This is a genomic window from Methylobacterium soli (genome assembly GCF_008806385.1).
In the GTDB taxonomy this organism is placed as follows: Bacteria; Pseudomonadota; Alphaproteobacteria; order Rhizobiales; family Beijerinckiaceae; genus Methylobacterium; species Methylobacterium soli.
In genome coordinates, this window is record NZ_VZZK01000024.1 from 1 (window position 1) to 54294 (window position 54294).

Genomic DNA, 54294 nt, shown 5'->3' on the forward strand with positions numbered 1-54294 from the left:
GAACACGCCGTCCTTGGTGGCGACATCCGCTCCCTCCGCCACGGCGCTCGCCGTCGGGCCCGATGCGGGGAGCACCGAGCAGCCCGACACCGCGAGCGCGGTGCAGAGGAGAAGGGGGAGAGCGCGCATCCAGGGTCGCCTGTCGGTTTCTCTAGCCTGCTGCCTAGCCGAAAGGCACGTCACTGTCCGTGGCGAGGGTGTCACACTGCCGAGCCACCCGCCACGCGAGCGGGCCTGTCCCCGCTGCACACATGACCATCCCCCGTGCGCGCCGCGGCGCGGGCGCGTGGACGGTGCGGGCGCGTGAACGGTGCGGCGCCGGGCCCGCACCTTTGCTTCGGGCGCCGCTCCCCTAAGACCATCAGGACGCCCCGGCACGCCGGCCCCCAGCCTCCCGCGACCACCCCCGAACCCCGGATCCGCCTTGCCCCTGCCGAACCCGGACATTCCGCCTCAAATCCTCGTGGTGATGGGGGTGTCCGGCTCCGGCAAGAGCACGGTCGCGGCGCTGGTGGCCGAGCGGCTCGGCTGGATCTTCGTCGACGGGGACAGCTTCCACACCCCGGAACACATCGCCCAGATGCATGCGGGCCGCGCCCTCGACGACCAGGACCGGGCGCCCTGGCTCGCCCGCATCGCGACCTGGATCGGCCAGCGCCTCGCGGCGGGCGAGCCCGGCGTCGTGGTCTGCTCCGCCCTGCGGCGCGCCTATCGGGACGTGCTCACCGATGGGCGCCCGGAGGTCCGCATCGTCTATCTGGAGGGCAGCCGCGCCCTGATCGCCGGGCGCCTCGCCGCGCGCCACGGCCATTTCATGCCGCTGCGGCTCCTCGACAGCCAGTTCGCGATCCTCGAACCGCCCGGGCCGGAGGAGCGCGCCGTCGCGGTCGGGATCGAGGACCCGCCCGAGCAGGTTGCCGAGACGGTGATCGCGCGGCTCGGCCTCGGCGGGACGCGGGACGGCACGGCGAGCGGGAGGGCAGGGTGATGCGGCGGACGGACCAGGATGGCGGCGAGGGGGAGCGACCCGACATCGCCCTCGTGATCTCGGATGTCGACGGCACCCTCGTCACCACCGACAAGGCGGTGACGCCGGCGGCCGCGGCGGCGATCCGGCGCCTCGACGAGGCCGGGATCGCCTTCACGGTGGCGTCGAGCCGGCCGCCGATCGGCCTTGCGGGCCTCGTGGACAGGCTCGGCCTGCGCCTGCCGATGGGCGCCTTCAACGGGGCCACGGTGGTAGGGCCCGATCTCGCGACCCTGAGCGAGACCTTGATTCCCGAGGCGACGGCGCGCGAGGCGGCCGCCCGCCTCCAGGCCGCGGGGCTCGACCTCTGGGTGTTCGCGCGGGGCCGATGGTGGCTGCGCGACGGGCAGGCGCCCTACACGGATGTGGAGCGGCGCACGCTCCAGGCGGAGCCCGCCCTCACGGCCGATTTCGGCCCGCTCCTCGGCTCCGCCTCGAAACTCGTCGGCGTCAGCCCGGATTTCGCGCATCTCGCCGCCTGCGAGGCCAGGCTCGCGCAGGCCCTCGGGCCCCGCGCGGCGGTCCACCGCTCCCAGGCCTATTATCTCGACGTGACGCCGCCCGGCCTCGACAAGGGCAGCTTCGTCACCTGGATGAGCCGCCATCTCGACATCCCGGAGCACCGGATCGCCACCTTCGGGGATGCCGGCAACGACGTCGCCATGTTCGCCCGCGGCGGGCTGGGGGTGGCGATGGGCAATGCCGATTCCGCCGTCCAGGCGAAGGCCAGCCGCGTGACGGCGAGCAACGATGCCGACGGGTTCGCCGAAGGAGTCGCGCGCTTCATCCTGCCGTGAGGTCCGGCGCGCCTCGCCAACTCGGTGAGGTCGCGCCCGGCTGCCGCAACGCGGGAGGTGCTGTGGCGCACATGGCACAGGCGCCGCCGAATCCCGGAGCCGCCCACAAGCTTGGGCGCCACAGCCCCTTTCCGGCCTCAATTCGCCTCGACCTAGGCAGTCCAGAAGAACAACCGGGTCTCGCGAATGAACCAGCGCCTCCTGCTCCTCGCCGCTGCCCTGGCGGCCGTGCCGGTTCCGGTGCTCGCGCAGGCGGCCCGCGACAACATCGACGCGCTGATCGAGGAGCAGGCCCGGGCGAACGGCGTCCCGGCGGCCTTCGTGCACCAGGTCGTCAAGCGCGAGAGCAACTACAATCCGAACGCGAAGGGCGGCAGCGCCCTCGGGCTGATGCAGATCAAGCACGCCACCGCGCGCGGGCTCGGCTACAAGGGCGAGGCGAGCGGCCTCTACGATCCGAAGACCAATCTGCGCTACGGAATCGCCTATCTGGCGGGCGCCTACCGCACCGCCAAGGGCGACCTCGCCCGGGCCTATCACTATTACAACCGCGGCTATTATTACGCCGCCAAGCGCCAGGGCATCACCACCGACGTGGCCGAGGCCGCAGCGCCCGCCGCCTCCTCGGCGAGCAGCTTCGCCAGCGTCTTCGCCCTGCGCCCGAGCCAGGATCCGAACCTCGCCGCGGCCAGCACCGCGCTCGCCTACGCCCCCACCGCCGCCCCGACCGAGGTGGTCGAGGTGCCGCTGCCGCCGCGCCGCCCCGCCGCCTTCGCGGGCCAGACCCAGGTCGCGGCCCTCGCGCCCGCCCTCGCCGGCGTCTCCCTCACCTCCGAGACGGCCCCGCAGGCCGCGGCCGCGATCGCCGCGAGCGAGACCGTGGAGGTGCCCCTGCCGCCGCGCCGTCCCGCCGCCTTCGCGGCCCTCCAGGCGGCGACGCCGGCCCTCGTGCCGGCCCCCGCCCAGGCCGCGCCGGCCGCGACCGTCGACCTCGCCTCCGTGTCCTTGACGCCCGTGAGCCAGAATCCTGCGGCCCAGGGTGCTTCGGCTCAGGGTGCTTCGGCGCAAGGATCCGCGAGCCAGATCGTGGCCAGCGCCGACGCGGTGGCGGTGCCGCTGCCGCCGCGCCGCCCCTCGGCCGAGCGTCTCGCCGCGATCATCCGCCCCGCGGCCCCGAAGCCGGCCGCCGCGCCGGTGCTCGAAGCCTCGGCGCTGCCGCCCACGCGCTGAGCAGCGGCGCCCGGGAATCCCGGGCGCGTCCGGACCCGGCGCGGACATCCGATCCGCGTCCCGTGCAGGTCTGGGCATCGTACCCGTCTTGAAGGGCACGGCTTGCGCTAACACATGCAACGACGGCATACGCCTTGCGTTCAATCACGCAGAGCCTTGCGCGTGAACATTCGCATGTCATCGGATCGTCCGGATCCGGGAAATACAATTCCACACCGCAAGGCCCCGCAGGTTCTCATCCACAGGCGTTGGCATCATCCTGCCGCTTGATCGTCGCGTGGAGACGAACCCGCAAGCCTCTTGTATGAACACTCGCGCGGGGCCTCTGCCGCGAGCGAGAGATTGGGATGACGGGCGACGCCATGGCCGGCGCGGTGGAACAAGAAGCGACCTTCCTCACGGATCTCGGACGCCGGGTGCGCCATGCGCGCACGGTGCGGGGGCTCTCGCGCAAGCTCCTGTCCCAAACCTCCGGCTTGTCCGAGCGCTACATCGCGCAGCTCGAGGGCGGGCAGGGCAATGTCTCGATCATCCTGCTGCGCCGGGTCGCCAACGCCATGGGCGTGCGCCTCGACGACCTGATCGCCGGCAACGACGTCACGCCCGACTGGCAGGTGATGCGCGACCTCGTGGCCCAGGCGGCGCCCGAGCAGATCGCGGCCGCCAAGGCGCTCCTCGCCGGTGGCGCGCTGGGGGCCGGCAACGCGCCCAAGCCCCGCGTCGCGGTGGTGGGCCTGCGGGGCGCCGGCAAGTCGACCCTCGGGCGGATGGTGGCGGAGCGCCTCGGCTGGACCTTCGTGGAGCTCAACGCCGAGATCGAGCGCGAGAACGCGCTCTCGGTCAAGGAGATCTTCGCGATCTACGGCCAGGAGGGCTACCGGCGGCTGGAACAAGCGGCCCTGCGCCGCCTCACCGAGCATCCGGGCCCGCTGATCCTCGCCACCAGCGGCGGCATCGTGGCCGAGCCCCTGACCTACGACCTGCTGCTGCAGGCCTTCTTCACGGTCTGGCTCAAGGCGCGGCCGGAGGAGCACATGCAGCGGGTGCGCAACCAGGACAACCTCGTGCGCACCGGCGACCACGCCACCGCCATGCAGGAATTGCGGGCCGTGCTGGCGAGCCGCGAGCCCCTCTACGCCCGCGCCTCGGCGGTGGTGGACACCTCCGACGTGCCCGTCGAGACCATGGTGGACCGCCTCGCCGCCGTGATCGAATCGCGGTTCGGCGCGCTCGCCGAGCGCCGCAGCGCCTGACGGACCGCCCGCGCATCACGATCCGGCCGGGCTGTCACGGCGCGGCCGGCGGCCAGCAGGCGGGGGGCCTTGATCGGGCCCGGGCCGAACCCCACGGTTATTCGGATGGCGGCATGCCCGGCGGCAACCTCGCGCCCGGGCCCCCGGGCGGAGCAGATTTTGTCGTCGGCCGCTGCTTTTTCGCGCTAGAACACGTCCGACCCGGACCCCGAGGAGGAGCCTATGTCCGCCAGTCCGTTTCTCAGCCCCGTCCAGGGCCAGGACGCGAATGCGGATTCCCGCGTCGGCATCTTCGATCCGGTCTGGTCGCGCCTGCGCCAGGAGGGCGAGACGGTCCTGCGCGAGGAGCCGCAGCTCGCCTCCTTCATCGTCGCCACGATCCTGAACCACCCGACCCTCGAGCGCGCGGTGGCGCACCGGGTCGCGGCCCGGCTCGGGCATCCCTCCCTGCCGGCCGAGCTCGTGGCGCACGGCTTCCACGAGGCGCTGGAGGACGATCCCCGGATCGGCGACGCCTTCCGGGCCGACATCGTGGCGGTGATGGACCGCGACCCCGCGACCTCCCGGGCGATCGAGCCGGTGCTCTACTTCAAGGGCTTCCACGCCATCCAGGCGCATCGCCTCGCCCATTGGTTCTGGGCCCAGGGGCGGCGCGACCTCGCCCTCTACCTGCAGAGCCGCTCCTCCGAAGTCTTCCAGTGCGACATCCACCCCGCCGCCCGGATCGGACGCGGGATCTTCCTCGACCACGCCACCGGCCTCGTGGTCGGCTCCACCGCGGTGATCGAGGACGACGTCTCGATCCTGCACGCCGTCACCCTCGGGGGCACCGGCAAGCAGGGCAGCGACCGACACCCGAAGATCCGCCGCGGCGTGATGATCGGGGCCGGCGCCAAGATCCTCGGCAACATCGAGGTCGGGGCCTGCGCCCGGGTCGCGGCGGGCTCGGTGGTGCTGCGCCCGGTGCCGCCGAACACCACGGTCGTGGGCGTGCCGGCCCGCGTCGTCGGCACCGCCGGCTGCGCCGAGCCCGCCCGCGCCATGGACCAGCTCGTCAGCCTCGACCCGTTCATCCACATCGCCGAGGGGATCTGAGGCGCCACGGCCGCGCTTGCTCCCCTGCGAGCGACGTGGCAAGCCCTGCCGCGACAGGCGGGCGAGGGTCGTCCGGCCGGCACGCCGAGGCCGTGTCCGGCCCCGGCCCTTGTCCGTTTCAACAGCGCGAGAGGCGAGACAGCGTGAACAAGACCGATATCACGAAGGTGCAGGACTACCTTCGCCGCACCTTCGCGAATGCCAGCATCCGCATCGTCCCCCGCCCCAAGAAGGACGATTCGGCTGAGGTCTATATCGGCGAGGAGTTCCTCGGCGTCGTCTCGGTCGACGACGAGGACGGGGACCGCTCGTTCCAGTTCAACATGGCGATCCTCGACACCGACCTCGAGGATTGAGGCGGGCCCCGGGCCCGGATGCGCTGTGCACGGGGTTAACCCTAACCCCGGCCGGCGCTTAACGTTTCGTCAACCCTGGGGCAGAGTGCCTTCATCGTTCGTTAACGGTGGAGTGCGCGCGTCATGGCCCTCAGCCCCCAGGCCCTCGATTCGATCCAGACCCTGCTGGTCGGCCTCGCCCTCGCGGGGCTCCTGGCCAGCGCCTTCGAGCTCTTCACCGAGCGGCGGGCGAGCTTCAGCCTGCTGGAGGGCGGCGGCGTCGTGGCGGTGGCGGCCCTGCCGGTGCTGGCCTTCTCGGCCCCCTTCATCATCCTGCGCAACACCGTGCGGGGCCGGCGCATCGAGGGCCGCCCGATCCCCTTCGTGATGCTGGCCACCATCATCGCCTGCGGCTGGGGCCTGCTCTCGGGCCGCGTCGCCCTCGACCTCGCGGCGCTCCTCGTCGGCGCCTGACGGCGGCCGCCTCCCCGGAGGGACAGGGCAGGGCGCGCCTACCGGTTCGCCGTCGTCACCGGCGAGGTGCCGCCGTCGAGGGAGACCCAGCTCTTGCCGTCCTGGCCCTCGCGCTTGACGTAGGCGTAGCCGGTGTTGCGCCAGGACATGATCGTGTTGGTCTTGTTGTCGAGGATGAAGTCGCCCTTGTCGGTGCGCACCATCAGGACGGCGTGGCCCTCCCCGATATCGTCGATCACCACGGTCATCCGCAGGGCCCGCCGGGGCAGGCCGCGCTCCACCAGCATCCGCCGCTTGAGCAGCTGGTAATCCTCGCAATCGCCGAAGCCGTCATCGGGATAATCCCAGCGGTCGACCACGCCCCAATGGGCCTGGTCGGTGATCGGCTTGATCCGGGCGTTCACGCGCCGATTCACGCTCGTCAGCGTCCGCCACAGGGCGGCATTCAGGGGAATGAAGGCGGGCTCGGCGAGGTCGACCGTGCACTCGGCCGGCATCCGGGCGCAGAAATCGTTCCAGGCGGCGACGGGCCTGGCGGAGGGGCCGGTCTCGACGGAAGTGCCGTCCTCCGGCAGGGTCGGGCCCGTGCGCGCCTGGGTGGCCGCTCCCCCGAGCATCAGGATGGTGCCGACGAGCCCGAAGGCCGCCGCGCGGCCGACCCGCCTGGCGAAGGTCCGGGCGAGGGTGCCCGCGTCGTCCCCGCGCGCCACCTGGAGAACCGCGTGCCGCATGCCCGACGCTCCGCCGATCGATGATCAGGCGGCAAAGCTCGCACGACCCGGGGCGGCGCTCAATCGAAAATTAAACAGGAGTTAACGCGGGCAGGCAGGCTTGGTTCCAAATCAGGACGGTGATGCAAGCCCGCATCGCATCCGGGGCGCCGCCAGGGACATGGCTGCCCGGCAGAGCCGGTTTCTTGATTCTGCCCAGATTGCGCCGTTGAGTGAACCTGCTACCGAACGATACACGATTGGTGCCAGAGCCGGGACCGGTTCGGCGTTCGTGCGGTCAGGAGCAGTGAGCGAGGCCCATGATGTGGGACGCCAGGCGGGACGCGGATCGGCAATCGAGCGAGGACGGGGTCCCGGACGGCTCCCTGTCGGACGGCGTCCTGTCCGAAGCGCCCGCATCCGCCTCCGCCCGGCCGGCGGCCGCGGCGCCGGGCCTCCTGCGCCTGATCCGCGCCCTCGCGGAGGATGACAGGGTCGGCGCGATCGGGCTCGCCGAACACGCGGTGGAGCGCCACGTCACGGCATTCTCCAAGGCGGATCAGGCCATCGCCCTCGACGTCCTGCTCCGGGACCTCGCCTGCCTGCAGGGCTTCGCCCCCCATCTCAAGGGCTTCATCAGCCGGGTCGAGGGCCATATCGACCGCCTGCACCGGGGCCTGGCCCGCGGGCGCCGGGAGCATCGCGAGAGCCGGGCCGCGACGCCTTAGGCCTCCGATCAGCGGTTGGCGGTGGTGACCGGGGAGGTGACGCCCCCGAGGGAGACCCAGGCCCCATTGTCCTGGCTCTCGCGCTTGATGAAGGTGTAGCCGGTCTGGTGCCAGGGCAGGACCGCGCTGGTCTTGTTGTCGAGGACGAAATCGCCCCGGTCGGTGATCAGGGTGAGGACGGCATGGCCCTCGCCCTTCTCGTCGATCACCACGGTCATCCGCATGGCGCGGCGCGGCAGGCCGGCCTCGGCCAGGATGTGCCGCTTCAGGAGCTGGAAATCCTCGCAATCGCCGATGCCGTCCTCGGCGAGGTCCCAGCGGTCGGCGACGTGGTGATGCTCCATGTCGGTCATGGCGCGCACCGAGCGGTTCACCCGCCGGTTGATGGTCACGATGGTGTTCCAGTTGGCCGCCGTCAGGGCGATCCGGGCGGGCTCGTTGCGGTCGAGGGCGCATTCGGCGGCGTAGGCCTGGCAGAACGCCACCCAGGCGATGATCGGCCGGGCCTCGCCCACCGGCATTGCGGCGGCGGTCGGGGCGGGCAGGGCCGCCAGGGTCTGGGCCCGCGCCGCGCCGGCTCCGAGAAGGAGCGCCAGGGCGAGCAGGCCGAGAGCGATTGAGTTCCGTTGGCGCATCGAGACCATCCCCGTCCACGAGGGTCACGATGCCGGCGGCCGCCCTGTGCGGCGCTGAAGCGGATGCGCGCAATTTTATCGATTCCCGACCCCGATCGGGCGCGCCTCGCAACAGGCCGAACCGGGGCCTGCGCCGATGCTAAGGGTTTTTGCGGGTGGATTCAGGAAGCGGAAAGCATGGGGCCGGGCGCTCCGGGGCGTGCTGCGGCCCCGCGAAGGGCGCCGGGCGCGCGGTCGCATCCCGGGATGCGGTGACGGATGCGAGCAGGCGATGCGCCGAGAGGCGCGGATCCGGCGGACGGTTGAGTCCGCTCAGAGCGTCATGCCGTCGTGGAACCGGTCCGCCGAGATCGGCAGCAGGAACTGCACGCCGAAGCCGCCCTCGAAGTAGCGCACGATCCGGCTCGGCGTCCGGCCGACGGCCACGACGGCGCCCAGCGGCGGCTGGCTGGTGCAGGCGATGGCGGCGCCCGACATCGAGACGTCGATGATCCGCCCGGGCAGCTCGCGCCCGCTCTCCAGGCGCAGCACGACGCCGGGCTGGATCGGGGTGAGGCGCTCGTGCGAGCGGCCCTCGGGCAGGCCGAGGGTCTCGCGGTTGGCGAGCCAGGTGAGCTGGGAGGCGATCTTGTCGCGCTTGCGCGAGGTCGCGGTGAGCTGGACCGCGAACCCGCCGGCGGTGTGGCGGGCGATCACCCCCTCGATCCGGCCGATATGCTCGAGATAGAGCACGACCCGCTCGCCGATCTCGCCCAGAGCCGCGCAGGTGAGGCGCACGCCGCCCGGCGACATGTCGAGGGTCTGGCAGGGGAATTCGCGCCGGTCCGCGAGCATGTAACGCCCCAGGATCGCCACCGGCACGCGCTGATGGCGGCGCTGGTCGGTGATCCGCGGGATGCGGAGCGTGCTGGTTGCGGCGCGAGCGGCGGCCTCGATCATCCCCGACCGTTTCCCTGTGTCTGTCGGGGCTTTTGTAGTTGAGGCGTGGTTACGAAAGCCTTTGCCTCAACGTCGCCGGGCACCGATACCATGTGGAAGCCGCATCCCGGCCCCCCGTCACAGGCGCCCGCCGCGATGCACCAACAGATGGCCGCGCCGCAGCGGCAGGCTGTCATTGGCCGGCGCCGGCAGGTCGCGCAGGATCGCCTCGGCCCCGTCCGGGGCCCGGGCGAAGGCCGGCGAGACTGCGGCCTCCTGCCCGGCCAGGACCCGGAGCGAGGTGGTCGCCAATCCCTCGATGGGGCGCAGGCCGAGCCAGTGCGGCACGACGGTGGGGCTCAGCGCCCCGAGGATCCGGGCCTGGGTCAGGCCGCGATGGCGCAGGGGCAGCAGGATGAGCTCGAGGTCGACGCGCTCGTCCTGCGCCGTCCGGCCCTGCAGGCCCGCCACCACCCCGACCGTGTCGCTCGCCACGATCTCGATCAGCCGCCACGGGTCGGCGGCGGCCGCGCCCCAGAGGCCGGCCATCGACTCGCCCTTGAGCTCGCGCCCGAACAGGGCGCAGACCCGGGTCCCCGCGAGGCGCAGATGCGCGGCGCGCCCGGGCATGTCGAGTTCGAGGATCAGGCTGTCGGCGAGCAGGTTGCGGATCGCGCCCGGCTCGATCTCCGCCCGCTCAGGCGCGGCGCGCTCGCCCCGCAACTGGTCCCAGTAGGCGTGGAGCAGGCGACTCGTCGGATGCTTCATGATGTCCTGGACCGATTCAGGTCAAAGAGCGGGAAGGAATGCGTTACGAACAAGCTTCCCCCAGCGGGCGCGGCGATGCGGGCGCGGCGATTCGTGCGCTCTGCAGGCAACTTTAGGGTCCGGAGGGCGCCGAGGCTCGCGCAAGCTTTCATTAAGGTTAAGAACCTGTTGATATTGCCCCCGGCCTGAGCGTAAGCGAGGGTGATCACGTCTTAGCGACTCGTCCCGGTCCATCGGGCGCTCGCAACGCGGACGTCGGGACGGGCTCAAGGCCCGCGCCGCCCACTGGTCCGGGCGGCGTTCCGGCCGGTCGATCCGGCGGGAAGTCCCGCGCTTGGGGGAGGGCCGCCGGATCGGCCGGCCCTCCCTCCTTTTCGCCGCCGCCTCGCGGGGTTTCGCCGCGCGGACGCGACGCCGTTTCACAGGGTCGCGGCGTCTTTCCCGGCGCGAGGGGCTTGCCGCCCGCGGCCGCCCCCCGACATGGTGGCGCGATGGATGCCTCGCCCGACTTTCCCCGCCAGAGCCGCGTGCCCGTGTTCAACATGCCGGGGGTGGTCACGGCCTCGATCGGCCTGCTCCTGGCGATCCACGCCCTGCGCGAATTCGTGCTGCCCGACGTCTGGGACACCCGCCTCATCATCGATCTCGCCCTGCTGCCGGCACGCTGGACGGTGGCGATCGACCCGGCGCAGGCCGACGCGCTCCTGAAGGCCGCGAGCGCCGGCGATCCCGACACCGCCACGGCGCGCGAGATCTTCGCCCGCTACGTGGTCTCCGAGCCCGGCGCCATGCCCTGGACCTTCGCCACCTACGCGCTGCTCCACGGCTCCTGGCTGCACGTGATCTTCAACAGCGTCTGGCTCGCCGCCTTCGGCTCGCCGGTGGCCCGCCGGTGCGGGGCCTGGCGCTACGGCCTGCTGGCACTCGTCGGCACGGTGGCGGGGGCGGCGCTCCACGTCGTCCTCGATCCCTTGAGCCTCGCGCCCCTCGTGGGAGCCTCGGCGGGGGTCTCGGCCCTGATGGCGGCGGCCGCCCGCTTCGTGTTCCAGCCCCCGCCGCCGGGCCTGAGCATCCAGAGCTGGCAGGTGCCGCCGCGCCAGCCCCTGGAGAGCATCCCGGAATTGCTGCGCAACCGCACCGCCGTGATGTTCCTCGGGATCTGGCTCGTCACCAACCTGCTGTTCGGCGTCGTCACCCTGCCGCTCGGGGCCGAGAGCGCCGCGGTCGCCTGGGACGCGCATCTCGGCGGCTTCGTGGCGGGCTTCCTGCTGTTCCCCCTCGTGGACGGGCGCGGTCAAGGTGGACGTGGCAAAGACGGGCGCGGCATGAACGGGCGCGGCAGGCCGGTGCGCTGAGGCGCGGGACGGCCCTGGCGGCCTTTCCGGGGGGATTTCGCGGCCGAGCCCGGTTCCGGGCCAAGCCGCGCTTGCTATCCGGCCGCCGCGATCACAAACTTGCGACCTTCTGGGGACGAGCCGGGATCAACCGGGCCGTCATCCCATCGCGCGCCGCGGGCTGACGGCGCATCGCCACGTCCAGGGAGGGACATTCATGACCGTCGCACGCATTCTCGCCGAGAAGGGACGCACCGTCGTCACCGTGCAGCCCGACCGCAGCCTCGCCGACGCGATCCACCTGCTGGCCGAGAAGGGCATCGGTGCCCTCGTGGTCACCGACGCGGCCCAGTCCGTGCTCGGGATCCTGTCGGAGCGCGACATCATGCGCGCGCTGGCGAGCCTGGGGGCCGGCGCCATGGACGCCCCGATCGCGAGCCACATGACCGCCAACGTCACGACCTGCCGGCGCGACACCACCATCGAGGAGGTGATGCACCTGATGACCGAGGGGCGCTTCCGCCACGTGCCGGTCTGCGAGGAGGGCAAGCTCGCGGGCCTCGTGTCGATCGGCGACGCGGTCAAGCGGCGCATCGCCACCGTCGAGGCCGAGCATCAGGCCATGCGCGACTACATCACGATGGCCTGAGCGCAGGGTTCCGGCCGGACGTTTCACGTCCGCGCCGGACGTTTCACGTCCGCGCGGAGGCACCCTCCAGCGCCGCGCGGATGCGGGGCAGGGCGGCGCGCGCGGCCTGGTGGCCCAGCGCGATCGCCTCGGCGGCCCGGTGGAACTCGAACTGGCCCATCGCGGCGAGCTTCGGATTGACGCTGACATCGGGCGGGTCGCGCTCCAGGCGCGCCCGCGAGATCCGGTCCTGCGTGATGTTGAAGGCGTCGAACATCACCCGGGCGATACCGGGCGCGCCGGGGGCCGCGGCGGCCTCCGGGCGCGGATGCCCGGCGAGCCGCCGGCCCGCGCCGCGCATCTGCCCGAGCAGGTCCCAGCGGCGGCGCGCCTCGACCGCCACCGCGCCGCCCACCGCGTCGGCCGGCGCGATCACGGTGTCGCCCCGCACGCGCGGATCGCAATTGAGGTTCACGCAGATGACGAGGTCAGCCCCGAGCGCCCGGGCGAGGCTGACCGGCACCGGGTTGACCAGGGTGCCGTCCATCAGGAGCCGGCCGTCGAGGTTGAGGGGCGGGAAGATGCCGGGCAGGGCGTAGGAGGCCCGCAGGGCCTCGACGAGGCTGCCCTTGGTGAGCCAGACCTCGTGGCCGGTGCCGAGCTCCGTCGCGACGCTCGCGAAGCGCACCGGCAGGCCCTCGATGCGCCGCCCCGCCAGGTCGGTCTCCAGGCGCCGGCGCAGATGGCCGCCGCCGATCAGCCCCGAGCCGGAGAGGCGCAGGTCGAGGAGGCCCATGACCCGGCGCTTCGTCAGCGACAGGGCGAATTCCGTCAGCACGTCGAGCTTGCCGGCGGCGTAGCAGCCGCCCACCACCGCGCCGATCGAGCAGCCGGCCACCACCTCGGGATGGATCCCGGCCTCCTCCAGGGCCTGGATCACCCCGATATGCGACCAGCCCCGGGCCGAGCCGCCGCCGAGCGCCAGCCCGATCCGCGGGCCCCGCGGCGGGGGCGCCCGCACGGGCTCGACGGCCCCCGGCTGCCCGAAGGCCTCGACGGGGGCGGAAGGGTGATGGGGGGCGGAAGGGCGATGGGGGGCTGAAGGGCGATCGAGGGCGGCCGTGGGAACGGGCGCGCCGCCGCGGTTCATGCCCCGGCGGCCCGCGGGTCGGGCTGGCGCTCGGCGGCCACCCGCAGCACGGCCCGGCCGCTCGCGGGGTCGAGGCTGACGCTGCGGTAGAAGCAATCGCGCCGCCCCGTATGGCAGCAGCCGCCGTCGCCCCCGACCGAGACCCGGATCAGCACCGCGTCCTGGTCGCAATCGACCCGCATCTCGATCACGCGCTGGATCTGCCCCGAGGTGGCGCCCTTGTGCCAGAGCTCGCCCCGCGAGCGCGACCAGTACCAGGCCTCCCCGGTCTCCAGGGTGCGGGCCAGGGATTCGGCGTTCATGTGGGCGAGCATCAGCACGCGCCCGTCCCCGGCGTCGACGGCGATGCAGGCGACGAGCCCGTCGCGGTCGAAGCGGGGCATGAAGGCCGCGCCTTCCTCGACCTCCGCGCGGGCGCCGGGCGCCGCGAAGGGCAGGGTGCTCATGGGCGATTCCTCTGCGCGGGCGCGGCTCAGCCCTTGTTGCGCACGAGGGTGAGGAAGCGGACCTGCTCGCTCGGATCGTCCCGGAACACGCCCTTGAACTGGGTGGTGATCGTCGAGACGCCAGCCTTCTGCACGCCGCGCATCGCCATGCAGAGATGCTCGGCCTCCACCATCACGGCGACGCCGCGGGGCTTGAGGATGCTCTCGATCACGTCGGCGATCTGGGCCGTCATGGTCTCCTGCGTCTGCAGCCGGCGCGCGAAGGTGTCGACCACCCGGGCGAGCTTGGAGAGGCCGACCACGCCCTTGGTCGGGTAATAGGCGATGTGGGCGAGGCCCATGAACGGCACCATGTGGTGCTCGCAATGGGAATAGAACGGGATGTCGCGCACCAGCACGACGTCGGAATAGCCCTCGACCTCCTCGAACACCCGCTCCAGCAGCGCGTCGGCATCCTGGCTGTAGCCGCCGAAGAGCTGGCCGTAGGCCTTCACCACCCGGGCCGGGGTGTCGATCAGGCCCTCGCGGTTCGGGTCGTCGCCGGCCCAGCGCAGGAGCGTGCGCACGGCGGCCTCGGCCTCCTCGCGGCTCGGGCGCCCCATCGCGATCGCGTCGGGCACGCGCTGGGCGGAGGCCGGCTGGGGCGCCACCTCGACCGGGCGCGCTTGCGGCGCCGAGACGGGCAAGGGGGACGAGACAGGCAAGGGGGCCGCGACCGGCGTCGGGGCCGGCGCATTGTCGTTGCGCATGCCGGTCAGGCCGCGCGCCGCGTCGGCGGTCGGGTAGGAGAGGGATTTGAGCGCGGCATCCATGGCATCTCCCGCCCGTGCCACACGGGCCGTCATCGTGGTGCTGTCAGGCTTTGCGTACATCGCGTCGGACCGTCTCGGCCTGGGACCATCATCGCAGGCCGGCGCCCTGGCAGAGAACGGGATCCGTGGCCGTGGGCGCGACCCTGGTCGACTTGCCGCCTCCTCGCGAAACGGCACGATGCCGCTTATATCGTCGTTCTCGCCCGATGACGCAATGCACCGGCTGCGCATCTGACCACCGAGGGGGCCGGCGGCCCACCGAGGGGTCGGGCGCAGGCCCGGGGCGCCCCTTCCGCGCGAGGCAGGATCCGAAGGCCCATGCTCGACGACATCTACAACCGCCGCATCCTCGAACTCGCCGCCGACATCCCGCGCCTCGGCCGCCTGGCGCGGCCGGATGCCAGCGCGACCGCCCATTCGAAGCTCTGCGGCTCGACCGTCACGGTGGATCTCGTCCTCGCCCCCGACGACACGGTGGCGGATTTCGCCCACGAGGTCCGGGCCTGCGCACTCGGCCAGGCTTCCTCCTCCCTGATGGCCCGCCACGTGGTCGGGGCCTCGGCGCAGGAGCTGCGGGCGCTGCGCGCCACCATGCGGGCGATGCTGAAGGAGGCGGGGCCGGCGCCGGCGGGCGCCTGGGCGGAGCTCGCGGTGCTGGAGCCCGTGCGCGGCTTCAAGGCGCGCCACGCCTCGACGCTCCTCACCTTCGACGCGGTGGTGGAGGCCCTCGACCGGATCGCGGCCGGCCGCCCTGCCGAGACGCCCGAGGCGGCCGAGTAGGGCGATGGTCCGGCGCGCCGCCCACGGCCTCATCCGCGCCTACCAGCTCACCCTGTCGAGCCTCGTCGGGCGCCAGTGCCGGCACTGGCCCTCCTGCTCGACCTACACGGACGAGGCGATCCAGCGCCACGGCCTCTGGGCGGGGGGCTGGATGGGCCTCGGCCGGATCTGCCGCTGCGGTCCCTTCGGCACCCACGGCATCGACCTCGTGCCCGAGGCCGCCCCGCCCGGCGCCGCCTGGCACCGCCCCTGGGCCTATGCCCGCTGGCGCGGCGTCAACGCGCCCCCATCCCCCTTCGCCTGCGAGGCGATGGACGAGGGCTGAGGCCGAGCGTCCTTCTGGACCTGCGCCGCAAGCTTTTCTGGGCCTGCGCCGCCGTCCTTTCGGGACCTGCGCCGCCATTCGTTCGAGACGTGCGCCAGCACGCCCGGCGCCCCTCGCCGCGGGCGGCGCGGGCGTCCAAGTAACGACACGCTCAAGTTATGGCTTGCCCGATTGTTGCAACCTTTGGACGATGCCGGCCGCGTTGGGGCGAAGAGTCCGTCCCGGAGGATGCGTGATCATGTCCACCTCTCTCGCGCCCGAGGCGGCCCCCGCCGCCGCGCGGAAGGGCCGCTTCAAGGCCCGCTTCGCCTACCTGCCCGTCGGCCTGTTCGGGGCCGTGATGGGCCTTGCCGGCCTCAGCGCCGCCTGGCGCCTCGCCGCCGCGCGCTACGGCGTCCCGGGCCTCGTCGCCGACCTGATCGGCTGGGGGGCGCTCGTGGCCTTCGCGGCGATGGCCGCCGCCTACGCCGTCAAGGCCGTGAGCGCGCCGGGCGCCGTGCGGGCCGAGTTCAGTCATCCGATCGCCGGCAACCTGTTCGGCACCCTGCTGATCAGCCTGCTGCTCCTGCCGCTCGTGCTCGTGCGCCTCAGCCCGGTCCTGGCCGAGGCGTTCTGGATCCTCGGCGCGGCCGGGATGGTGGTGTTCGCCTTCGTCATCGTCAGCCGCTGGATGGGCAGCCGCCAGCAGGTCGCCCACGCCACCCCGGCCTGGATCGTGCCGGTGGTCGGCCTCCTCGACGTGCCCCTGGCGGTGCCGGCCCTCGGCCTGCCCCACACCCACGGCATCACGGTGTTCGCGCTGGCGACCGGCCTGTTCTTCGCGCTGCCGCTCTTCACCCTGATCTTCGCGCGCCTGCTGTTCGAGGAGCCCCTGCCGGCACCCCTGCGGCCGACCCTCATGATCCTGGTGGCGCCGTTCGCGGTGGGCTTCTCGAGCTACGTCGCCGTCACGGGCCATGTCGACGCCTTCGCGGAGGGGCTGTTCCTCGTCTCGCTCTTCGTCCTCGCGGTGCTGGTCGGGCAATTGCGCGGCCTCGTGGCCGCCTGCCCGTTCCGGGTCTCGTGGTGGGCCGTCAGCTTCCCCCTCGCGGCGAGCGCCGGGGCGGCCCTGCGCTACGCGCCCTACGCGCAATCGGGCCTCGCCGACGCCCTGGCGATCGGCCTCCTGGCCTTCGCGACCCTGGTGATCGCCGGCCTCTCCGCCCGCACGCTCCTGGGCATCGCCCGCGGCGAGCTGCAGGCCTTGAGCAGCTGAGGCGGCCTCTCCGAAGAGGTCGCATCCCTCACCCCAACCCTCTCCCGGACGGGAGAGGGGGCCCGTCGCGCCAACAGCGTTCCATCCTGAAACGCAGTCCCCGCGTCGCTGCCGATCGCGCACCCCACCTCTCCCGTCCGGGAGAGGTCGAGTCGGCGAAAGCCGACCGGGTGAGGGGTGCGACCTGTCCGGATAACGCTCGCCCCGGCCCGAGAGAGAACGCCCGTCGCGAAACGGATTCCCACTTCCCGATCTCACTTTGTTCTTGACAAAATTCCTAGATCCTGCTTTGAATGCACCCACTCGCCGCCCGGTGGTGAGGTGCCCCGATGGACCGGATGGGGCGCTGCGGGCGGGGAGACGGTGCCCGCGTCGGTGGTCCGGTTTCGCCATCGCCCCGGGCGGCGCGTGAGGACGCAGGGTGTCGTGGGCGGGTAGGCGCGGCGCGCCGGACTCGGGACCTGGGGCACTCACAGACCATCGACCGGTCCGCCCACTAGGAGGCGGATGTGGGGCTACGGGCCCGGATAAGTCGGCCGCCCGCGCGTCGAGCGCGGGAGGAGGGCTGCCTTGAGTCGAAGTCCGCGACGCCGAGGAAGACACCGTGACGCGAGGAGCGGGCGGCCCGGGAGGGCGGCCCGCGGGACGCCGGGGAACCGGCAACACCAAAACAATCAGTGGTTCCGCGGCGTCCCGCGTCCACCCGCATCGCCCCTTGAGCCCCGCGCCGATCCGGCGGCGGGCGGCCTTGGCGCGTCCCCGTGCTCCTTCCCGTGTTCCTTCCCGTGTTCCTTCCCGAACGGAATCGGTCTAAACGGCCCGGCGCCGCCGGGCGCTCCGCGCGCCCCGGTTCCAGCCCCATCCCCGCTTACCTGCCTCGTTCGCAGGAGTGAGCCTCACGGAGAGCCTGCCGATGCCCATCCTGACCTTCCCCGACGGCAACACCCGCGCCTATGACGACGCGGTGACCGGCCGCAGCGTCGTCGAGGGCATCGCCAAGTCGCTGGCCAAGCGCACCGTCGCGATGGCGCTCAACGGCAGCGTCCACGACCTCGACGACACGATCGCGCGGGATGCCCGCATCGAGTTCCTGGGCCGCGACGATCCCCGCGCGCTGGAGCTGATCCGCCACGATTGCGCGCATGTGCTGGCCGAGGCCGTGCAGGCGCTCTGGCCGCAGACGCAGGTCACGATCGGCCCGGTGGTCGAGAACGGCTTCTACTACGACTTCGCCCGCGACGAGCCCTTCACCCCGGAGGACTTCCCGAAGATCGAGGCGAAGATGCGCGAGATCATCGCGCGCGACGCGCCCTTCACCCGCGAGGTCTGGACCCGCGCCGACGTGCGCCAGCTCTTCTCCGACAAGGGCGAGGCCTACAAGGTCGAGCTCGTCGACGCGATTCCCCCGGGCGAGGACCTGAAGATCTACCGCCAGGGCGACTGGTTCGACCTCTGCCGCGGCCCCCACATGACCTCGACCGGCAAGGTCGGCACCGCCTTCAAGCTGATGAAGGTGGCGGGCGCCTATTGGCGGGGTGATTCCAACAACCCGATGCTGACCCGCATCTACGGCACCGCCTGGGCGACGAAAGAGGATCTCGACGCCTACCTGCACCGGCTGGAGGAGGCGGAGCGCCGCGACCACCGGCGCCTCGGCCGCGAGATGGACCTGTTCCACTTCCAGGAGGAGGGGCCGGGCGTCGTGTTCTGGCACGCCAAGGGCTGGACCGTGTTCCAGGAGCTGATCGCCTATATGCGCCGGCGCCTGAAGGGCGATTATGCCGAGGTGAACGCCCCCCAGATCCTCGACAAGTCCCTGTGGGAGACCTCCGGCCACTGGGGCTGGTACCGCGAGAACATGTTCGCGGCCCAATCCGCCGGCGAGGAGGCCGAGGACAAGCGCTGGTTCGCCCTGAAGCCGATGAACTGCCCCGGCCACGTCCAGATCTTCAAGCACGGGCTGAAATCCTACCGCGACCTGCCGCTGCGCATGGCGGAATTCGGGGTGGTGCACCGCTACGAGCCGTCGGGCGCCATGCACGGGCTGATGCGGGTGCGCGGCTTCACCCAGGACGACGCGCATATCTTCTGCACCGAGGACCAGCTCGCCGCCGAGTGCCTGAAGATCAACGACCTGATCCTCTCGACCTACGCCGATTTCGGCTTCGAGGAGATCCTGGTGAAGCTCTCGACGCGCCCCGAGAAGCGCGTCGGCTCGGACGCGCTCTGGGACCATGCCGAGGACGTGATGACCCGGGTGCTGGCCCAGATCGAGGAGCAATCGGGCGGGCGCATCAAGACCGCCGTGAACCCGGGCGAGGGCGCCTTCTACGGGCCGAAATTCGAGTACGTGCTGCGCGACGCCATCGGCCGCGACTGGCAATGCGGCACCACGCAGGTGGATTTCAACCTGCCCGAGCGATTCGGGGCCTTCTACGTCGATGCCGACAGCCAGAAGAAGCCGCCCGTGATGGTCCACCGCGCCATCTGCGGCTCGATGGAGCGCTTCACCGGCATCCTGATCGAGCATTTCGCCGGGCATTTCCCGCTCTGGCTCGCCCCCGTGCAGGTGGTGGTCGCCACCATCACGAGCGACGCGGATGATTACGCCCGCGATGTCATCGCGGCGGCGAACCGGGCCGGCCTGCGGGTCGAGGCGGACCTGCGCAACGAGAAGATCAACTACAAGGTCCGCGAGCACTCCCTCGCCAAGGTGCCGGTGATGCTCGTGGTCGGCCGCAAGGAGGGCGAGGAGCGCACCGTCTCGATCCGCCGCCTCGGCAGCCAGCAGACCCGCACGCTGCCCCTGACCGAGGCGCTCGCCGCCCTGAGCCAGGAGGCGACCTCGCCGGACATCGCCCGCGCGCAGGCCGTGGCCGAGACCGTGCCGACGAGCGAGGCGGTGCTCGACGGCCATCACGAGGTTCACCCGGCGCCGTAGGGCGTCGGGTCAGGCCACGATGCATCCTCGCTCCGACCGCACACGCGATCGTGTGCGGTCGGAGCGCGCGGGGGCTCGGGGCCTCGGGCCAAGGTCAGGGGCCGGGCCCGCTCCTGCGACGGGCCGGGCGCCCGACGCCGGGCCAGCACCCGGATCCCGAACAATCCCGAAGACTTCAGCTCTGATCGCTTCCCTGATCTTTCTGCCTCCCTGAAAGCTCGTGTTGAATTTTTCGGATGCTCCTCTGACTATAAAGACAGCAAAAAACGGCTCAAAATTTCAGATATTGACTTCGTAAGTGCCATGAATCTCGATAAAATTCGTGATGGCGGGGCATTTCATCGCTCAAGTTATCAGAACACGGCGTTCGGCGTCTCTTTCATGATTTGAGGCTGCGTCTATCATCTGGTCCGGAGCCGCTGCGGCGCCCGGAGGGACAGACGGGATGCGCACGAGCAGCTACGTGATCTACGTCGATCTTCCGACGAACCGGGAGGAGATGCTGCTCATCCACGGCTATACCGGAGCCTTCGACCGGGTCAGCCGCCGCGTCTCGGGCTTCCTGCGCCGGAACGAGGCCGGCCACGTGCCCAAGCCGCTTCACGGCGACTGGTCCGATCACGATGCCGGCTTCCCCGAGACCGAGCCCCCGGACGCCGAGACGGTCGCGCGGCTGCGGGAGCGGGGCTACCTCACCGACCTGAGCGTCGAGGCCGAGGAGCGCTTCCTCGTCGAGAACCTCGACCGCTGGCACCTGGCCCGCGCGATGAGCGCGCCGCAATTCATCTTCATGCCGACCTACGACTGCAACCTGAGATGCGGCTACTGCTTCCAGGACGGGATGCGCACCGACGGCTCGCGCCGGCACCTCCTGGCGACCATGGGGCGCGACGTGGTCGACCGAATCTTCGCCGCGATGCCGCGGATCGAGGCGCTGCACGGGGTGAACCCGGACCGGCGCCCCGTCCGCAGCATCGGCTTCTTCGGCGGCGAACCGCTGCTGGCACGCTGCCGCGACACCATCGCGCACATCATCAAGCGGGCCAAGGCCGAGGGCGACAACAGCTTCTGGGCGGTCACCAACGCGACCGAGCTCGACGCCTACGCCGATCTCCTCGGCCCCGAGGGGATCAGCGTTCTGCAGATCACCCTCGACGGCCCCGAAGCGGAGCACGACCGGCGCCGGATCTACCCCGACGGAACCGGCTCCTTCGCCCGGATCGCCCGGAACCTGCATCTCGCCCTGGAGCGGGGCGCGCAGGTCCAGGTTCGGGTCAATGTCGACCGCGGCAACCTCGCGGACCTGCCGGCGGTCGCCCGGACCATCCTGCGGGAGGGCTGGGACGAATCCCCCGCCTTCTCGGCCTACGCGGCCGTGATCCACCCGTCCTCGACCGCCATCGAGCCGACCACCACGCTGAGCACCTGGGACCTGCGCAAGGAGCTGGAGCGGATGCGCGCGGAGGATGCCGACATGCGGGTCTTCACGCTGCCCGACGCGCGGATGCAGCAGAACCTGCACAACATCCTGCTCAACCGCCTCAACCCGGCGCCGTTCATGAAGAGCGCGTTCTGCTCGGCGCACGACAAGATGTACATCTTCGACGCCTTCGCGGACATCTATGCCTGCTGGGAGCGCACGGGCGATGCCAAGATCCGCATCGGCTCGATCTCACCCGAGGGCGCGATCACCTCGAACGGGCCGATGCTCAAGCAGTGGCGGACGCGCTCGGCCGCCTCGAACCCGGTCTGCGCGCGCTGCCGCTACGTGCTGCATTGCGGCGGCGGCTGCGCGGTCCTGGCCGAGGCGAAGCACGGGCGCTTCTTCGGCAATCACTGCGACGCGTTCGGACAACGGTTCCGGGCCAGCGCGGCGGGCGCCTACACGGCGCTGCTGTCCGGCCAGGACCTGACGCAGGCCCGGGCGGCCGTCTGCGATCAGTAGGGCGTCGCCGCCCGCCCGGCCTCCCGCCTCACCACCGAAGGACCCCACCATGGGCTGCATCGTCAACTGGGATTCCAAGAACCCGCCGCCGCTCCAGACCGTCCCGCTCGCGGCGAATGGCTGCATCATCAACTGGCTCAAGGCGGATGCCGACATGGCGAGCGCCAATGCCACGGGGTGCATCATCGATTGGGATGCGCAGACGGACATCGCGGCCGAGCTCACCCAGGCGAAGGGGGGCTGCATCATCGACTGGGACGCGAAGACGGATCTCACCGCGCTGAGCGCCACCGCGCCGAGCGCCAATGGCTGCATCGTCAACTGGATGGGCGTGAGCGAAGGCGATCTCCGCAACGCCGTTCAGGGCGGCTGCATCATCAACTGGTGATCGCGGGGGCCGCCGCGCGGCGGCCACGGCGATGGCCGGCTCAGCCGGCCATCGCCCGTTCCAGCACCTCGAACACCCGGGCGTCGCCGCATTGGGCGACGTTGAAGCGGAGGCGGTCGGTGGCGGCCTGGCCGGGGCTGAAGACGGGGCCGGGCGCCAGCACCACGCCCTCGGCCAGCGCCCGCCGGGCGATCTCGGCGGCGTCGAGGCCCTGAGGCAGGCGCGCCCACAGGAACATGCCGGCGGCGGGCACGAGGGGCACGTCGAGGCCGGCGCCCGCGAGGCGGCGCACCACCCGGCCCCGCGCCTCGGCGAGGCGGCCCCGCATTCCGTCGAGGTAGCGCCGGTACGACCCGTCGCTGAGCGTCCGGTGGACCAGGGCGGCGGCGAGATGGCCGCTGCCGAGGCTGACCGCGAGCTTGAGGTCGACGAGGCGCTCGACCCAGTCCGGCCGCAGCGCGATCACCCCGATGCGGGCCGCCGCCGACAGGGTCTTGGAGAAGCCCCCGATATGGATGACCCGCTCGAGCCCGTCGAAGCCGGCGAGCCGCGGCCCCGGTTCCGGCTCGAAATCGGCGTAGATGTCGTCCTCGACGATGAGGGTGTCGTGGGCTTCCGCGAGCCGCAGCACCCGGTGGACGGTGGCCGGGCTCACGCTCGCGCCGGTCGGGTTGTGGAGGCCGGAATTGGTCAGGTAGAAGCGCGGCCGGTGCTCCGTGAGCGCGGCGGCCAGGGCCGTCAGGTCCGGCCCACTCGCCCCGAAGGGCACGCCCACGACCCGCACCCGATGGGCCCGCAACAGGGCGTGAAAGTTGAAGTAGCAGGGGTCGTCGACCAGCACCGCGTCGCCCGGCTCCACCAGGAAGCGGCAGATCAGGTCGAGGGCCTGCGTCGCCGAATCGGTCAGCACGATCGCGTCGGGATGGGCCGGGATGCCCCGCTCCGCCAGGCGCCGGGCGAGGAGCTGGCGCAGGGGCGGGTGGCCGAGCGGCACGTCGTAGCAGCCGACGGTCTGGTCCGTATCGCGGGCGAGCTGGCGCAGCGCCCGGCGCAGGCCCTCGTCCGGCATCCAGTGCGGCGGCATCCAGCCGCAACCGGGCTTGAGCATCGCGGGGCCGGCCTCCAGCGATTGCCGGGCGATCCAGAGGGGGTCCACCGCCCGGTCGAGGCGCGGCCCGATCGCCGCGAGGCTGAGCGGCTCGGCCCGCCCGGCGACGTAGAAGCCCGAGCCCGGGCGGGACACGATCGCGCCCTCGGCGCCGAGCCGCTCATAGGCCTCGACCACGGTGGATTTCGAGACCCCCATCGTGTCCGCGAAGGCCCGGATCGAGGGCAGGCGCGCACCGGGGCCGAGCGTTCGCCCGGCGATCCGCGCCTCGATCGCCGCCATCACGCTGCCGACCCGGCTGAGGCCGGGATCGAGGGCCGTATCCGCCATCCGTACTGCTCGTCATTCAGGACAGTTCCGGGAAATCGTACCGGATCCGTCCCTGTCGCGCTAGCCGCCGCCCCGGCATGGTCGCGGCTCGGACACGGAGGCAGCGATGTCGGGGTTCTGCGAACACATGGACGAGGCCCGGGAGCGGGGCGCGAGAGCCCCGGATCGGGCGCCGGGGGCGGGCTGGATCGCCCGGCGCCTCGGGGATGCGGCCATCGTGGCGGGCGCGCTGGCGCTGGCCTTCATCCTCATCGCCGTCGGCGCGTGAACCCGGTGTCCGAGCCGATTCTTCCCGGCGCCCGCTCGCCCCGGGCCCTCGTCGACGGAATGCTCGGCGTCGTGATCTTCAGCGCCTCGCTCCCGGCGACGCGCCTCGCGCTCACCGATCTCGAGCCGCTGTTCCTCACGACGGCCCGCGCGGCCATCGCCGGGATCGTGGCCGGCCTGGCCCTGCTGCTCCTGGAGCGGAGCAGGCCCACCCGCGCCGACCTCGCCTCGCTCGCCGTCGTGGCCCTCGGTGTCGTGATCGGGTTCCCGCTCCTGACGGCGCTGGCGCTCCGGCACATCGACGCCGCGCACGCGGCCGTCTTCGTCGGCCTGCTGCCGCTCGCCACCGCCCTGTTCGGGGCGATCCGGGCCGGCGAGCGCCCGCCGCCGGCCTTCTGGCTGCTCTCGGGCCTGGGCAGCGCCGTGACGGTGGGCTTCGCGGCCGGCAGCGGCGGCTCGGCCTCCGGTATCGGCGACGGGCTGATGCTCGCCGCGATCCTGGCCTGCGGCCTCGGCTACGCGGAGGGGGCGGGTCTCGCCCGGCGCCTCGGCGGCTGGCAGGTGATCGCCTGGGCGGCCATCCTGTCGCTGCCCGTAACGGCGCCGCTGGCCCTCGTCTGGCTGCCCGCCGACCTTGCCGCGATCCGCGCCCCGGCCTGGGCCGGCCTCGCCTACGTCTCGCTGTTCAGCATGCTGATCGGCTTCGTGTTCTGGTATCGCGGTCTGGCGCGGGGCGGCATCGCGGCGATCGGCCAGCTGCAATTGCTGCAGCCCTTCCTGGGCTTCCTGATCGCCGGCCTCGTCCTCGGCGAGGCCATCGAGCCGGCCATGCTGGTCGCGGCGGCCGCGGTCGTGGCCTGCGTGGCGGGCGCCCGGCGCATGGCCTCCGGGACGGCGACACGATCGCCCCTCAAGAGGCCTTGGCCAGCACCTCGACGTCCCGGTCCATCCCGCTCTCGACCTTGAACTCGCGGGTATAGACCTGGCCGTCGTGGCGGGCGATCAGCACGTAGTCGCCCTCCGCCAAGGTCACCTGCGGGAAGGCGCCGATCGCCTCCCGGATGGTGTCGCCGCCGGGGGTCAGCACGCTGAAGGCGGTGCCCGCGAAGGCCTCGGCGCCGGGCGTCGCCACGAGCTTGAGGGTCATGGTGGCGGCGCGGTGGTTCATGGTCGCGTCCGTGACCTTGCCGTTCTCGACCTTGAGGTCGGCGCGCTGGATCGCGTTCGATTCCCCGTAGGTCGAGACCACGTGATAGGTGCCCTCGGGCAGGCGCAGCAGCTCGCCGGCCTTGACGCCGCTGCGCACGAGCCGCCCCTCGGAATTGGTGCCGATCGGCACGAAGACCGAGAAGGAGAGCTGCGGGGCCGGGATCTTGGTGTCGCCGATGGCGCCGGACAGCTTGAGGGCGCCGGCGCTGACCCGGAGCTGCTCGCTCAGCGGCTGGCCGGCCATGACGAGCTTCTTCGAGGCGCTGGCATAGCCGTAGGTGACGGTGGCCACGTAGGCGCCGGGGGCGAGGGTGAAGCGCGGCTCGGGCTCCGCCGAGCGGGCGACGATGGCGGGCCGCACGCCGTCGCTGCGGTCCTCGTAGATGCGCCAGGCGAGGCCCGAGCGCAGCGACCGATCCCCGACGCCAGACAGCACCGCCTTGAGGGAGAGCGAGGCCTCGCCCTCCGCGGGTCCCGGCATCGCCGGGGAGGGCAGGCTGTTGGCGAACGGGTTCGGCGCCTGCGCCGAGACGGCGAGCGGCAGCAGCAGCCCCCAACCCACCACGCCCCCGAGCCAGAACCGTCCGCGCCCCATCCCGCTCCTCCGACCTCGCCCGCGGCCCGATTTCGCCCGCGGCCCGATTTCGCCCGCGGATTGCCAAACGGCCGCGCAGACGCCACCTAAGCACGCCCTCTGGACCCGGACCGTGGCGGCGGCATGGCCGTGCCCGCCGTCGCGTGCAGGGATGTCCCATGCGTCCCGCCTCCCGGCAACCGGAGCGCGCCGCTGTCCTCGGAAGCCCCGCCCGCATGATCCCGACCCCCGACACGCCCACCCTCGACCTGCTCCGCACCCGCCGCTCCGTCGCCCCGCCGCTCCTGACGGAGCCGGGGCCGGATCCGGCTGCGCTCGACGCCATCCTGCGGATCGCCTCGCGGGTGCCCGATCACGGCAAGCTCGCGCCCTGGCGCTTCCTCGTGATCGAGGGGGAGGCCGGCGCGCGGCTCGGGGCGGTGATCGCCGGCGCCTACGCGGCGGATCATCCGGAGGCCGACGCGGCCCGGCTCAATCTCGAGGGCCGGCGCCTCGTCCAGGCGCCCCTCGTCGTCGCGGTGGTGTCGCGGGCAAGACCGCACATCAAGATCCCCGAATGGGAGCAGGTGCTCTCGGCGGGCGCCGCCGCCATGAACCTCGTCCTGGCGGCCAATGCCTCCGGCTTCGCCACCGCCTGGCTCACGGAGTGGTTCGCCTATGACCGGCGGGTGCTCGACGCGCTCGGCCTGGAGCCGTGGGAGAAGCTCGCGGGCTTCATCCATATCGGCCGGGCGGGCGCGGTGCCGAGCGACCGGCCGCGGCCGGACCTCGCCGACATCGTCACCCGGCTCTGAGCCGACCCGGCGACGCAGCCCGACCCGCTCGCCGACCCACCCGCCGACCCACCCGCCGACCCACCCGCCGACCCACCCGCGCGCGAGAAACCCTGAGGCATTCGGCCATGCATTACGAACCCGACAACCGGACCCTGCCGCACAATCCGCTGAAGGCCCTCGTCGCCCCGCGCCCGATCGGCTGGATCAGCGCGATGAGCCGGGCCGGGCAGCTCAACCTCGCGCCCTACTCGTTCTTCAACGCGGTGGCGGACGACATGGTGGCCTTCTCCTCCTCCGGCCGGAAGGACGCGATGACCTTCGCGGAGGAGGGGCAGGAATTCGTCTGCAATCTCGCCACCTACGACCTGCGCGAGGCGATGAATGCCAGCTCGGCCCCTCTCCCCCGCGGCGAGAGCGAGTTCGATTTCGCCGGTCTGACGACCGCGCCCTCCCGCAAGGTGCGGCCGCCCCGCGTCGCGGAAGCCGCCGCCGCGATCGAGTGCCGCTGGCTGCAGACCGTGCCGCTGGTGCCGCTCGGCGGCGGCGAGCCGGCGAATTTCCTGGTGATCGGGCAGGTGGTCTCGATCTACATCGACGACCGATTCGTCGCGGACGGGCTCGTCGATACCGGGGCGATGCGCCCGATCATGCGGGGCGGCTATTTCGACTACTTCACGGCGACGCCCGAGACGCGCTTCGAGATGCGCCGGCCCAAGGGCGGCGGCTGAGAGCGGCGGCTGAGAGCGGCGGCTGAGAACGGGGGCTGAGAACGGGGGCGCCCGGCCCCGGCGGACCTCAGCCGAAAACACCCGATACGGGAAGGTCCGCGAGCGTACGCATTCAATCTTCCTTTACCATAACGGCAACAGGATCAGGCTTCTAAGGGAGCATGTTCAGGCTCCTTCGCGCCGCGCCCGGCTCGGGCCGGCGTGTCCCGAGTCGGACCCCGCATGTTCCTGTTCACCACGCCTTCGGCCAGCACGCGCGAGACCGGCCAGAGCGCCGCCGCTCCGGCGCGGAGCACGGGCTCGGCGGAGGTGGTCGAGGCGATCCGGGGCGGGGCGCAGAGCACGGGCGTCGGCTTCGATTACCTGCTCGCCACGGCGCAGCGGGAATCCGCCCTCGATCCATCCGCCAAGGCCGGCACCTCGTCGGCCACCGGGCTGTTCCAGTTCATCGATCAGACCTGGCTCGGAGTGATGAAGACGGCGGGGCCGAAGCTCGGCCTCTCGGACTATGCTGACGCCATCACGGCGCGCCCGGACGGCACCTACACGGTCTCGGACACCGCGACCCGGCAGACGATCCTCGACCTGCGCCGGGACCCGAGGATCGCCTCGACGCTCGCGGGAGCGCTCACCCAGAAGAACCGCGAGGCCCTGACCGGCGCCCGCGGGCGCGAGCCCACGAGCGGCGACCTCTACGCCGCGCATGTCCTGGGCGCGCGGGGCGCCACGACGCTGATCGCCTCGGCCCAGGCGAGCCCGGCCCGCGCCGCCGCCCTCGACCTGCCCGAGGCCGCCGCCGCCAATCGGGGCCTGTTCTACGACAAGACCGGGCGGCCCCGGACCTCGGCCGAGCTCTACGCCACCCTCTCGACGGTGGCGGCCGGCAGCCGCGGCACCGCCGCCGCGACCGACGTGACGGCCCTGCCGCAGGGCACGAGCGCCTATGCCGCCCTCGACGGCGGAGGGCTGCGCGCGCTGTTCCAGAACGACCGGCGCCAGGGCGCGATCTCGGACGGCGTCGCCAAGCTCTGGCAGGGCCGGGCCGCGCCCGAGAGCGGCCGCAGCCCCCCGACCTACTTCCCGCGCTCGGACGGGAGCGCGGACACGGTGGCGGAGACGGGCGCCGTCGCGGAAGCCGCGCCGGCCACCGCCAGTGCCCTCGTCGGCGCGCCCATCCTCAACGCGCCCCTGCCACCGCGGCGCCCCGCCGAATTCACAGGCGGCCGCCAAGCGGCCGCCCCGCGCGCGAGCACCCCGCTCGACCTGTCCCTGTTCACGATCCGGAGCAATCCATGATCATCCGCCAGTTCCTGGCCTGGACGCAGCACAGCTCGGCCGGGCGCCGGGCCGAGGCGGCGTCCGCCCTCGCGCGGGCCTATCTCTACACCAATCTCGGGCCCGAGGCGGCCTGGGAGGCGAAGACCGCGATCCTCGCCCTCCTCGACGATCCCGCCCCGGTGGTGCGCCGGGCGCTCGCAGAAGCCTGCGCGGCCTCGGCACGGGCGCCACGCCCGCTCGTGGTCTCCCTCGCGGCCGACCAGCCGGAGATCGCGAGCCTGGTCCTCGCCCGCTCCCCGATCCTGACCGACGCCGACCTCGTGGACGCCGCCGCGATGGGGGCCGAGGACATCCGCACCGTGATCGCGGCGCGCCACCACCTCACCTACGCGGTGGCGGGGGCATTGGCCGAGATCGGCGGTCCCGAGACGCTCGCCCGCCTTGCCGCCAACCCGACCGCGCAGATCACCACCGGCCGCCTCCTGCGGATGGTCGAACGCCATGGCGACGATGCCACCCTGCGCGAGGCGCTGCTCGCCCGGGCCGACCTGCCGCTGGAGGTGCGCCACGCGGTGGCGGGGCGGCTGGCCCGGACCCTGTCGGGCTTCGTCACCGCCTGCGGCTGGCTCTCCCCGGAGCGCGGCGAGCGGGTCGGCCGCGAGGCGAGCGAGCGGTCCGTCCTCGAACTCTGCGCGGATGCGGGCGCCGGGGCGCTCGGCCGCGTCGTCCAGCACCTGCGCGGCACGGGCCAGCTCAATGCCGGGCTGATCCTGCGCGCGATCCTCTCCGGGCAGATGATGTTCGCGGAGGCCGCCTATGCCGACCTCACGGGCATCGACCGCGCCCGCGTGGCCGGCCTGATGCGCCAGCCGCGCGGCACCGCCAGCCTGCACCGCCGCGCGGGCCTGCCCGAGCCGCTGCTCCCGGCCTTCGAGGCCGCCCTCACGGCCTGGCGCGAGGCGACGAGCGGCGCCAGCACGCTGAGCGGCGCTGGTCTGTCCCGGCGCATGATCGAGCGGGCCCTCACCGCCTGCGAGGACATGCCCTTCGCCGAGATGCAGGCCGTGACGGCCCTCCTCGCCCGCTACGAGGCGGAGGCCGCGCGCGACGAGGCGCGTGCCGTCGCCCGGGCGCTCGCCGAGTCCGCCTTGACCCGCGAGGCCGAGCGCCGGGATGCCGAGCGCCTCGAGACCGATTGGCGCGCCGCGCAGGCACGGGAAGCCGAGCACGTCGCCGCCGCGCGGCCTCAGGCGGCTCCGGCCCAGAGCGCGGTTCCGCCGGCCCTCGCGGATCGCGCCGCGACCGTGGCCGAGACCGCCGGAGCGGATGCGATCGAGGCCGTGCTCGGCACGCTGCCGGAAGCGTTGCTGGCGAGCTTCCACGAGGAGCAGGAACGCCTGCGCCGGGAGGCGGGCCAGGCCAGGGAGGCGGCCGAGGCCGTTCTGGAGACGATCCCGGAGGCGCTGATCGCGAGCTATCGCGAGGACCGGGCGCGGCTGCGCCTCGCCGCCTGATCGGGGCCAGGCCCCTGTCGCCCGTGAATCGGCCCCGTCAGCCGAACTGCTCGCGCAGGATGCGCTCGTCGAGGCTGTGGCCGGGATCGTGCAGGAGCACGAGATCGGTCGCCTGATCGAGCCAGGTCTCGACGGTGCAGACCCGGCGGAACTCGGTGTGGTCTGCCACCGCCGCGACGGGGCGGTGCTCGGCATCGAGCACCTCGATGCGGATCCGGGCGTAGTTCGGCAGCAGCGCCCCGCTCCAGCGGCGGGGTCGGAAGGCCGAGATCGGGGTCAGGGCGAGGAGCTGGGCGTGGAGCGGCAGGATCGGGCCGCCCACCGAGAGGTTATAGGCCGTGGACCCGGCCGGCGTCGCGACCAGCACCCCGTCGGCGATCAGCTCGGGCAGCCGGATATGCCCGTCGACCGCGATCTTGAGCTTGGCGGTCTGGTGCGTCTGGCGCAGCATGTAGACTTCGTTGATCGCCCGGGATTCGTGCAGGCGCCCCTCGGTGTCGCGGGCCTCCATCATCAGGGGATGGATGACGCTGCGCTCGGCCCGCTCCAGCCGCTCGATCAGCCCGTCCTCGCGGAACTCGTTCATCAGGAAGCCGACCGTCCCGCGGTTCATGCCGTAGATCGGCTTCACCCGGTCCATGAAGCGGTGGAGCACCTGCAGCATCAGGCCGTCGCCGCCGAGGGCCACCACGACGTCGGCATCCTCGGGCGCCACGTAGTTGTAGCGCCGCATCAGGGCGGATGCGGCGAGCCGGGCATCCGGCGTCGGACTCGCGACGAACGCGATCTTGTGGAAGCGCCGCGACATGCTGATCAAGATCCGCCCTGTTGACGCGGCGCCCTCGGATGCGCCTCCCTGGAGGCGTCACCGGCAACGTCTTCGCGGGAGAGCCATAGCATGGAGCGTCCGTTCCTCGTCTACACCACATTCCCGGATGCCGAGACGGCGCTCGCGGTCGGCGAGGAACTGGTCCGGGCGAAGCTCGCCGCCTGCATCAACGTGATTCCGGGGATGCGGTCGGTCTATGCCTGGAAGGGAGCGGTGGAGCACGGCTCCGAGGTCGTGGCCATCGTCAAGAGCCGGGAGGGCCTGGCGCAGGCCGTCGCGGCGGAGCTGAAGGCGCGCCACCCCTACGAGACACCGTTCATCCTGCCCCTCGCGATCGCCGAGGCCGACCCGGACACGGCGGCCTGGATCCTGTCCGAGACGGGCGCTCCGGGCTGACTCATCCCGGCGCCCCCCACTGGACCGGCACGAAGGCGTAGCCGTCCCCCGCGCGGGCGATGTGGCCGGTGGCCGGGAAGGGCGCGTGGTAGAAGGCGACCTGCAGCCGCTCCTCGGCGGCCCGGTCGAGGAGGCGGCGACGCGTGGCGCGCGCCTGATCCGCATCGATATCGAACACTGCCGACCAATCGGGATGGCGCACGAACAGAGCCGGGTGGTTGGTGACATCCGACATGTGGAGGAGGCGCGCCTCCCCCGAGCGCAGCAGGAAGACCGTGTGCCCGGGCGTGTGGCCGGGGGCGGGAAGCGCCGTGAGGCCGGGGCGGATCTCCCGGTCCCAGGCGAAGGGCGTCACGCGCGGCCCCCCGGTCCCGAAGATGCGCCGGACCGCCGCGAAGTTCGGGCGCAGACGCTCCGGCGCCCGGGCGGCCTCGGCCTCGTCCATCCAGAAGGCCCATTCGAGCTCCGGCACCAGAACCTCGGCCCTCGGGTAGGCGAGGCTGCCGTCCTTGAGCCGCAGGCCGAGCACGTGGTCGAGGTGGAAATGGCTCATCACCACGGTGTCGATCGCGCTGCGCTCGATGCCGGCCGCGGCGAGGCCCCGCAGCGTCCCGCCGGTGCCGAGGGGTCCGTTATCGGCAAATCCCGTATCCACGAGGATCCGGTGCCCGTTGGCCTCGATGAGGAGCGTCGTGAAGGTGATGTCGAGGCGGTCGGGCGGCAGGAAGGCCTGCGCCATCGCGGCGCGCACGGCCTCGATCGGCGCGTTCGGGATGAAGCCCGCCTCCAGCGGCCGGCCGAGCGTCCCCTCGTGCAGGGCGGTCAGCGTCGCGTCGCCGACACGGTAGCGATAGAGGCCTGGAAGCGTCCCCTCGGGCGCCGCCGGCGCGCCCGCACCGGATTCCGTGGCGGCAAGGACCAGGGGCACGGCGCCCAGGATGGTGCGGCGGTCGATCGGCATCGCGGAGGTGACTCTCGGGGGCAGGGTCGGGGGCACATCCGGGCCCCGCGGCACCGGCCTTCAGCTACCGCGGCGGCGCCCGCCTTCAAGCCCGGGTCAGGCGTCGCCGACCGGATAGCTCCGGCCCTTCCAGGTGGCGGCACCGGCCCGCTCCTGCCGGAGCAGGACGTTCCACTGGATCGCCAGGGCGGTGAGGACGGTGAGCGGGTGCAGCGGGATCGTCGCGACGGGCTCGTTGACCACGAGGGTGATGGCCGCCCGGGTGGACAGCGCGATGATCAGGGCCGCGAGCGCCGCCGCGAGGGTGTGTCCCGGCAGGAGCCCGAACAGGCCGGCGAGGACGAGGAGGAACGGCAGCACCTGACCGAGGAGGAGGAGGAGCGTCCAGACCGGCAGGGCGCGGGGCGTCGCCATGCCCTCATGCGCGTTCTTCGAGAAGCCGGCCCAGGCCTCCGCGAAGCTCCGGTACATCCGGCAGGTCGCGAGCGCCTGACCGGCGACGAGGTCGGTCCGGTGGCCCTTCGCCCGCAGGACACGGGGCAGGTGCACGCCGTCGTGGAGCGAGGTCCGGATCGCGGCGTGCCCGCCGGTCTCGGCATAGACCGCGCGCAGGATCAGGACGAGTTGCCCGCAGGCCGCCCCGAGGGTGGGCCGGGCCGAGGCCCGCATCATCGCCACGGGCAGGAAGCCGACGAGGAGGAAGTTGATCATCGGCACGGTCAGCCGCTCGCCCAGCGTCGGCATGCGCTGGCGCGGCACGCCGCTGACGAGGGCGGCCCCGGTCCGGCGCGCATGCGCGGCGAGGCCCGCGGCGGCGTTCGGCTCCAGGCGCACGTCGGCGTCGATGAAGAGCAGATGCTCGCCCCGCGCGGCGTCGGCGAGGTGCGCGCAGGCGTGGTTCTTCCCGGTCCAGCCCTCCGGCAGGCTCGGCACGCAGACGAGGCGCAGGCGCGCATCCTCGGCGGCGAGGCCGCGCACGATCGCGGCGGTCCGGTCGGTCGAGTGATCATCGCCCACCAGAATCTCGATCGCCGTGCCGGCGCTCGCCAGCGCCGCCCGGAGGGTCGCCTCGATATTGGCTTCCTCGTTGCGGGCCGGGATCAGGATGGAGATCAGTCCGGGGGCGCGCGTCTCCGCCTCCGGCGTGCGCAGGAGCGTGAGGTTCATGGCCGCCAGGATCGCGGGCAGGAGCGCGCAGGCGAGGCAGAGGAGGGCCAGGCCGAGCAAGGCGAGGTCGAGCATCACGGGGCCTCGCTCTCGGCGTCCCGAGCGGAATGGTGGGCCGGATCGAAGCGGCGGCCGGCGCGCAGGGCCTTCAGCCGGCGCCAGCCGTCATAGATGCCGCCGATGCCCTTGGCGCCCGAGACGAGGGGCGCGAAGCGCGCGGGCTCGCGGGCGATCACGTCGGCGCTGAGGCGGTCGAGGGTCGCGGTGAGCGCCCCTTCGAGGCGCCCGAGGCGCTCGGGCCGGGGCAGGGCGAGCAGGTCGGCGGCGGGGATCGGGGTCCCGAAGGCCGCGCAGGCCTCGGCGCCGCGCTCCTCCCAGAAGGCGTATTCGAGGGCGAGCGGCAGGAACAGGGCATCCGGGGCGATCTCGGCGAGGCGCGCGACGCCGGGGCGCAGGCCGAGCGGGCGGGCGCGCACGTCGACGAAGCGCCCCTGCGCGGTGATCCACATCATCCGGTGCGGCCGGCTCAGGATGCCGCGCGAGGCCGCCAGGAACTGGGCCGCGCCCCGCGCCGTCTCGAGATCGACCGCGAACGCGCCCATGCGGCGGAAGACGGCGTAGCGCGCGAGGGCCTTGGCATCGAAGGGGGCGTAGCATTCCCGTGCCGGGAACAGGCGGCCGGCCAGCAGGATCACGGTCGCGGCATCCCACCAGGCCGGGTGGTTGCAATAGACCACGATGGGCCCGGAATGCTCCGCGCAACGCGGCACGCCCCAGCGCGCGAGGCGGACGGCGTTGAGGTGCCGGCGCAGGAAGCGGTCGAAATACGCGACCATGAAGCGCCAGATCACGGGCGAGACTGGGTCCGGCGCGCGCAGGCGCTTGCGTGCGCCGCGTCCTGGATCCGTCGCGGGGGTGGGTCTGACCTCGGGCACGCTCTCGCCTTGGATTGCACTCTGTGCCGTGCCGTCAACCGGCCGGAGGGCGTGCCGGTTCACGCGCGGCGCTGTCCGGTCGCGTCAGGCCGACCGACGCGCGACGCCCCGCACATCCGAATCGTGCGCGTCGGCGGCGATCCAGCCCGACATCATCACCATCGGCATGCCGGGCCCCGGATGGGCCGCGCCCCCCGCGAGGTAGAGGCCGCGCACCTGCCGGGAACGGTTGCCGGGCTTGAAGGCGCCCATCACCCGGCCGTGCGAGGCCAGCCCGTAGATCGCGCCGTTCAGGACCTTGTAGCGCTCGTGGATGTCCTGCGGCGTGAGGTGGCGCTCGACCACGATGCGCTCCTCGAGATCCGGCATCCCGCCCGTGCGCTTGAGCTTGTCGAGGATGACCTGCCGGTAGGCCGGGAACATCGCCGACCAGTCGTGGTGGGGCCGGAGATAGGGCGTGTGGACCAGGACGTAGAGCGCCTCGCCGCCCTCCGGCGCCACCGACGGGTCGGTGGAGGAGGGGGCCGCCAGGTAGGCGGTCGGGTCGGGGGCGGGCTCGCCCTTGTTGTAGATGAAGTCGAACTCCTCCTCCGGGTCGCGGGAGAAGACGAAATCGTGGTGGTTCAGGTGCTCGTAGCGGCGGTTCAGGCCGAGATAGAGCACGACGCCCGAGCAGGCCGGCTCGAAGCTCTTCTTCTCGTAGGCCTTGCCGACCTCGCCGCCGACGAGCTCCCGGTAGGTGCGCACCGAATCCATGTTCGAGATCACGGCGTCGTAGGGCGTCGTGCCCGCGCGGGTACGCAGGCCCGTGACCGCGCCGTTCTCGATGGCGAGCCCGGTCACCTCGCTGGCGGGCTTCAGGGTGGCGCCGAGCTCGCCCGCGAGCTTGGCCAGGGCCTCCGCCACCGCGCGGGTGCCGCCCATTGGATACCAGACGCCCTCGGCCGTCTGCATGTGGGCGATGGCGCAGAGCACCGCCGGCGCCCCGTAGGGCGAGGATCCGACATATTGCACGAAGTGATCGAGCATCTGGGCGAGGCGCGCGTCCTTGACCTTGCCCCGGATGGTGCTCGCGACGGAGGCGTGCATGCGCAGGGACAGCACGTCCCGCAGGGTGCCGGGGTTCATGTTCGCCCGGATGTTGATGGTGTCGAACAGGTCCTCCACCGGCTTCCAGAAGAAGAACCGGTTCGAGACGTCGTGCAGGTGCTGCGAGATGCCGATGAAGCGCTTGTAGCCCTCGCCCGCCCCGGCGCCGGGCACGAAGCGGTCCATGTCGGCGGCCATCGCCTCGACGTCCTGCATCAGGTCGATCCGCGAGCCGTCGTCGAAGAAGCAGCGCCATTGCGGGTCGAGGCGGCGCAGGTCCAGATAATCGTGCAGATTGCGCCCCGCCTCGGCGAAGATGCGCTCCAGCACCCGCGGCACGGTGAGGATCGTCGGCCCCATGTCGAAGCGGAACCCGCCCTCGTGCAGGACCGCGGCCTTGCCGCCGAGCCAGTCGTTCTTGTCGTAGAGCGTGACGCGATGCCCGCGCGCGGCGCTGACGCAGGCTGCGGCCAGCCCGCCGAGCCCGCTGCCGATGACGGCGACCGAGGAATCAGCCCGCATGTTCTTCAGAGCTCCCGAGGAGGACAACGAGCGTCATCCGCCCTTGGGAAGCTAAGCTAGAACCCGGGCCCGCCCGGTCAACGCGTTAACCGGTCGCGCCGGGCGATGGGGCCTCAGGCGCGGGTCGAGCCTGGGCGCGAGACCAGCGCGAGGGCAGTGCCGAGCCCCGCCGCGGCCGCGAGGCCGAGCACCGCCCAGGCCGGGAGGGCCGCGTGCCAACCCTCGCCGAGCGCTCCCTGATAGGCCTCGATCGCCCAGGCGTTCGGGGTGAGCCAGCCGGCCTCCTGCAACCAGGGCGGCATCAGGAAGCGGGGCACCATGCTGCCGCCGATGGCCGAGAGCAGAAGCACCCCGAAGGTCGAGGCGAGGTGGGCCTGCTGGCGGGTGGAAGCCGCCGCGCAGGCCGCGAGCGCCAGGCCCGCCGCCATGGCGGAGACGAGGAGCGAGGTGGCGAGCCAGGCCGGCCAGCGCGGGCCGATCTCGACGCCGTACAGGAAGGCGGCGGCCGCGAAGATCAGCCCGGCCTGGACGAGGCCCTGCAGGGTGAGGAAGCCGAACTTGCCGAGCACCACCACCCGCAGGCCGCCGGGCCCCGCCATCAACCGGTCCGCGAGGCCGGATTGGCGCTCCTCGACGAGGGACATGCCCCCCTGCATGGCGGCAAACAGCAGGAACACGGCCGTGATCGCCCCCGCGTAGTAGCCGACGCGCTCGTTGGCCTGGGCCGCGGCGGTGCTCTGCCGCTCGACCAGGGTGGCGAAGGAGAAGGGCTCCCGCTTGGCCCGCTGCTCGGCGAAGGCCTGATCCAGGAAGGCGCGCTCGTCGGCCCCGATCTTGCCGGTGCGCTCCACGTCCGCGACGATGCGCGAGAGCACCACGTCGGGCAGGGCTTCGTTCAGCACCCGCTGGAGCTGGCCCAGGGCGATCGGGGTGGCCAGCGCCCGGGAGGGGCTCTCGACCAGCACGATCGGCTGGTCGGGGGGCGGGGCGGCAGCGGCGCTCGACGCCGTGGTCGCGGGCGCCGCCGCGAGGTCGCCGCGCAGCACGAGGGCGACATCAACCTCGCCGCGGCGGACGATGCCGAGGATGTCGGGCAGGCCCGCCGCATCGAGGCGCGTCACGCGCAGCGACGGGTCGGCCTCGAGCGCGCGCATCAGCCGCGCGGTCGTGGCCGTCTGGGCGAGGTCGGCGAGCCCGAGATGGATCCGGATGCGGTCGCCGATCGCGCCGGAGAAGATCGCGGCGAAGATCGCGAAGATGACGGTCGGCAGCACGAAGGCCATGACCAGGGCCGCCCGGTCGCGGACGAGGCTCAGCAGCATGACCCGGAAGGCGGCCCCGATCATCGCGCCGCCCTCAAGGGACGCGGCCGGCTCGCGGCCGCCCCGCTCGTCCCGGATTGCAGGGCATCGAGATAGAGCGCGTCGAGGCCCGGGGTCCGCACCCGCACCTCGCTGACCGGGACGCCCTGCCGGCGCAGCGCCCCCAGCAGGGCCGCCCCGTCGAGGGTGTGGCCGCCGCGGCCGGAGGCCCGCCAGGTCAGCCCGGTATCGACGGGGCCGAAGCCGGCCCGGCGCAGGGCCGCCTCGGCCGCCTGGTCCGGCGGCAGCGCGAGGGCGATCTCATGCTCGGGCGCACCGGCCCGAATCCGGGCGAGGAGCTCGGCAAGCGGACCCTCCCGGACGATCCGGCCCCCGGCCATGAACGCGACGTCGTCGGCGAGGCGCTCGGCCTCGGCGAAATCGTGGGTGGCGAGGAGGATGGCGGCGCCGTCCTGCCGCAGCCGCCCGAGGACCGCGTGGATCGCCGCGCGGGCGGCGAGGTCGACCCCTTGCGTCGGCTCGTCGAGCAGGACGAGGCGGGGCCGGCCCATCAGGCTCGCGGCGATGTTGACCCGGCGCTGGTAGCCGCCGGAGAGCAGGCCGACGGGCCGTCCTGCAACCTCGGCGACGTCCGTGAACGCCAGGGCGGCCTCCACGGCCGCCTTGCGGGCGCGGCGGCCGATCCCGGCGAGTTGCGCGAAGACACCGAGATTCTCCGCCACGGTCAGGCGCGGATAGAGGGCGATCTCCTGGGGCACCCAGCCGATGGCGCGGCGCGTCGCGGGCGCCCGGAACGGGTCGGCGCCCCCGACCCGGACCCGGCCCGCATCCGGCGGCAACCGCCCGGCGACGAGGCGCATCAGCGAGGTCTTGCCCGCGCCGTTCGGCCCGAGAAGCGCCAGCGTCCGGCCGGCCGGCGCGGTGAGGTCGATGCCCGTCAGGACCTCCCGGCCGCGATAGCTGAGCGTGGCGTCCACGATCTCGACCAGCGGCACCTGATCCTCCGGGCCGCCCATCCGGCCCCGCCTCAGCGCCGCGGCAGGGCGCGGGCGAGCCGCACCCGGATCGCGGCCCCGGATTCCCGCAGCGTGAAGGCGGCGCGGGCGAAATCGGGCCGCCCCGTGCGGCCGGTATCGCCCGAGAAGGCGTAAGGTTCGAGGGGCAGGCCCAGCGGCGTGCGGTCGAGGCGGCGGTTGCCGTTGAGGTCCTGGAAGGCCGCGACCGCGTAGCTGCCGGGATCGATGCCCTCGAAGACGAATCGATGGCGCGGACCGCGCGCGGGGGCGTCCTGGCCCTCGCGGCAGGAGGCCTCGGACAGGCCACCCTGGCAGAGCGCCACGTAGACGGAGCCCGGCCCGGGCTCGATGCCGTCGACCTCCACCTCCACCTCGGCGGCCGCGGCCAATCCGGGGAAGCACAGCAGGGCTGCGGCGCAGGCGCGCACGCCCCTCACGAGGCCTCGCCGCGCGCGGTCAGAGGGGCGGTCTCCGGCATTCCGACCGCGGCGGCCGGCACGCGGGCGCCGGCCAGTTCCTCGAGGAGCAGGCGCGCGGTGATGCGCGCGCCCTCGTAGATCACCGGCAGGCCCGAGCCCGGATGGGTGCCGCCGCCCACCAAGTAGAGCCCGGGCCCGAAACGGTTATGGGGCCGGAAGTACAGCATCTGCATCAGGTCGTGGGCGAGGTTGAAGGTGGCGCCCTCGTGCACCGTGAAATCGTCGCGCCACTGGGTCGGGTCTACGATGCGCTCGTAGCGGATGCGCGATTCCAGGTCGTCGAGGCCGAGGAGCTTCAGGCGTTCCAGCACCAGCGCACGGTAATGCGCGCGGGTCTCGCCCCAGTCGATGCCGGCCTTCAGGTTGGGCACCGGCACCAGCACGTAGAGCGCGGTGTGGCCGGGGGGCGCCATGCCGCCATCGGTGTAGCCCGCATGCTGGACGTAGAGCGAGGGGTCCATCGGCAGGATGCCGTCGGTGATCTCCCGGATGTTGCGGGCGTAGTCCTTAGCCAGCAGGATGGTGTGATGCCCGAGCCTCTCCGGCATCCGCCCTTCGAGCCCGAGATACATCATGAAGGTCGAGCAGGAGAGGCGCGCCTTCGCGATCTTGGCGTCGCGCCAGCGCGGCCGGTGGGTCTGCGGCACCAGATCCTGGATGACTTTCGCGAAATCGCCGTTGATCACCACCGCGTCCGCGTGGAGATGCTCGGAGCCGGCCACGACCCCGTTCGCGCGCTTGCCCGCGAAGGTGACCCGGTCGACGCTCTGGCCGAGGCGGATGTCGACGCCCATGCGGCGGGCGAGGCCCGCCATCGCCTCCGAGACCGCGCCGCAGCCCCCGACCGGGTGATAGACCCCGTGCTCGTATTCGAGGAAGGACAGGATCGTGAACAGGCTCGGGCAGCGGAAGGGCGACATCCCGAGATACTTGGTTTGGAACGCGAAGGCGAGGCGCACCCGCGGGTCGGCGAAGTAGCGCTTGAGGTCGCCATCGACGCTGCGGCCCGGATGCAGGTGCGGCAGCGCCGTCAGCATCGCCGGAGAGGCCATGCTGCGCAGGGTGTGGAACGCCTGCTCCAGCACGGGCTTGAAGAATTTCAGCTTGACCCGGTTGTCGGCGAAGAAGCGGCGGACATTCCGTGCATCGTCCGGGGCGATGCGGGCGACCTCGGCCTCGAGGCGCTCCATGTCGGCGGTGGCGCGGATCTCGCCGCCCTCCTCGAAGACGAGGTGGTATTGCGGATCGAGGCGCTCCAGGCGGACATGGTCCTCCAGGCGCTCGCCGCAGGAGGCGAAGATGTCGGCCAGGATCTGCGGGTAGAGGAAGAAGGTCGGGCCGATGTCGAAGCGGTAGCCGCCCGGCGCCGCGACGGTCTTGGTGCGCCCGCCGACCTGCTCATCCTTGTCGAAGACCGTGACATGAAGGCCCGCGCGGGCGAGGAGGAGCGCCGTCGCAAGGCCGCCGGGACCGGCACCGACGATGATGACCCGGCGTCCGGACAGGGTCCGCAGGCCGTCCCGTGACTGAAGCAACGCCGATGACTCCCGCTACAGACGCAAGCCGTTCCATCGTGTCCGAGTCGCCGACGGATGTCGAACGCCCCTGAGGCCCGCTACCGGCCAAGCTAGGACGCCGCGCGCGCGGGGCAATTGTCACTGATTGTCGCGCACCGCCTCACCCGCCGGGCGGCGGACCGAGATGCGGGCGCGCGCGATGCAGATGCGGGCGCGCGAGATGATGGAGCGCGATGGCGCCGGCGGTCGCGACGTTGAGGGAATCGAATCCCGCCGCCATCGGGATGCGCACGGTGCGGGCCCGCGCCATCAGGCCGCCGGGCAGGCCCGGCCCCTCGGTGCCGAGGAGGAGCAGGACGCGGGGCAGGGCGGGCAGGTCGGCGAGGGTCTCGCTCCCGCCCGGCGACAGGGCCAGCGGCACGAGGCCGAGCGCGTCGGCGAGCCCCAGCCAATCCGCGCCGCGCGGGAGGCGCGCGAAGGGCGTGATCAGGGCGGCGCCCGCCGAGACCCGGATCGCCTTGCGGTAGAGCGGGTCGCAGGTCTCGGCATCGAGCAGGACGGCGTCCGCCCCGAAGGCGGCCGCGTTGCGCAAAAGGCCGCCGACATTGTCGTGGTTGGTCAGCCCCGCGAGGCCGAGGACGAGGGCCGGCGCCGGGGCGGGGGCCACCAGGGCGACGGGGTCCGGCGCGGATCCGCGGATCCCGACCGCCAGGACGCCGCGATGGATCGGGAAGCCCGCCACCGCGCTCATCACCGCCTTGGCGGCGAGATAGACCGGCGGGGGCGCCCGCACGGCCGAGATCGCGTCCGCGAGGGAATCCAGGCGCTCGGGGGCGAGGAGGATCGATTCCGTCGCGAAGCGCGAGGCGCCCGAGAGCAGCAGGCGCAGGGTCACGGCCCCCTCGACGATGAAGCGGCCCTCCCGCCCGATCAGGTCCCGCTCGCGCATCGCCGTGTAGGGGGCGAGGCGCGGGTCGGCCGGATCGTCGATGGGGATCGGCGCGAACACGCCCCTCAGGCGCTCGGGCGGCCGCCCATGCGGATGGCCAGCGGGTCGGCCTCCTCCTTCTTGGGCACCTTCACCAGGGCCTCGCCGTCGAGCACGACCTCTCCGGCCACCGAGCAGGTGCATTTGAGGCGGGCGCGGCGGCGCTCCGGCACGAGCTCGGCCACCTCCACGGTCACCTCGACGGTGTCGCCGATGCGCACCGGGGCGCGGAAGTTCAGGGTCTGGCTGATATAGACGGCGCCGGGGCCGGGCAGCCGGGTGCCGAGCACCGCCGAGATCAGGCCCGCCGTGTAGAGGCCGTGGGCGATGCGGGTGCCGAAGGGCGTGCGCGCCGCGAAATGCTCCGAGAGGTGGATCGGGTTGCGGTCGCCGGTGATCTCGGCGAAGCCCACCACGTCGGAGGAGGCGATGACCTTGGTCAACGTCTCGGAAAGCCCGAGCTCCAGGTCTTCGAAATACAAAACACGTAATTCGGGCAACATCGGCGGCCTCTCGGTCTCGTGTGACGTCGCGCCGCTACGGCGCAGATTGTGCTTCGCCTCGCACAGGCGCGCGCTCGAATCCAGTATCGAGCGCAGGAAAATTCCGGCTTCGCATTTCCACCTCGACAGGTGGGCCGCGCATGCGCGATGAGGCGGGCGCCCGTGGCCCCGCCGAGACCGGAACCCCTCGTGTCCTTCCCTCCCTCGCCCGCCCTGCGCCCCGTCGTCGCCCGCGTGGCCGGGCTGAACCTCGCCTATTTCGGGGTGGAGATCGCGGTGGCGCTCGCCATCGGCTCGGTCGCCCTCATCGCCGACAGCCTCGACTTCCTGGAGGACGCGGCGATCAACGGGCTGATCTTCGCCGGGATCGGCTGGAGCGCGCGCAACCGGGCCCGGCTCGGCACGGTGCTGGCCGGGATCCTGCTGGTGCCGGCGCTCGCCACGGCCTACGCGGCCTACGAGAAGATCGCGGATCTAGCGGCCCCGGCGCCGATCCCGCTGACGCTCACGGGGGTGGGGGCGCTCTGCGTCAACGTCGCCTGCGCGCTGATGCTCGCCCGGCACCGGCACGGGGCCGGCAGCCTGACGCGAGCCGCCTATCTCTCCGCCCGCAACGACACCGTGGCCAACCTCGCGGTGATCACGGCCGGGCTGATCACCGCCCTCTACCCCTCGGCCTGGCCCGACCTCGCGGCGGCGGCCGGGATCGCCCTCCTCAACGCGGATTCGGCCCACGACATCCTCAAGGCCGCCCGCGCCGAGCACCGCGCCGCGCGCGAAGCGGAGGCCGGGGCGTCGATGCCGGCCCCCTCGGGACCGGGCCCCACGGGACATTGACGATGCGCCTCTTCCCCATCTCCGACCTGCATCTCGAGCGGCGCCGGCCCGACCTGATCCCGCGCCCGAGCGCGCCCTTCGACGTGCTCGCCTGCGCCGGCGACCTGCATGAGGGCCATCCGGAGCGGGGCCTGGCGACCCTGCGCGACCTCGCGGGCGGGCGGCCGATCGTCCTCGTGCCGGGCAACCACGAGCATTACGCGCCGACGGGCGACCCGCGCACCGCGCCGGAGCTGATCGCGGCCCTCATGCGCGAGGTCGCGCGGCTGAACGCGGACGGGCAGGGCGGACCGATCCACCTGCTCCAAGGAGGCGCCGCCACGGTGATCGGGGGCGTGCGCTTCGTTGGCACGACCCTTTGGAGCGACTGGTCGCTCGCCGGGCGCTGGCTCACCCCCGGGACGCCGGACCGGCCCGAGGATCCCGTCGCCTACGCGGCCGCCCGGATGACCGACCCGGTCACGGGCTCGCGGGAGTACCGGGGCTCGATCCGCAAGGAGGACGGGACGCCCTGGCAGCCCGCCGACGCGATGGCGGCGCACGCGGCCGAGCGGGCGGCGCTCCTCGCCTCCCTGCGCCGGCCCCATGACGGCCCGACCGTGGCGGTGACGCACCATCCGGCGAGCCCCCGCGCGGCCGACGCCTACCGGGATACCCCCGGCGTGCCCTGGTGGGTGCCGGCCTTCTACGCCACCATGCTCCTCGACGACCTGCCCGATGCGGAGCGCCCGCAGGCCTGGATTTCCGGCCATTTCCACGCCGGCCATGACCTGCGGATCGGGCGTTGCCGCTGGGTCGCGAACCCGGTCGAGGACCGAAACTTCGACCCGGGCCGGATCGTAGCGGTGGGGTAGGGCGGGCCGCCTCGCTCTGGCCCGCTCGGCAACCGGCTTGGCGGTTTGCGCAACCGCCTGACCGCGTCGAGACATTGCCCGGAGCGGGCAGCCCAGGGAGAGACGCCTTCATGAACAGCTTCATCGCCGTCGTGCTGGTCTGCGCCAACGCGATTCCTACGGATTCCTGCACCGACGACAAGGCCGTCGAGGTGCGCAAGGTCCGGGTCTCGAACGAGCTCGGCTGCTCCAGCGGCTGGCAGGAGATCATCGCCCGAACGGACCTCCGGGAGGAGGTCGGCAAGACGACCTATCTCAAGACCGAGTGCCGCCGGGTGAAGCCGCCGGGCTGAGTGGCGTCAGCGGTCGTGCTTGATATAGGCGAAGCGCGGGTCCGTCGGCGTGCCCTCGAGGGCGCCGCCCTCGGTGCCGGGCTGCCAATCGACCACCTCCTCGATCTTGCGGGCCAAGGCGAAATCCTTCTCGGTCACGCCCTTGGCGGCATGGTTCATCAGCCGCACCTCGACCCAGGCGTAGGAGGCGGTGAGATCGGGATGGTGCCACGCGGCCTCGGCGAGGTGGCCCACCGTGTTGATCACCATCAGCGTGCTCTTCCAGCCCGCCGTCTTGTAGGTCCGGCGGATCCAGCCCTCCTCGTAGCGCCAATGGGGCAGCTCGGCCTTCAACCGCTCGACGATCACAGCATCGTCCAGCACACCCTCGCGCCGCTCGCTCATCGCGCCCTCCCGTCCTCGCCGATGCGACGAGCCTGCGCCTCCGGCGGGGGCGGCGCAAGGGACCGGAAAGAGGCCCCGCGCCGCGGGGGGCGCCCCAGAGGTCGCGATCGGGCGGCCTGCCGTGCCGGCGCCTCGGTCAAAAGCACACATCCCCCGCCTGTGGACGGCCGGGGCACGAGGCCGTAAGGGTTCTCACAACCAGGATCAGCCGGCTCGCGCCGCGGCCGGACCCCGCGCCACCGGCCGGTGTTCGGGGAGCGGCGGCGGGCGGTCGCAGCACAATCGGGGAGAAGGCGCCATGCTGTCACGGCGCGGATTGCTCGCGACGGCGGCGCTCTGGCCCCTGCCCGCGATCCTCAACCGCCCGGCCCGGGCGGCCGGCGAGACCATCCGGATCGGCGTGCTGCCCTTCGGCACCGCCTCCTGGGAGGCGGCGATCATCAAGGCGCGCGGGCTCGACGCGGCGAACGGCTTCACCCTGGAGACGGTCAAGCTCGCGGGCACCGATGCCGCCCGCATCGCCTTCCAGGGGCAGCAACTCGACACCATCGTGGGCGACCTGATCTGGGCGGCACGCCTGCGCAACGAGGGCCGGGGCGTGAAGTTCGTGCCCTACTCGACCACGGAGGGCGCCCTGATGGTGCCCCCCGACAGCCCGATCAAGGCCCTGCCGGACCTCGCCGGCAAGCGCCTCGGCGTGGCGGGCGGGGCGCTCGACAAGAACTGGATCCTCCTGCGGGCCCAGGCCCGCGAGAGCCACAGCCTCGATCTCGAGGCCGCCGCGCAGGTCGCCTACGGGGCGCCGCCCCTGCTGATGCAGAAGCTGGAGAGCCGCGAGCTCGACGCCGCGCTCCTATACTGGACCTACTGCGCCCGCCTGGAGGCCAAGGGCTACCGCCGCCTGATCAGCGCCGACGACATCATGCGGGCCTTCGGCGCCAAGGGCTCGGTGGCGCTGATCGGCTACCTGTTCGACGCCGCCTCCCTCCAGACCAAGGGACCGGCCGTCGAGGGCTTCGCCCGCGCCTCCACCGCCGCCAAGGAGATTCTCGCCGCCGATCCGGAGGCCTGGACCCTGGTGCGCCCGCTCATGGCCGCCGAGGACGAGCCGACCTTCGAGGCCCTGAAGCGAAACTTCCTGGCCGGCATCCCGCGCCGGCCGATCGCGGTCGAGCGCGGCGACGCCGAGGCCATCTACGCGACCCTCGCGCGGCTGGGCGGCGAGCGCCTCGTCGGCGACGCCAAGGTCCTGCCGCAGGGCCTCTATCTCGACGGCTCGGGCAATGGCTGAGGGCCGCGCCGCGCGCCGCCGGTCGCCCGCCCGCGCCGGGCTCCGCTAGGCGCCCATGGCCGTCGCCGCGCGCCTCGCCTCCCTCTTGGTCCTGCTCGCCCTCTGGCAGGTGGCGGCGGCCTTCGCCGATGCCCGCACCCTGCCGGCCCCCAGCGCGGTCGCGGCCTTCGTGGTGCGCGAGATCGAGACGGGGGGCATGCTCTTCAACATCGGGGTGACGCTGGCGCGGGTGGGAATCTCCTTCGTCATCGCCATGAGCCTCGGGATGCTGCTCGGGGTGCTGCTGGGGCGCTCGCGGCTCGCCGACCGCACCCTCGACACGCCGCTCCTCGTGGTGCTGAACACCCCGGCCCTCGTGATCACGGTGCTGGCCTATGTCTGGCTCGGCCTCACCGAGACCGCCGCAATCGTGGCGGTGGCCCTCAACAAGCTGCCGAACGTCGCGGTGATCATGCGCGAGGGCGCGCGCGGCCTCGATCCGGGGCTGGAGGAGATGGCCCGCACCTACCGGTTCGACCGGCGCACCTGGGTCGCCCACGTGCTGGTGCCGCAGCTCCAGCCCTTCGCGGTGGCGGCGGCGCGCTCCGGCATCTCCCTCGCCTGGAAGATCGTCCTGGTGGTCGAGCTGATCGGCCGCCCGAACGGGGTCGGCTTCGCGATCAACTACTATTTCCAGCTCTTCGACGTCACCGCCGTCATCGGCTACAGCCTCGTCTTCATGACGGTGATGCTCGCCCTCGACACCCTGGTTCTGCAGCCCCTCGATGCGCATGTCCGACGCTGGCGCTGACGGCTTCGCGGCGGGCCGCGGATCCGTGTCCGAGCCGGCGGTGCTGCGCGTGCGCGTGGACCGCAAGGTCTACCGCACCCGGCGCAGCGAGCCCGTCGAGGCGGTGCGCGACCTCGCCTTCACGGTGGCGGCCGGGGAGGTGGTCTGCCTGATCGGCCCCTCGGGGGCCGGCAAGACCACGACGCTGCGCATCCTGCTCGGCCTCGACACGGATTACGCGGGCGCCATCGAGCCCGACCCCCGGGACGGCGCGGCCGGAATCGGCATGGTGTTCCAGGACCCGCGCCTGTTGCCGTGGCGGACCGTGGAGCAGAACGTGCGCATCGCGCTCCCCCGCGCGCGCCGCGACCGGCCCCTCGACGCCCTGTTCGAGTCCTTGAGCCTGACGCCCTGGCGCGCACGCTATCCGGGCGCCCTCTCCCTCGGCATGCAGCGGCGCGTCGCCCTGGCGCGCGCACTCGCGGACGAGCCGCGCCTCCTCGTCCTCGACGAGCCCTTCGTCTCCCTCGACGACGCGGCGGCGGCCTCCTTGCGCGCCCTGGTGATCGCGGCGGTGGACCGCCTCGGCATGAGCGTGCTGATGGTGACCCACAACGTGGCCGAGGCCATCGAGATCGCCGACCGGCTGCTCCTGCTCTCGCCCCGGCCCGCGAGCCTCGTCGGCACCGTGCCCCTCGGCCTCCCGCGCGCCGGGCGCAGCCGAAGCTGGGCGGAGGCGACGCGCCGCGACCTCGCGGCACGTTATCCCGGGGTGATCGCGGATTAGGGCCCGACGGGCTCCGCCCGCCGAGCAATCCTGCGTGAGAACGCCACGTCTTCTCCGCCTGCAAGACTGCTCCGCCTGCAAGACTGCTCCGGACAAACTGCTCGATGGCAGCCTGTTCGATGACGCCGTCTCGGTCGCCCGGACCCGACCCGTCGTGGTCACGTGCCGCCTGTCCGGCGAGACCTGACGGCGATGGGGAGCAGCTCGCAGGTCCCCGATCCTAAAGCCAATCGGCCCTCTTCCACCCGCGAAGGCCCTGTCCGCCGTCGCGCTGATCGATCGCGGACCCTCATTCTCAGAATCGCAGGATGCCCGCGAGCCCGATCCCCAGCAGGGTGAGGGCGCTCAGCAGGAGGATGCCGGCCACGCGCTCGCAGCCGACGCGGTGCTGCGGCCAGCGACGGGCCGCGAGCGCCGTGCCGAACCCGGCCGCGAGGCTCAGGCCAATCAGGATCAGCACGGGTTTTCCCCGCACAAGGTCCGGCCTCCCGCATCGGGACAGACGGACAAAACCGGCTTCACCGCGCTCCCCATAAAGGCGATGATCCGACATCCGACCTGAACCCGGAATCAACGGCCGGGTGGATTCGCAAGCGCGGTGCCGGCCTCAATTCGCCTTGGCGTCGACGTCGAGCTTGTCGAGGAGCGCGGCGGGGGAGGCGGCCGTGCTGAAATCGGCGACGCCGAGGCCGGCGCCGTCCTTGGCCTTCGCGCTCACCGAGAGTCGTCCGGGCTTCGTCACGAACTGGCCCATAGCCGCCCCGATCGCCTTCGCGGCCGGGGAATTGCCGAGGATCACCGGCACGCCGAACACGCTCGCGGTCACGTATTCCTGGCGCAGCTCGTCGGGCTTGAGGCTCAGCACCTTGGATTGGGCCGAGATGAAGCGCTCGAACAGGCCCGTGTTCTCGATGGTCAGGTCGACGGCCTTGGCGGTGGCCGACAGGAGGGCGAGGCCGGAGACGGCGGCGTCGCGGTCGAACATGGCGGGGCTGATGCCGCCCAGCGTCCCGGCGAGCCGCAGGGTGCCCATATCCTTGCCGGAGACCGAGATCTCCCGCAGGGCAAGCTCGCGCTTGGCCTCGTCCCAGGCGGTGTCGGCGACGAGATTGAGGTCGAGATCCTGGTAGCCATAGGCCGCGAGCGAGCCGAGGCCCGGCACGCCCGCCACCGTCGAGGCCGGCAGGATCAGGCCCGTGAGGCTGATCCGGCTCGCGGTGGGCACCCCGTCCTGCGGCGGCCCGAACGTGATGGCGGCGTTGCGCAGGGTCACGTGGAGGGGCGAGGCCGCCTTGGCGGACGCCTTCGGGGCCGGCGCCGCGCCGCGACGCGCCGCCTCGGCGAGGGGATCGGCAGCCGATTCCCGGCGCGTCTCCTTCGGGGTGTCGCGTGCGGCATCCTTGGTAGCCGAGTTCCTGGCGGCCGCCACCTCGTCGGCCGGCAGATCGAGGCTGATATCCTGCATCGCCAGGGTGCCGAGGACCGGGGTCAGGCGGCGCAGCTCCTCGTCCGAGGGCTTGGCGTCGGGATTCGCGAGGCGGCGCAACGTCACGACGGTCGGCGCCAGCGAGAACCCCGTGAGGGAGAGGCGTCCGATCCGCGAGCGCAAGCCCCCCTGCGCGAAGGCGACATCCTCGAAGCTCATCGCGGCGCTGGTGGCGGCGTTGGCGGCGGGGGTTGTCGGCGCGTCGCGGCCGGGCTCCGTCACCGGGTTGGCATAGGCCATCCGGCCGACCTCGACGAGGAGGGGCTCCCGGCCCTTGGTCTCGCTCAGGCTGAGGCCCGTCGCCTCGAGGGCGCCGACATGGGCCGCCTCGACGAGGTCGGCCGCCGCCCCGGTGATCCGCGCCCGCTGGGCCGGGTCAGCCTTGTCGAGGTCGACGCCCGAGAAGGCCGCGAGGGCGCCGGTCCAGCCGCCCGGGATCTGCCGTCCGCCGAGGTCGCGCCCGTCGATGCGGGCGAGCTTCACGGTGGTGCCGCGGTCATCGGTATAGACCACGTCGGCGATCGAGACGGTGGCGTAGACCCGCTGCACCGGCCCCTTGCCGTCGCCCGGCACGGCGTAGAGGCGGGCCAGCGCCGCGAGGTCGAGATCGGTCGCGCCGATGCGTCCGTAGGTGCCCGAGCCCGTCTCGGAGCCGCCCGCCATCGTGATGGCGGCCCCTGACGCGCTCAGCTCGGCGGCGCGTCCCCCCCGCACGTCGCGCGCCGCGACGTCGCGGTAGACGATCGTCTGGCGCGCGGCGCCCGGGCCGGCATGTTCGGAGCGAAGCTCCGGGATGGTCAGGCTGGCGGCGTCGAGGCGGGCGAGGCGGGCCGCCCAGGGCTCGGGGGAATCCGGCTTGAGGATCGCCAGGAGATCGTCCTTCGACAGGCGCGTCCCGCTCACCGTGATGCGGGGTGCCCGCAGCACGGTCGAGCCGAAGGGCAGGGCCACGTCCTGCAGCGTGACGTCCTGGACGGCGGAGGCCGCCTCCTGCGCGAGCGCCCGGCTCGGGCCCGCGACCGGGCCGGCCCCGGACAGGAGGGCGAGCGCGCAGACGGAGGCCAGTGCCGCCCGCGCGAGTCGGGCGCGGTCCTTCGGGTAGGTCATGAGCTTGTCCGGATCACTGGCGGGATGCGCTGGTCTCACATCGGCACGGAGGGCGAACGCAATCGTACGCATCCGTGCCGCAGATTCGGGGGCGAGGCAATCGGGCGGCCGGCGCATGCCTGCATGCGGGGCCCGGCCTGTCGTCCGCAGGCAACGCCCGCTCAGAGGGAGAACGAGGTGCCGCAACCGCAGGAGGCCGTGGCCTGCGGATTCTCGATCTTGAAGGATTGCCCGATCAGGTCGTTCACGAAATCGATGGTCGCGCCCGCCATGTATTCGAGGGAGACCGCGTCGACCAGCACGGTGGCGCCGTCGCGCTCGACCGCGACGTCGTCCGCCGCGCGCGCATGCGTCACGTCGAAGGCGTAGGAGAAGCCCGAGCAGCCGCCGCCATTGACGCTGATGCGCAGCGAGGCGCCGGGGGGCTCGGCGCCCATGATCTCGTTGATGCGCTTGGCGGCGCGGGGCGTCAGGGTGATCTCGGCCATGTCTGTCGGACTCTGCCTCTCCGTCGCCTGCTCACAGGGACCCGCTCGCGGAAACCCGCCTCCGGGCGCGTTTCGCCTGGGGCCAACCGGGACGCCAGGCATTTTCACGATTGCCAGGAGCGGCCCGGACCACAAGATATGGGTCCGGCGCGCCCGCCGCAACGCGGCAGGCGGAACCGAGGCAGGATGAGGGAGCGGCCTTGCGGCAGAACGGTGAGCGCTGGCGTGCGCCCTACGCCACGGATCCGGCGGCCACCCGCGGGCGCCTGATCCCGGAGGCCGGCTCGCCGACCCGCAGCGACTTCCAGCGCGACCGCGACCGGATCATCCACTCCACCGCCTTCCGGCGGCTCAAGCACAAAACCCAGGTCTTCGTGCACCACGAGGGCGACCATTACCGCACCCGCCTGACCCACACCCTGGAGGTGAGCCAGATCGCCCGGGCGCTCGCCCGGGCACTGGGCCTCGACGAGGATCTGGCGGAGGCGTTGGCCCTCTCGCACGATCTCGGCCATACCTGCTTCGGCCATACCGGCGAGGATGCGCTGGATGCCTGCATGGCGCGCCACGGCGGCTTCGACCACAACGCCCAGGCGCTCCGGATCGTCACCCGGCTGGAGCGGCGCTATGCCGGGTTCGACGGGCTGAACCTCGCCTGGGAGACCCTGGAGGGCCTCGTCAAGCACAACGGTCCGCTGCTGCGCCCCGACGGGCACCCGACGCCGCGCTACGCCGCGTCCGGCATCCCGGCGGCGATCCTCGAATACAATGCCCTGAACGATCTCGACCTCGCCCGCTTCGCCGGGCCGGAGGCCCAGGCCGCCGCGCTCGCGGACGACATCGCCTATGATTCCCACGACCTCGATGACGGCCTGCGCGCCGGCCTGTTCGGCCTCGACGACCTCGCGGAGGTGCCCTTCCTGCGCGGCCTCCTCGACGAGATCGAGGCCCTGCATCCGGGTCTCGAGACGTCGCGGCGCGTGCACGAACTGGCGCGCCGCGTCATCACCCGCTTCGTCGAGGACGTCATTGCCGAGAGCGAGCGGCGCCTGCGCGCCCTCGCGCCGGAGAGCGTCGCGGAGATCCGCCGGGCGGGCGCCCCCGTCATCGCCTTCTCGGAGGCGGTCGCGGAGGCGGATGCGGCGATCAAGACCTTCCTGTATGCCCGCATGTACCGGCATCCCGGCGTGATGGCGGTGCGGGCGCACGCCGCCGCGATCGTCGCCGACCTGTTCGCGGCCTTCACGGCCGACCCCGCCCGCATGCCCGAGGAATGGAGCGCCAACCTCGCCGGCGCGAGCGAGGGGCGGATCGCCCGGCGCATCGCGGATTACATCGCGGGCATGACCGACACCTACGCGGTGCTGGCCCACAAGCGCCTGTTCCCGCGGACGCCGGACCTGCACTGGAGCCCGGAGAGCCGCGGCCTGCCGCTGGCGGAGCCCTGAGGCATGGGCGAGCCGGCCTCCGCCCGCAGCGTCCCCGAGACCCGCGCGGCCTATCCGCGCCACGTCGCCCTCGGCACGCGCTGGGGCGACAACGACGTCTACGGCCACGTCAACAACGTAGTCTATTACGCGTTCTTCGACACCGCCGTGAACGGCTGCCTGATCGCGGCGGGCGTCCTCGACATCGCGGCGAGCCCCGTCATCGGCCTCGTGGTCGAGACCGGCTGCCGCTACTTCGCGTCGATCGCCTTCCCGGACCGGGTCACCGCGGGGATCCGGGTCGCCCATCTCGGCCGCTCCAGCGTGCGCTACGAGATCGGCCTGTTTCGCGGCGACGACGACGCGGCCGCCGCGCAGGGCCATTTCGTGCACGTCTATGTCGACCGCGCGAGCCGCCGCCCCGTCGCCCTGCCGGAGCCGCTGCGGCAGGTGCTCGCCGGCATGGTGCAGGCCCGCGCTCCGGAGCGCCCGCCGCCGGACCCACGGTGACAGCCCCACGGTGACAGCCCCGCGGTGACCGGCCTGCGGTGACCGGCCTGCGGTGACACTTGGAGCCGCACTTGCTATGCCGCCGCCCTTGAACAGCCCGGCCGCCGATGGCCGGCTTCCGCGCGGCGCCTGCGCGGGAGGTCCGCCCGGTCGCTGAGCCCCTGACAGCCGGTCCGCCCCATGAACATCTTCGCCATCTTCGAGGCCCGCGTCCGCGAAGCCCTGGAGAGCCTCGTCCGCTCAGGGACCCTGCCGGCCGGGCTCGACCTGTCCCGCGTGGTGGTGGAGCCGCCGCGCGATCCCGCCCACGGGGACCTCGCCACCAACGCCGCCCTGGTCCTGGCCAAGGAGGCGAAGGCGAACCCGAAGGCGCTCGGCGAGGCACTGGCGGCGGAGCTGCGCACCGATTCCCGCATCACCGAGGCGAGCGTGGCCGGGCCGGGCTTCATCAACCTGCGCCTCGATCCGGCGATCTTCCACGAGGTCGTGCGGGCGGTCCTGGCCGATCCCGCCGCCTACGGGCGGGCCCGGATGCCGGGGGGCAAGGTCAATATCGAGTACGTCTCGGCCAACCCCACGGGGCCGATGCATGTGGGCCACGGCCGGGGCGCGGTGTTCGGCGACGCGCTGGCGAACCTCCTCGCGGCAGCCGGCCGCGACGTCACGCGCGAGTACTATATCAACGACGCGGGCGCGCAGGTCGACGTGCTCGCCCGCTCGGCGCATCTGCGCTACCGCGAGGCGCTCGGCGAGCCGGTCGGGCCGGTGCCGGAGGGGCTCTATCCGGGCGATTACCTGAAGCCCGTGGGCGAGGCTTTGGCGCGCGCGCATGGGCGCGCCCTCATCGACCAGCCGGAGGCGGCGTGGCTGCCGCAGGTGCGCGCGACCGCCATCGCCATGATGATGGACCTGATTCGGGAGGATCTGGCGGCGCTCGGCATCCACCACGACGTCTTCTTCTCCGAGGCCACCCTGCACGGGACCGGCCCGGGCTCGGTGGCAGCGCTTCTCGCCGACCTGCGCGCGCGCGACCTCGTCTACGAGGGCCGCCTGCCGCCCCCCAAGGGTCAGGTGCCGGAGGATTGGGAGGACCGGGAGCAGACCCTGTTCCGCACCAAGGATTTCGGCGACGACACCGACCGGCCGCTCCTGAAGTCGGACGGCTCCTACACCTATTTCGCCTCCGACATCGCCTATCACCGGGACAAGTTCCTGCGCGGCGCCACCGACCTGATCGACGTGCTCGGCGCCGACCATGGCGGCTACGTCAAGCGCATGCAGGCGGCCGTGAAGGCGGTGACGGCCGGGGAGGCCACCCTGGACGTCAAGCTCTGCCAGCTGGTGCGGCTGCTGCGCGCGGGCGAGCCCGTGAAGATGTCGAAGCGCGCGGGCGAGTTCATCACCCTGCGGGAGGTCATCGACGAGGTCGGGCGCGACGCGATCCGCTTCATGATGCTGTTTCGCAAGAACGACGCGACCCTCGATTTCGATCTCGCCAAGGTCGTGGAGCAATCCAAGGACAACCCCGTTTTCTACGTGCAATACGCACATGCCCGCTGCCACTCGGTGTTCCGGCAGGCGCGGGAGGCGATGCCGGACGAGGATCTCTCGGCGGAAAGCCTCGCCCGAGACGCCGACCTCGCGCTGCTCGCCGATTCGGGGGAGGTGGAGATGATGCGGCTGATCGCCCAGGTGCCGCGGGTGCTGGAAGCCGCCGCCGGCGCGCACGAGCCGCACCGCCTCGCCTTCCACCTCTACGAAGTCGCAAGTGCTCTTCATAGTTTCTGGAATAAGGGCAAAGACTTGCCGCAATTACGGTTTGTTAATCCAACCGACCGAAAGTCCACACGGGCGCGGCTGGCCCTCGTCGAGGCTCTCAAGGGCACTCTCGCCTCCGGCCTCGCGATCCTGGGTGTCACCGCGCCGGCCGAAATGCGGTGAGGTGAATCGGCGTGATATGAGGATGCTGACATGACGAACGCGTCGCGCGCGACAGTCGACTTCGAAGCCTTCGCACGCGAGCTTCAGCAGCCTCACCCGCAGCCGGGCGCGGGGCCGCGGTCGCAGGGCGCGTCCCCGAAGGCCGACGGCCAGAAGCCCGACCCCCTCGCCGAGCTCGCCCGCATCGTCGGCCAGGACGATCCCTTCCGGGCCCTGCTGGAGGCCCGCGACGGCCGCCGCGGCGGCGAGCAGCGCCGGATCGAGCCGAGCTTCTCGGCCGAATCATCGGACCACGACGCGAACCAGCCCCAGGCCGTCTATGGCGGTCATCAGGGCCAAGCCGCCCATGGCGGCCATCAGGGTCAAGCCGGCTACGGGGCGAACCCCGCCGATGCCTTCGACCAGTATCTCGCCTCCGTCGAGCGCGGATTCCCGAACGAGGCCGCTGAGGACGAAGCCGCGCCGGCGCCCGAGGCGTTCCAGGGCCGCGGCCTGAAGCGTGCGGGCCAGCGCCGGCGCCTCGTCTCGGTCGGTGCCGGGCTCGCGGTCGTGACCGTCGCGGTCACGGGGGCGCTCAC

57 protein-coding genes (1 of these 57 only partly in view) are annotated in these 54294 nt (G+C 72.4%); 33 read left to right on the forward strand and 24 right to left on the reverse strand.

The window, feature by feature from the left end; all coding sequences use genetic code 11:
• Positions 1 to 469: 469 nt before the first annotated feature.
• The 7 genes from F6X53_RS20260 (at position 470) to F6X53_RS20290 (ending at position 6211) form a co-directional block, all read left to right on the forward strand.
• Positions 470 to 988 (forward strand): gluconokinase, encoded by a 519-nt coding sequence (locus F6X53_RS20260; protein WP_151002155.1) that lies wholly within the window; start codon positions 470 to 472, stop codon positions 986 to 988.
• Complete coding sequence (locus F6X53_RS20265) at positions 988 to 1824, forward strand: Cof-type HAD-IIB family hydrolase (RefSeq protein WP_151002001.1); 837 nt, start codon at positions 988 to 990, stop codon at positions 1822 to 1824. Before F6X53_RS20260 ends, F6X53_RS20265 begins: the two co-directional genes overlap by 1 nt.
• A 186-nt stretch (positions 1825 to 2010) precedes the next feature.
• A complete protein-coding gene (locus tag F6X53_RS20270) occupies positions 2011 to 3054 on the forward strand; it encodes a transglycosylase SLT domain-containing protein (RefSeq protein WP_151002002.1) in 1044 nt (347 codons plus the stop codon).
• Positions 3055 to 3416: 362 nt separating this feature from the next.
• The gene (locus F6X53_RS20275; RefSeq protein WP_151002157.1) at positions 3417 to 4307 is read left to right on the forward strand and encodes a helix-turn-helix transcriptional regulator; all 891 of its coding nucleotides are present in this window, start codon (positions 3417 to 3419) and stop codon (positions 4305 to 4307) included.
• A 222-nt stretch (positions 4308 to 4529) separates the two neighbouring features.
• Positions 4530 to 5402: a serine O-acetyltransferase gene (gene cysE, locus F6X53_RS20280; RefSeq protein ID WP_151002003.1), complete on the forward strand. Its 873-nt coding sequence runs from the start codon at positions 4530 to 4532 to the stop codon at positions 5400 to 5402.
• Between the two features lie 143 nt (positions 5403 to 5545).
• Positions 5546 to 5758, forward strand: a complete 213-nt coding sequence (locus F6X53_RS20285) for a DUF3126 family protein (protein WP_151002004.1) — start codon at positions 5546 to 5548, stop codon at positions 5756 to 5758.
• A gap of 123 nt (positions 5759 to 5881) precedes the next feature.
• Positions 5882 to 6211 (forward strand): DUF6949 family protein, encoded by a 330-nt coding sequence (locus F6X53_RS20290; protein WP_151002005.1) that lies wholly within the window; start codon positions 5882 to 5884, stop codon positions 6209 to 6211.
• 38 nt (positions 6212 to 6249) lie between these two features.
• Here F6X53_RS20290 and F6X53_RS20295 read toward each other — a convergent pair whose 3' ends face one another.
• Positions 6250 to 6942, reverse strand: coding sequence for a transglutaminase-like cysteine peptidase (locus tag F6X53_RS20295; protein WP_151002006.1), 693 nt, complete (start codon positions 6940 to 6942; stop codon positions 6250 to 6252).
• Between the two features lie 299 nt (positions 6943 to 7241).
• Here F6X53_RS20295 and F6X53_RS20300 point away from each other — a divergent pair, with 299 nt between their 5' ends.
• Positions 7242 to 7649, forward strand: coding sequence for a hypothetical protein (locus F6X53_RS20300; protein WP_238296228.1), 408 nt, complete (start codon positions 7242 to 7244; stop codon positions 7647 to 7649).
• A gap of 8 nt (positions 7650 to 7657) precedes the next feature.
• On the opposite strand, the gene F6X53_RS20305 is transcribed toward F6X53_RS20300, so the two are convergent.
• The 3 genes from F6X53_RS20305 to F6X53_RS20315 all read right to left on the reverse strand — a co-directional run bounded on the left by F6X53_RS20305 (position 7658) and on the right by F6X53_RS20315 (position 9970).
• The gene (locus F6X53_RS20305; protein ID WP_151002007.1) at positions 7658 to 8284 is read right to left on the reverse strand and encodes a transglutaminase-like cysteine peptidase; all 627 of its coding nucleotides are present in this window, start codon (positions 8282 to 8284) and stop codon (positions 7658 to 7660) included.
• Positions 8285 to 8596: 312 nt separating this feature from the next.
• Positions 8597 to 9223, reverse strand: coding sequence for a PilZ domain-containing protein (locus F6X53_RS20310; protein WP_151002008.1), 627 nt, complete (start codon positions 9221 to 9223; stop codon positions 8597 to 8599).
• Positions 9224 to 9340: 117 nt separating this feature from the next.
• Entirely contained in the window at positions 9341 to 9970 is a 630-nt protein-coding gene (locus tag F6X53_RS20315) for a PAS domain-containing protein (RefSeq protein ID WP_151002009.1), read from the reverse strand.
• Between the two features lie 491 nt (positions 9971 to 10461).
• On the opposite strand from F6X53_RS20315, the gene F6X53_RS20320 reads away from it, so the two are divergent.
• Both F6X53_RS20320 and F6X53_RS20325 read left to right on the forward strand, forming a co-directional pair.
• Complete coding sequence (locus tag F6X53_RS20320) at positions 10462 to 11325, forward strand: rhomboid family intramembrane serine protease (RefSeq protein WP_151002010.1); 864 nt, start codon at positions 10462 to 10464, stop codon at positions 11323 to 11325.
• Positions 11326 to 11521: 196 nt separating this feature from the next.
• Positions 11522 to 11953 (forward strand): CBS domain-containing protein, encoded by a 432-nt coding sequence (locus F6X53_RS20325; protein ID WP_151002011.1) that lies wholly within the window; start codon positions 11522 to 11524, stop codon positions 11951 to 11953.
• A gap of 43 nt (positions 11954 to 11996) precedes the next feature.
• On the opposite strand, the gene F6X53_RS20330 is transcribed toward F6X53_RS20325, so the two are convergent.
• The 3 genes from F6X53_RS20330 to folE are packed head-to-tail and all read right to left on the reverse strand — an operon-like array spanning position 11997 to position 14130.
• A complete protein-coding gene (locus tag F6X53_RS20330) occupies positions 11997 to 13082 on the reverse strand; it encodes a patatin-like phospholipase family protein (RefSeq protein WP_151002012.1) in 1086 nt (361 codons plus the stop codon).
• Positions 13079 to 13528, reverse strand: coding sequence for a phosphoribosyl-AMP cyclohydrolase (gene hisI, locus F6X53_RS20335; protein WP_151002013.1), 450 nt, complete (start codon positions 13526 to 13528; stop codon positions 13079 to 13081). Before hisI ends, F6X53_RS20330 begins: the two co-directional genes overlap by 4 nt.
• Before the next feature lie 26 nt (positions 13529 to 13554).
• Positions 13555 to 14130, reverse strand: a complete 576-nt coding sequence (gene folE / locus F6X53_RS20340) for a GTP cyclohydrolase I FolE (RefSeq protein WP_483403762.1) — start codon at positions 14128 to 14130, stop codon at positions 13555 to 13557.
• A gap of 528 nt (positions 14131 to 14658) precedes the next feature.
• Here folE and F6X53_RS20345 point away from each other — a divergent pair.
• The 6 genes from F6X53_RS20345 to F6X53_RS20370 all read left to right on the forward strand — a co-directional run bounded on the left by F6X53_RS20345 (position 14659) and on the right by F6X53_RS20370 (position 21974).
• Positions 14659 to 15120: an iron-sulfur cluster assembly scaffold protein gene (locus F6X53_RS20345; protein ID WP_151002015.1), complete on the forward strand. Its 462-nt coding sequence runs from the start codon at positions 14659 to 14661 to the stop codon at positions 15118 to 15120.
• A 4-nt stretch (positions 15121 to 15124) separates the two neighbouring features.
• A complete protein-coding gene (gene yidD / locus F6X53_RS20350; protein ID WP_151002016.1) occupies positions 15125 to 15445 on the forward strand; it encodes a membrane protein insertion efficiency factor YidD in 321 nt (106 codons plus the stop codon).
• Positions 15446 to 15683: 238 nt separating this feature from the next.
• Positions 15684 to 16700, forward strand: a complete 1017-nt coding sequence (locus F6X53_RS20355; RefSeq protein WP_151002017.1) for an SLAC1 anion channel family protein — start codon at positions 15684 to 15686, stop codon at positions 16698 to 16700.
• Between the two features lie 913 nt (positions 16701 to 17613).
• A complete protein-coding gene (thrS, locus tag F6X53_RS20360; RefSeq protein ID WP_151002018.1) occupies positions 17614 to 19641 on the forward strand; it encodes a threonine--tRNA ligase in 2028 nt (675 codons plus the stop codon).
• Positions 19642 to 20086: 445 nt separating this feature from the next.
• The gene (locus tag F6X53_RS20365) at positions 20087 to 21586 is read left to right on the forward strand and encodes a radical SAM/SPASM domain-containing protein (RefSeq protein WP_151002019.1); all 1500 of its coding nucleotides are present in this window, start codon (positions 20087 to 20089) and stop codon (positions 21584 to 21586) included.
• A gap of 49 nt (positions 21587 to 21635) precedes the next feature.
• Positions 21636 to 21974 carry a hypothetical protein gene (locus F6X53_RS20370; RefSeq protein ID WP_151002021.1) on the forward strand — a complete coding sequence of 113 codons (339 nt, stop codon included), beginning with the start codon at positions 21636 to 21638 and terminating at the stop codon, positions 21972 to 21974.
• Between the two features lie 40 nt (positions 21975 to 22014).
• Here the strand turns inward: F6X53_RS20370 and F6X53_RS20375 are convergent, their stop codons facing one another.
• Entirely contained in the window at positions 22015 to 23412 is a 1398-nt protein-coding gene (locus tag F6X53_RS20375) for an aminotransferase-like domain-containing protein (protein WP_151002022.1), read from the reverse strand.
• A gap of 106 nt (positions 23413 to 23518) precedes the next feature.
• On the opposite strand from F6X53_RS20375, the gene F6X53_RS32540 reads away from it, so the two are divergent.
• Entirely contained in the window at positions 23519 to 23680 is a 162-nt protein-coding gene (locus F6X53_RS32540; RefSeq protein ID WP_191970923.1) for a hypothetical protein, read from the forward strand.
• A gap of 59 nt (positions 23681 to 23739) precedes the next feature.
• The gene (locus tag F6X53_RS20380) at positions 23740 to 24645 is read left to right on the forward strand and encodes a DMT family transporter (RefSeq protein WP_151002161.1); all 906 of its coding nucleotides are present in this window, start codon (positions 23740 to 23742) and stop codon (positions 24643 to 24645) included.
• Here F6X53_RS20380 and F6X53_RS20385 read toward each other — a convergent pair.
• On the reverse strand, positions 24590 to 25483 hold the full coding sequence (locus F6X53_RS20385; protein WP_238298564.1) for a hypothetical protein: 894 nt from the start codon (positions 25481 to 25483) through the stop codon (positions 24590 to 24592). The two genes, F6X53_RS20380 and F6X53_RS20385, sit on opposite strands and share 56 nt — an antisense overlap.
• Positions 25484 to 25698: 215 nt before the next feature.
• Here F6X53_RS20385 and F6X53_RS20390 point away from each other — a divergent pair, with 215 nt between their 5' ends.
• The 4 genes from F6X53_RS20390 (at position 25699) to F6X53_RS20405 (ending at position 29779) form a co-directional block, all read left to right on the forward strand.
• A complete protein-coding gene (locus F6X53_RS20390) occupies positions 25699 to 26277 on the forward strand; it encodes a nitroreductase family protein (RefSeq protein ID WP_151002024.1) in 579 nt (192 codons plus the stop codon).
• Between the two features lie 107 nt (positions 26278 to 26384).
• The gene (locus F6X53_RS20395; protein WP_151002026.1) at positions 26385 to 26987 is read left to right on the forward strand and encodes a flavin reductase family protein; all 603 of its coding nucleotides are present in this window, start codon (positions 26385 to 26387) and stop codon (positions 26985 to 26987) included.
• Between the two features lie 222 nt (positions 26988 to 27209).
• Positions 27210 to 28283, forward strand: coding sequence for a lytic transglycosylase domain-containing protein (locus tag F6X53_RS20400; protein WP_151002028.1), 1074 nt, complete (start codon positions 27210 to 27212; stop codon positions 28281 to 28283).
• A complete protein-coding gene (locus tag F6X53_RS20405; protein ID WP_151002030.1) occupies positions 28280 to 29779 on the forward strand; it encodes a DUF2336 domain-containing protein in 1500 nt (499 codons plus the stop codon). Before F6X53_RS20400 ends, F6X53_RS20405 begins: the two co-directional genes overlap by 4 nt.
• A gap of 37 nt (positions 29780 to 29816) precedes the next feature.
• Here the strand turns inward: F6X53_RS20405 and F6X53_RS20410 are convergent, their stop codons facing one another.
• Entirely contained in the window at positions 29817 to 30587 is a 771-nt protein-coding gene (locus tag F6X53_RS20410) for an NAD kinase (protein WP_151002031.1), read from the reverse strand.
• A gap of 90 nt (positions 30588 to 30677) precedes the next feature.
• On the opposite strand from F6X53_RS20410, the gene cutA reads away from it, so the two are divergent.
• Positions 30678 to 31004: a divalent-cation tolerance protein CutA gene (gene cutA / locus F6X53_RS20415; protein WP_151002033.1), complete on the forward strand. Its 327-nt coding sequence runs from the start codon at positions 30678 to 30680 to the stop codon at positions 31002 to 31004.
• 1 nt (position 31005) lies between these two features.
• On the opposite strand, the gene F6X53_RS20420 is transcribed toward cutA, so the two are convergent.
• From F6X53_RS20420 to croR, 10 genes are all read right to left on the reverse strand, one after another.
• Complete coding sequence (locus F6X53_RS20420) at positions 31006 to 31965, reverse strand: MBL fold metallo-hydrolase (RefSeq protein WP_151002035.1); 960 nt, start codon at positions 31963 to 31965, stop codon at positions 31006 to 31008.
• A gap of 96 nt (positions 31966 to 32061) precedes the next feature.
• The gene (locus tag F6X53_RS20425) at positions 32062 to 33207 is read right to left on the reverse strand and encodes a glycosyltransferase family 2 protein (protein ID WP_151002037.1); all 1146 of its coding nucleotides are present in this window, start codon (positions 33205 to 33207) and stop codon (positions 32062 to 32064) included.
• The gene (locus tag F6X53_RS20430) at positions 33207 to 33968 is read right to left on the reverse strand and encodes a lysophospholipid acyltransferase family protein (protein WP_151002163.1); all 762 of its coding nucleotides are present in this window, start codon (positions 33966 to 33968) and stop codon (positions 33207 to 33209) included. The genes F6X53_RS20425 and F6X53_RS20430 overlap by 1 nt, the downstream gene beginning before the upstream one ends.
• Positions 33969 to 34151: 183 nt before the next feature.
• Positions 34152 to 35678, reverse strand: a complete 1527-nt coding sequence (locus F6X53_RS20435) for a phytoene desaturase family protein (protein WP_151002039.1) — start codon at positions 35676 to 35678, stop codon at positions 34152 to 34154.
• 113 nt (positions 35679 to 35791) lie between these two features.
• A complete protein-coding gene (locus tag F6X53_RS20440) occupies positions 35792 to 37024 on the reverse strand; it encodes an ABC transporter permease (RefSeq protein ID WP_151002041.1) in 1233 nt (410 codons plus the stop codon).
• Positions 37021 to 38016, reverse strand: a complete 996-nt coding sequence (locus F6X53_RS20445) for an ABC transporter ATP-binding protein (protein ID WP_151002042.1) — start codon at positions 38014 to 38016, stop codon at positions 37021 to 37023. The genes F6X53_RS20440 and F6X53_RS20445 overlap by 4 nt, the downstream gene beginning before the upstream one ends.
• Positions 38017 to 38027: 11 nt before the next feature.
• Positions 38028 to 38453 carry a DUF2141 domain-containing protein gene (locus F6X53_RS20450; RefSeq protein ID WP_151002043.1) on the reverse strand — a complete coding sequence of 142 codons (426 nt, stop codon included), beginning with the start codon at positions 38451 to 38453 and terminating at the stop codon, positions 38028 to 38030.
• Positions 38450 to 40030, reverse strand: coding sequence for a phytoene desaturase family protein (gene crtI / locus F6X53_RS20455; RefSeq protein ID WP_151002045.1), 1581 nt, complete (start codon positions 40028 to 40030; stop codon positions 38450 to 38452). Before crtI ends, F6X53_RS20450 begins: the two co-directional genes overlap by 4 nt.
• A gap of 142 nt (positions 40031 to 40172) precedes the next feature.
• A complete protein-coding gene (locus F6X53_RS20460; RefSeq protein WP_425324696.1) occupies positions 40173 to 40961 on the reverse strand; it encodes a TrmH family RNA methyltransferase in 789 nt (262 codons plus the stop codon).
• A 65-nt stretch (positions 40962 to 41026) separates the two neighbouring features.
• On the reverse strand, positions 41027 to 41503 hold the full coding sequence (croR, locus tag F6X53_RS20465; protein ID WP_151002050.1) for a 3-hydroxybutyryl-CoA dehydratase: 477 nt from the start codon (positions 41501 to 41503) through the stop codon (positions 41027 to 41029).
• 147 nt (positions 41504 to 41650) lie between these two features.
• Here croR and F6X53_RS20470 point away from each other — a divergent pair, with 147 nt between their 5' ends.
• The 3 genes from F6X53_RS20470 (at position 41651) to F6X53_RS20480 (ending at position 43526) form a co-directional block, all read left to right on the forward strand.
• Positions 41651 to 42340, forward strand: a complete 690-nt coding sequence (locus F6X53_RS20470; RefSeq protein WP_151002052.1) for a cation efflux transmembrane domain-containing protein — start codon at positions 41651 to 41653, stop codon at positions 42338 to 42340.
• A 2-nt stretch (positions 42341 to 42342) separates the two neighbouring features.
• Complete coding sequence (locus F6X53_RS20475; RefSeq protein ID WP_151002053.1) at positions 42343 to 43194, forward strand: metallophosphoesterase; 852 nt, start codon at positions 42343 to 42345, stop codon at positions 43192 to 43194.
• 110 nt (positions 43195 to 43304) lie between these two features.
• The gene (locus F6X53_RS20480) at positions 43305 to 43526 is read left to right on the forward strand and encodes a hypothetical protein (protein WP_151002056.1); all 222 of its coding nucleotides are present in this window, start codon (positions 43305 to 43307) and stop codon (positions 43524 to 43526) included.
• Positions 43527 to 43532: 6 nt separating this feature from the next.
• Here F6X53_RS20480 and F6X53_RS20485 read toward each other — a convergent pair whose 3' ends face one another.
• Complete coding sequence (locus F6X53_RS20485) at positions 43533 to 43910, reverse strand: 4a-hydroxytetrahydrobiopterin dehydratase (protein ID WP_151002058.1); 378 nt, start codon at positions 43908 to 43910, stop codon at positions 43533 to 43535.
• A gap of 298 nt (positions 43911 to 44208) precedes the next feature.
• On the opposite strand from F6X53_RS20485, the gene F6X53_RS20490 reads away from it, so the two are divergent.
• Genes F6X53_RS20490 through F6X53_RS20500 form a run of 3 tightly spaced genes read left to right on the forward strand, consistent with a single transcriptional unit; the run spans position 44209 to position 46757 of the window.
• Positions 44209 to 45201, forward strand: coding sequence for an ABC transporter substrate-binding protein (locus tag F6X53_RS20490; RefSeq protein WP_151002060.1), 993 nt, complete (start codon positions 44209 to 44211; stop codon positions 45199 to 45201).
• A 55-nt stretch (positions 45202 to 45256) separates the two neighbouring features.
• On the forward strand, positions 45257 to 45991 hold the full coding sequence (locus tag F6X53_RS20495) for an ABC transporter permease (protein WP_151002062.1): 735 nt from the start codon (positions 45257 to 45259) through the stop codon (positions 45989 to 45991).
• The gene (locus F6X53_RS20500) at positions 45972 to 46757 is read left to right on the forward strand and encodes an ABC transporter ATP-binding protein (RefSeq protein ID WP_151002064.1); all 786 of its coding nucleotides are present in this window, start codon (positions 45972 to 45974) and stop codon (positions 46755 to 46757) included. The genes F6X53_RS20495 and F6X53_RS20500 overlap by 20 nt, the downstream gene beginning before the upstream one ends.
• Positions 46758 to 47052: 295 nt before the next feature.
• Here F6X53_RS20500 and F6X53_RS32545 read toward each other — a convergent pair whose 3' ends face one another.
• The 3 genes from F6X53_RS32545 to F6X53_RS20510 all read right to left on the reverse strand — a co-directional run bounded on the left by F6X53_RS32545 (position 47053) and on the right by F6X53_RS20510 (position 49838).
• Positions 47053 to 47217, reverse strand: coding sequence for a hypothetical protein (locus F6X53_RS32545; protein WP_191970924.1), 165 nt, complete (start codon positions 47215 to 47217; stop codon positions 47053 to 47055).
• Between the two features lie 147 nt (positions 47218 to 47364).
• Complete coding sequence (locus F6X53_RS20505; protein ID WP_151002066.1) at positions 47365 to 49350, reverse strand: hypothetical protein; 1986 nt, start codon at positions 49348 to 49350, stop codon at positions 47365 to 47367.
• A gap of 161 nt (positions 49351 to 49511) precedes the next feature.
• On the reverse strand, positions 49512 to 49838 hold the full coding sequence (locus tag F6X53_RS20510; protein WP_151002068.1) for a HesB/IscA family protein: 327 nt from the start codon (positions 49836 to 49838) through the stop codon (positions 49512 to 49514).
• A gap of 200 nt (positions 49839 to 50038) precedes the next feature.
• On the opposite strand from F6X53_RS20510, the gene F6X53_RS20515 reads away from it, so the two are divergent.
• The 4 genes from F6X53_RS20515 to F6X53_RS20530 all read left to right on the forward strand — a co-directional run.
• Complete coding sequence (locus F6X53_RS20515) at positions 50039 to 51286, forward strand: deoxyguanosinetriphosphate triphosphohydrolase (RefSeq protein WP_151002070.1); 1248 nt, start codon at positions 50039 to 50041, stop codon at positions 51284 to 51286.
• Positions 51287 to 51289: 3 nt separating this feature from the next.
• Positions 51290 to 51775, forward strand: coding sequence for an acyl-CoA thioesterase (locus F6X53_RS20520; RefSeq protein WP_151002072.1), 486 nt, complete (start codon positions 51290 to 51292; stop codon positions 51773 to 51775).
• 180 nt (positions 51776 to 51955) lie between these two features.
• Positions 51956 to 53716, forward strand: coding sequence for an arginine--tRNA ligase (gene argS, locus F6X53_RS20525; protein WP_151002074.1), 1761 nt, complete (start codon positions 51956 to 51958; stop codon positions 53714 to 53716).
• Positions 53717 to 53746: 30 nt separating this feature from the next.
• Positions 53747 to 54294, forward strand: partial view of an SPOR domain-containing protein gene (locus F6X53_RS20530; protein WP_151002076.1) — the start only. Its footprint extends 910 nt past the window's final position; only the first 548 of its 1458 coding nucleotides appear in the window; the start codon lies at positions 53747 to 53749; its stop codon lies off the right edge, out of view.

Coding starts and splice junctions, on each gene's coding strand:
- F6X53_RS20405 (WP_151002030.1), top strand. CDS start 28,280: ATGATCATCCGCCAGTTCCTGGCCTGGACGCAGCACAGCTCGGCCGGG.
- F6X53_RS20365 (WP_151002019.1), top strand. CDS start 20,087: ATGCGCACGAGCAGCTACGTGATCTACGTCGATCTTCCGACGAACCGG.
- F6X53_RS20485 (WP_151002058.1), bottom strand. CDS start 43,910: ATGAGCGAGCGGCGCGAGGGTGTGCTGGACGATGCTGTGATCGTCGAG.
- F6X53_RS20505 (WP_151002066.1), bottom strand. CDS start 49,350: ATGACCTACCCGAAGGACCGCGCCCGACTCGCGCGGGCGGCACTGGCC.
- F6X53_RS20460 (WP_425324696.1), bottom strand. CDS start 40,961: ATGCGCGAGCGGGACCTGATCGGGCGGGAGGGCCGCTTCATCGTCGAG.
- yidD (WP_151002016.1), top strand. CDS start 15,125: ATGGTCCGGCGCGCCGCCCACGGCCTCATCCGCGCCTACCAGCTCACC.
- F6X53_RS20480 (WP_151002056.1), top strand. CDS start 43,305: ATGAACAGCTTCATCGCCGTCGTGCTGGTCTGCGCCAACGCGATTCCT.
- F6X53_RS20300 (WP_238296228.1), top strand. CDS start 7,242: ATGATGTGGGACGCCAGGCGGGACGCGGATCGGCAATCGAGCGAGGAC.
- F6X53_RS20295 (WP_151002006.1), bottom strand. CDS start 6,942: ATGCGGCACGCGGTTCTCCAGGTGGCGCGCGGGGACGACGCGGGCACC.
- cutA (WP_151002033.1), top strand. CDS start 30,678: ATGGAGCGTCCGTTCCTCGTCTACACCACATTCCCGGATGCCGAGACG.
- F6X53_RS20420 (WP_151002035.1), bottom strand. CDS start 31,965: ATGCCGATCGACCGCCGCACCATCCTGGGCGCCGTGCCCCTGGTCCTT.
- F6X53_RS20275 (WP_151002157.1), top strand. CDS start 3,417: ATGGCCGGCGCGGTGGAACAAGAAGCGACCTTCCTCACGGATCTCGGA.
- cysE (WP_151002003.1), top strand. CDS start 4,530: ATGTCCGCCAGTCCGTTTCTCAGCCCCGTCCAGGGCCAGGACGCGAAT.
- F6X53_RS20490 (WP_151002060.1), top strand. CDS start 44,209: ATGCTGTCACGGCGCGGATTGCTCGCGACGGCGGCGCTCTGGCCCCTG.
- F6X53_RS20440 (WP_151002041.1), bottom strand. CDS start 37,024: ATGATCGGGGCCGCCTTCCGGGTCATGCTGCTGAGCCTCGTCCGCGAC.
- F6X53_RS20435 (WP_151002039.1), bottom strand. CDS start 35,678: ATGCGGGCTGATTCCTCGGTCGCCGTCATCGGCAGCGGGCTCGGCGGG.
- F6X53_RS20380 (WP_151002161.1), top strand. CDS start 23,740: ATGCTCGGCGTCGTGATCTTCAGCGCCTCGCTCCCGGCGACGCGCCTC.
- F6X53_RS20385 (WP_238298564.1), bottom strand. CDS start 25,483: ATGGGGCGCGGACGGTTCTGGCTCGGGGGCGTGGTGGGTTGGGGGCTG.
- F6X53_RS20315 (WP_151002009.1), bottom strand. CDS start 9,970: ATGAAGCATCCGACGAGTCGCCTGCTCCACGCCTACTGGGACCAGTTG.
- F6X53_RS20290 (WP_151002005.1), top strand. CDS start 5,882: ATGGCCCTCAGCCCCCAGGCCCTCGATTCGATCCAGACCCTGCTGGTC.
- F6X53_RS20445 (WP_151002042.1), bottom strand. CDS start 38,016: ATGGGCGGCCCGGAGGATCAGGTGCCGCTGGTCGAGATCGTGGACGCC.
- F6X53_RS20500 (WP_151002064.1), top strand. CDS start 45,972: ATGTCCGACGCTGGCGCTGACGGCTTCGCGGCGGGCCGCGGATCCGTG.
- F6X53_RS20510 (WP_151002068.1), bottom strand. CDS start 49,838: ATGGCCGAGATCACCCTGACGCCCCGCGCCGCCAAGCGCATCAACGAG.
- F6X53_RS20325 (WP_151002011.1), top strand. CDS start 11,522: ATGACCGTCGCACGCATTCTCGCCGAGAAGGGACGCACCGTCGTCACC.
- F6X53_RS20375 (WP_151002022.1), bottom strand. CDS start 23,412: ATGGCGGATACGGCCCTCGATCCCGGCCTCAGCCGGGTCGGCAGCGTG.
- F6X53_RS20425 (WP_151002037.1), bottom strand. CDS start 33,207: ATGCTCGACCTCGCCTTGCTCGGCCTGGCCCTCCTCTGCCTCGCCTGC.
- F6X53_RS20370 (WP_151002021.1), top strand. CDS start 21,636: ATGGGCTGCATCGTCAACTGGGATTCCAAGAACCCGCCGCCGCTCCAG.
- F6X53_RS20395 (WP_151002026.1), top strand. CDS start 26,385: ATGCATTACGAACCCGACAACCGGACCCTGCCGCACAATCCGCTGAAG.
- F6X53_RS20260 (WP_151002155.1), top strand. CDS start 470: ATGGGGGTGTCCGGCTCCGGCAAGAGCACGGTCGCGGCGCTGGTGGCC.
- F6X53_RS20520 (WP_151002072.1), top strand. CDS start 51,290: ATGGGCGAGCCGGCCTCCGCCCGCAGCGTCCCCGAGACCCGCGCGGCC.
- F6X53_RS20475 (WP_151002053.1), top strand. CDS start 42,343: ATGCGCCTCTTCCCCATCTCCGACCTGCATCTCGAGCGGCGCCGGCCC.
- F6X53_RS20330 (WP_151002012.1), bottom strand. CDS start 13,082: ATGAACCGCGGCGGCGCGCCCGTTCCCACGGCCGCCCTCGATCGCCCT.
- F6X53_RS20270 (WP_151002002.1), top strand. CDS start 2,011: ATGAACCAGCGCCTCCTGCTCCTCGCCGCTGCCCTGGCGGCCGTGCCG.
- folE (WP_483403762.1), bottom strand. CDS start 14,130: ATGGGGCGCCCGAGCCGCGAGGAGGCCGAGGCCGCCGTGCGCACGCTC.
- F6X53_RS20470 (WP_151002052.1), top strand. CDS start 41,651: ATGAGGCGGGCGCCCGTGGCCCCGCCGAGACCGGAACCCCTCGTGTCC.
- F6X53_RS20310 (WP_151002008.1), bottom strand. CDS start 9,223: ATGATCGAGGCCGCCGCTCGCGCCGCAACCAGCACGCTCCGCATCCCG.
- F6X53_RS20400 (WP_151002028.1), top strand. CDS start 27,210: ATGTTCCTGTTCACCACGCCTTCGGCCAGCACGCGCGAGACCGGCCAG.
- hisI (WP_151002013.1), bottom strand. CDS start 13,528: ATGAGCACCCTGCCCTTCGCGGCGCCCGGCGCCCGCGCGGAGGTCGAG.
- F6X53_RS20495 (WP_151002062.1), top strand. CDS start 45,257: ATGGCCGTCGCCGCGCGCCTCGCCTCCCTCTTGGTCCTGCTCGCCCTC.
- thrS (WP_151002018.1), top strand. CDS start 17,614: ATGCCCATCCTGACCTTCCCCGACGGCAACACCCGCGCCTATGACGAC.
- F6X53_RS20410 (WP_151002031.1), bottom strand. CDS start 30,587: ATGTCGCGGCGCTTCCACAAGATCGCGTTCGTCGCGAGTCCGACGCCG.
- croR (WP_151002050.1), bottom strand. CDS start 41,503: ATGTTGCCCGAATTACGTGTTTTGTATTTCGAAGACCTGGAGCTCGGG.
- F6X53_RS20305 (WP_151002007.1), bottom strand. CDS start 8,284: ATGCGCCAACGGAACTCAATCGCTCTCGGCCTGCTCGCCCTGGCGCTC.
- F6X53_RS32540 (WP_191970923.1), top strand. CDS start 23,519: ATGTCGGGGTTCTGCGAACACATGGACGAGGCCCGGGAGCGGGGCGCG.
- F6X53_RS20345 (WP_151002015.1), top strand. CDS start 14,659: ATGCTCGACGACATCTACAACCGCCGCATCCTCGAACTCGCCGCCGAC.
- argS (WP_151002074.1), top strand. CDS start 51,956: ATGAACATCTTCGCCATCTTCGAGGCCCGCGTCCGCGAAGCCCTGGAG.
- F6X53_RS20265 (WP_151002001.1), top strand. CDS start 988: ATGCGGCGGACGGACCAGGATGGCGGCGAGGGGGAGCGACCCGACATC.
- F6X53_RS20430 (WP_151002163.1), bottom strand. CDS start 33,968: ATGGTCGCGTATTTCGACCGCTTCCTGCGCCGGCACCTCAACGCCGTC.
- F6X53_RS20355 (WP_151002017.1), top strand. CDS start 15,684: ATGTCCACCTCTCTCGCGCCCGAGGCGGCCCCCGCCGCCGCGCGGAAG.
- F6X53_RS20390 (WP_151002024.1), top strand. CDS start 25,699: ATGATCCCGACCCCCGACACGCCCACCCTCGACCTGCTCCGCACCCGC.
- F6X53_RS20320 (WP_151002010.1), top strand. CDS start 10,462: ATGGATGCCTCGCCCGACTTTCCCCGCCAGAGCCGCGTGCCCGTGTTC.